Annotated in this window: 51 protein-coding genes and 1 tRNA gene (1 of these 52 running past the window's edge); 33 read left to right on the top strand and 19 right to left on the bottom strand. The window is 61.7% G+C overall.

The annotated features are described in order from the left end of the window. Both BLJAPNOD_RS20070 and BLJAPNOD_RS20065 read right to left on the bottom strand, forming a co-directional pair. Positions 1 to 707: the 5' portion of an FAD-binding oxidoreductase gene (locus BLJAPNOD_RS20070; protein WP_115420922.1), read on the bottom strand. 580 nt of this gene lie to the left of the window's left edge; the window shows 707 of its 1,287 coding nt (coding positions 1-707); its start codon is at positions 705 to 707; the stop codon falls past the left edge of the window. A gap of 16 nt (positions 708 to 723) precedes the next feature. After that, positions 724 to 2,160: a glutamine synthetase family protein gene (locus BLJAPNOD_RS20065; RefSeq protein WP_115420921.1), complete on the bottom strand. Its 1,437-nt coding sequence runs from the start codon at positions 2,158 to 2,160 to the stop codon at positions 724 to 726. A gap of 124 nt (positions 2,161 to 2,284) precedes the next feature. Here BLJAPNOD_RS20065 and BLJAPNOD_RS20060 point away from each other — a divergent pair, with 124 nt between their 5' ends. The 3 genes from BLJAPNOD_RS20060 to BLJAPNOD_RS20055 all read left to right on the top strand — a co-directional run bounded on the left by BLJAPNOD_RS20060 (position 2,285) and on the right by BLJAPNOD_RS20055 (position 6,726). After that, the gene (locus BLJAPNOD_RS20060; protein WP_115420920.1) at positions 2,285 to 3,469 is read left to right on the top strand and encodes an NAD(P)/FAD-dependent oxidoreductase; all 1,185 of its coding nucleotides are present in this window, start codon (positions 2,285 to 2,287) and stop codon (positions 3,467 to 3,469) included. A 231-nt stretch (positions 3,470 to 3,700) separates the two neighbouring features. Continuing rightward, positions 3,701 to 3,847: a hypothetical protein gene (locus BLJAPNOD_RS35660; protein ID WP_199565970.1), complete on the top strand. Its 147-nt coding sequence runs from the start codon at positions 3,701 to 3,703 to the stop codon at positions 3,845 to 3,847. A 353-nt stretch (positions 3,848 to 4,200) separates the two neighbouring features. After that, positions 4,201 to 6,726, top strand: coding sequence for a methyl-accepting chemotaxis protein (locus BLJAPNOD_RS20055; RefSeq protein ID WP_077504411.1), 2,526 nt, complete (start codon positions 4,201 to 4,203; stop codon positions 6,724 to 6,726). Between the two features lie 29 nt (positions 6,727 to 6,755). On the opposite strand, the gene BLJAPNOD_RS20050 is transcribed toward BLJAPNOD_RS20055, so the two are convergent. Next, positions 6,756 to 6,968: a hypothetical protein gene (locus BLJAPNOD_RS20050; RefSeq protein ID WP_115420919.1), complete on the bottom strand. Its 213-nt coding sequence runs from the start codon at positions 6,966 to 6,968 to the stop codon at positions 6,756 to 6,758. An 88-nt stretch (positions 6,969 to 7,056) separates the two neighbouring features. Here BLJAPNOD_RS20050 and BLJAPNOD_RS20045 point away from each other — a divergent pair, with 88 nt between their 5' ends. Next, a complete protein-coding gene (locus BLJAPNOD_RS20045; RefSeq protein WP_077504291.1) occupies positions 7,057 to 7,926 on the top strand; it encodes a LysR family transcriptional regulator in 870 nt (289 codons plus the stop codon). Between the two features lie 5 nt (positions 7,927 to 7,931). Here BLJAPNOD_RS20045 and BLJAPNOD_RS20040 read toward each other — a convergent pair whose 3' ends face one another. From BLJAPNOD_RS20040 to aceA, 3 genes are all read right to left on the bottom strand, one after another. Next, positions 7,932 to 9,038, bottom strand: coding sequence for a LuxR C-terminal-related transcriptional regulator (locus tag BLJAPNOD_RS20040; RefSeq protein ID WP_115420918.1), 1,107 nt, complete (start codon positions 9,036 to 9,038; stop codon positions 7,932 to 7,934). 272 nt (positions 9,039 to 9,310) lie between these two features. Then, positions 9,311 to 9,550: a hypothetical protein gene (locus BLJAPNOD_RS20035; protein ID WP_025425977.1), complete on the bottom strand. Its 240-nt coding sequence runs from the start codon at positions 9,548 to 9,550 to the stop codon at positions 9,311 to 9,313. A gap of 82 nt (positions 9,551 to 9,632) precedes the next feature. After that, entirely contained in the window at positions 9,633 to 10,922 is a 1,290-nt protein-coding gene (gene aceA, locus BLJAPNOD_RS20030) for an isocitrate lyase (RefSeq protein ID WP_077504289.1), read from the bottom strand. A 229-nt stretch (positions 10,923 to 11,151) separates the two neighbouring features. On the opposite strand from aceA, the gene BLJAPNOD_RS20025 reads away from it, so the two are divergent. Continuing rightward, positions 11,152 to 12,561 carry an XRE family transcriptional regulator gene (locus BLJAPNOD_RS20025; RefSeq protein WP_115420917.1) on the top strand — a complete coding sequence of 470 codons (1,410 nt, stop codon included), beginning with the start codon at positions 11,152 to 11,154 and terminating at the stop codon, positions 12,559 to 12,561. A gap of 13 nt (positions 12,562 to 12,574) precedes the next feature. Here the strand turns inward: BLJAPNOD_RS20025 and BLJAPNOD_RS20020 are convergent, their stop codons facing one another. Next, positions 12,575 to 13,528: a fatty acid desaturase family protein gene (locus BLJAPNOD_RS20020; protein ID WP_115420916.1), complete on the bottom strand. Its 954-nt coding sequence runs from the start codon at positions 13,526 to 13,528 to the stop codon at positions 12,575 to 12,577. A gap of 337 nt (positions 13,529 to 13,865) precedes the next feature. On the opposite strand from BLJAPNOD_RS20020, the gene BLJAPNOD_RS20015 reads away from it, so the two are divergent. The 4 genes from BLJAPNOD_RS20015 (at position 13,866) to BLJAPNOD_RS20000 (ending at position 17,942) form a co-directional block, all read left to right on the top strand. After that, the gene (locus BLJAPNOD_RS20015) at positions 13,866 to 14,960 is read left to right on the top strand and encodes a polyamine ABC transporter substrate-binding protein (protein ID WP_077504286.1); all 1,095 of its coding nucleotides are present in this window, start codon (positions 13,866 to 13,868) and stop codon (positions 14,958 to 14,960) included. 104 nt (positions 14,961 to 15,064) lie between these two features. Continuing rightward, on the top strand, positions 15,065 to 16,207 hold the full coding sequence (locus BLJAPNOD_RS20010; protein WP_077504410.1) for an ABC transporter ATP-binding protein: 1,143 nt from the start codon (positions 15,065 to 15,067) through the stop codon (positions 16,205 to 16,207). A 4-nt stretch (positions 16,208 to 16,211) separates the two neighbouring features. After that, the gene (locus BLJAPNOD_RS20005) at positions 16,212 to 17,123 is read left to right on the top strand and encodes an ABC transporter permease subunit (RefSeq protein WP_115420914.1); all 912 of its coding nucleotides are present in this window, start codon (positions 16,212 to 16,214) and stop codon (positions 17,121 to 17,123) included. 3 nt (positions 17,124 to 17,126) lie between these two features. Continuing rightward, positions 17,127 to 17,942, top strand: coding sequence for an ABC transporter permease subunit (locus BLJAPNOD_RS20000; RefSeq protein ID WP_077504284.1), 816 nt, complete (start codon positions 17,127 to 17,129; stop codon positions 17,940 to 17,942). 55 nt (positions 17,943 to 17,997) lie between these two features. On the opposite strand, the gene BLJAPNOD_RS19995 is transcribed toward BLJAPNOD_RS20000, so the two are convergent. Beyond that, positions 17,998 to 19,821, bottom strand: a complete 1,824-nt coding sequence (locus BLJAPNOD_RS19995) for an AsmA family protein (protein ID WP_115421389.1) — start codon at positions 19,819 to 19,821, stop codon at positions 17,998 to 18,000. Positions 19,822 to 19,997: 176 nt separating this feature from the next. On the opposite strand from BLJAPNOD_RS19995, the gene BLJAPNOD_RS19990 reads away from it, so the two are divergent. Further along, entirely contained in the window at positions 19,998 to 21,950 is a 1,953-nt protein-coding gene (locus BLJAPNOD_RS19990) for an acetoacetate--CoA ligase (RefSeq protein ID WP_115420913.1), read from the top strand. A gap of 322 nt (positions 21,951 to 22,272) precedes the next feature. Here BLJAPNOD_RS19990 and BLJAPNOD_RS19985 read toward each other — a convergent pair whose 3' ends face one another. Both BLJAPNOD_RS19985 and BLJAPNOD_RS19980 read right to left on the bottom strand, forming a co-directional pair. After that, positions 22,273 to 23,955, bottom strand: coding sequence for an iron ABC transporter permease (locus BLJAPNOD_RS19985; protein ID WP_077504408.1), 1,683 nt, complete (start codon positions 23,953 to 23,955; stop codon positions 22,273 to 22,275). Between the two features lie 93 nt (positions 23,956 to 24,048). Beyond that, on the bottom strand, positions 24,049 to 27,687 hold the full coding sequence (locus BLJAPNOD_RS19980; protein WP_115420912.1) for a PAS domain S-box protein: 3,639 nt from the start codon (positions 27,685 to 27,687) through the stop codon (positions 24,049 to 24,051). A gap of 230 nt (positions 27,688 to 27,917) precedes the next feature. Here BLJAPNOD_RS19980 and BLJAPNOD_RS19975 point away from each other — a divergent pair, with 230 nt between their 5' ends. From BLJAPNOD_RS19975 to BLJAPNOD_RS19965, 3 genes are all read left to right on the top strand, one after another. Further along, the gene (locus BLJAPNOD_RS19975; RefSeq protein WP_077504281.1) at positions 27,918 to 28,367 is read left to right on the top strand and encodes a phasin; all 450 of its coding nucleotides are present in this window, start codon (positions 27,918 to 27,920) and stop codon (positions 28,365 to 28,367) included. Between the two features lie 148 nt (positions 28,368 to 28,515). Then, positions 28,516 to 28,592 (top strand) — tRNA-His (locus BLJAPNOD_RS19970). Between the two features lie 174 nt (positions 28,593 to 28,766). Then, positions 28,767 to 29,912 (top strand): MFS transporter, encoded by a 1,146-nt coding sequence (locus BLJAPNOD_RS19965; protein WP_244610977.1) that lies wholly within the window; start codon positions 28,767 to 28,769, stop codon positions 29,910 to 29,912. Positions 29,913 to 29,947: 35 nt separating this feature from the next. On the opposite strand, the gene BLJAPNOD_RS19960 is transcribed toward BLJAPNOD_RS19965, so the two are convergent. Next, a complete protein-coding gene (locus tag BLJAPNOD_RS19960; RefSeq protein WP_077504279.1) occupies positions 29,948 to 30,829 on the bottom strand; it encodes a LysR family transcriptional regulator in 882 nt (293 codons plus the stop codon). A gap of 116 nt (positions 30,830 to 30,945) precedes the next feature. On the opposite strand from BLJAPNOD_RS19960, the gene BLJAPNOD_RS19955 reads away from it, so the two are divergent. The 3 genes from BLJAPNOD_RS19955 (at position 30,946) to BLJAPNOD_RS19945 (ending at position 34,915) form a co-directional block, all read left to right on the top strand. Next, positions 30,946 to 32,442: a CoA-acylating methylmalonate-semialdehyde dehydrogenase gene (locus tag BLJAPNOD_RS19955; RefSeq protein ID WP_077504278.1), complete on the top strand. Its 1,497-nt coding sequence runs from the start codon at positions 30,946 to 30,948 to the stop codon at positions 32,440 to 32,442. A 345-nt stretch (positions 32,443 to 32,787) separates the two neighbouring features. Then, positions 32,788 to 33,870, top strand: coding sequence for a YjgN family protein (locus BLJAPNOD_RS19950; protein ID WP_244611028.1), 1,083 nt, complete (start codon positions 32,788 to 32,790; stop codon positions 33,868 to 33,870). Further along, positions 33,860 to 34,915 carry a M48 family metallopeptidase gene (locus BLJAPNOD_RS19945; protein ID WP_115420909.1) on the top strand — a complete coding sequence of 352 codons (1,056 nt, stop codon included), beginning with the start codon at positions 33,860 to 33,862 and terminating at the stop codon, positions 34,913 to 34,915. Before BLJAPNOD_RS19950 ends, BLJAPNOD_RS19945 begins: the two co-directional genes overlap by 11 nt. 89 nt (positions 34,916 to 35,004) lie before the next feature. Here BLJAPNOD_RS19945 and BLJAPNOD_RS19940 read toward each other — a convergent pair whose 3' ends face one another. Then, the gene (locus BLJAPNOD_RS19940; protein WP_115420908.1) at positions 35,005 to 36,045 is read right to left on the bottom strand and encodes a Fe(3+) ABC transporter substrate-binding protein; all 1,041 of its coding nucleotides are present in this window, start codon (positions 36,043 to 36,045) and stop codon (positions 35,005 to 35,007) included. A 192-nt stretch (positions 36,046 to 36,237) separates the two neighbouring features. Between BLJAPNOD_RS19940 and rirA the strand changes: the two genes are divergently transcribed. Then, positions 36,238 to 36,711 (top strand): iron-responsive transcriptional regulator RirA, encoded by a 474-nt coding sequence (gene rirA, locus BLJAPNOD_RS19935; RefSeq protein WP_077504407.1) that lies wholly within the window; start codon positions 36,238 to 36,240, stop codon positions 36,709 to 36,711. Positions 36,712 to 36,806: 95 nt separating this feature from the next. On the opposite strand, the gene BLJAPNOD_RS19930 is transcribed toward rirA, so the two are convergent. Together BLJAPNOD_RS19930 and BLJAPNOD_RS19925 are read right to left on the bottom strand one after the other, a co-directional pair. Further along, positions 36,807 to 37,328: a response regulator gene (locus BLJAPNOD_RS19930; RefSeq protein WP_158556140.1), complete on the bottom strand. Its 522-nt coding sequence runs from the start codon at positions 37,326 to 37,328 to the stop codon at positions 36,807 to 36,809. 37 nt (positions 37,329 to 37,365) lie between these two features. Further along, complete coding sequence (locus tag BLJAPNOD_RS19925; RefSeq protein WP_139354028.1) at positions 37,366 to 38,079, bottom strand: helix-turn-helix transcriptional regulator; 714 nt, start codon at positions 38,077 to 38,079, stop codon at positions 37,366 to 37,368. Positions 38,080 to 38,737: 658 nt separating this feature from the next. Between BLJAPNOD_RS19925 and BLJAPNOD_RS19920 the strand changes: the two genes are divergently transcribed. The 8 genes from BLJAPNOD_RS19920 (at position 38,738) to BLJAPNOD_RS19890 (ending at position 46,246) form a co-directional block, all read left to right on the top strand. Further along, the gene (locus BLJAPNOD_RS19920; protein ID WP_115420906.1) at positions 38,738 to 40,333 is read left to right on the top strand and encodes an ABC transporter substrate-binding protein; all 1,596 of its coding nucleotides are present in this window, start codon (positions 38,738 to 38,740) and stop codon (positions 40,331 to 40,333) included. Between the two features lie 215 nt (positions 40,334 to 40,548). Further along, positions 40,549 to 41,553 carry an ABC transporter permease subunit gene (locus BLJAPNOD_RS19915; RefSeq protein ID WP_077504271.1) on the top strand — a complete coding sequence of 335 codons (1,005 nt, stop codon included), beginning with the start codon at positions 40,549 to 40,551 and terminating at the stop codon, positions 41,551 to 41,553. 10 nt (positions 41,554 to 41,563) lie between these two features. Further along, positions 41,564 to 42,472, top strand: coding sequence for an ABC transporter permease subunit (locus BLJAPNOD_RS19910; protein WP_115420905.1), 909 nt, complete (start codon positions 41,564 to 41,566; stop codon positions 42,470 to 42,472). A gap of 2 nt (positions 42,473 to 42,474) precedes the next feature. Continuing rightward, complete coding sequence (locus BLJAPNOD_RS19905) at positions 42,475 to 43,329, top strand: ABC transporter ATP-binding protein (protein ID WP_077504269.1); 855 nt, start codon at positions 42,475 to 42,477, stop codon at positions 43,327 to 43,329. After that, positions 43,326 to 44,153: a dipeptide ABC transporter ATP-binding protein gene (locus BLJAPNOD_RS19900; RefSeq protein ID WP_115420904.1), complete on the top strand. Its 828-nt coding sequence runs from the start codon at positions 43,326 to 43,328 to the stop codon at positions 44,151 to 44,153. The genes BLJAPNOD_RS19905 and BLJAPNOD_RS19900 overlap by 4 nt, the downstream gene beginning before the upstream one ends. Before the next feature lie 176 nt (positions 44,154 to 44,329). Beyond that, the gene (locus tag BLJAPNOD_RS19895; RefSeq protein WP_025426006.1) at positions 44,330 to 44,677 is read left to right on the top strand and encodes a RidA family protein; all 348 of its coding nucleotides are present in this window, start codon (positions 44,330 to 44,332) and stop codon (positions 44,675 to 44,677) included. A 213-nt stretch (positions 44,678 to 44,890) separates the two neighbouring features. Beyond that, a complete protein-coding gene (locus BLJAPNOD_RS35655; RefSeq protein WP_171986904.1) occupies positions 44,891 to 45,061 on the top strand; it encodes a hypothetical protein in 171 nt (56 codons plus the stop codon). 54 nt (positions 45,062 to 45,115) lie between these two features. After that, complete coding sequence (locus tag BLJAPNOD_RS19890) at positions 45,116 to 46,246, top strand: AI-2E family transporter (RefSeq protein WP_199565969.1); 1,131 nt, start codon at positions 45,116 to 45,118, stop codon at positions 46,244 to 46,246. 18 nt (positions 46,247 to 46,264) lie between these two features. On the opposite strand, the gene BLJAPNOD_RS19885 is transcribed toward BLJAPNOD_RS19890, so the two are convergent. Then, complete coding sequence (locus tag BLJAPNOD_RS19885) at positions 46,265 to 47,062, bottom strand: response regulator (protein ID WP_077504266.1); 798 nt, start codon at positions 47,060 to 47,062, stop codon at positions 46,265 to 46,267. Positions 47,063 to 47,227: 165 nt separating this feature from the next. On the opposite strand from BLJAPNOD_RS19885, the gene BLJAPNOD_RS19880 reads away from it, so the two are divergent. Then, complete coding sequence (locus tag BLJAPNOD_RS19880; RefSeq protein WP_077504265.1) at positions 47,228 to 47,446, top strand: NepR family anti-sigma factor; 219 nt, start codon at positions 47,228 to 47,230, stop codon at positions 47,444 to 47,446. A gap of 61 nt (positions 47,447 to 47,507) precedes the next feature. On the opposite strand, the gene BLJAPNOD_RS19875 is transcribed toward BLJAPNOD_RS19880, so the two are convergent. Next, entirely contained in the window at positions 47,508 to 47,756 is a 249-nt protein-coding gene (locus BLJAPNOD_RS19875) for a glycine zipper domain-containing protein (RefSeq protein WP_077504264.1), read from the bottom strand. Between the two features lie 526 nt (positions 47,757 to 48,282). On the opposite strand from BLJAPNOD_RS19875, the gene BLJAPNOD_RS19870 reads away from it, so the two are divergent. From BLJAPNOD_RS19870 to BLJAPNOD_RS19850, 4 genes are all read left to right on the top strand, one after another. Then, entirely contained in the window at positions 48,283 to 48,606 is a 324-nt protein-coding gene (locus tag BLJAPNOD_RS19870) for a hypothetical protein (protein ID WP_115420903.1), read from the top strand. 567 nt (positions 48,607 to 49,173) lie between these two features. Then, positions 49,174 to 49,338, top strand: a complete 165-nt coding sequence (locus BLJAPNOD_RS19860; protein WP_037105882.1) for a DUF1328 domain-containing protein — start codon at positions 49,174 to 49,176, stop codon at positions 49,336 to 49,338. Between the two features lie 165 nt (positions 49,339 to 49,503). Beyond that, positions 49,504 to 50,007, top strand: coding sequence for a TIGR00645 family protein (locus tag BLJAPNOD_RS19855; RefSeq protein WP_115420901.1), 504 nt, complete (start codon positions 49,504 to 49,506; stop codon positions 50,005 to 50,007). 60 nt (positions 50,008 to 50,067) lie between these two features. Continuing rightward, entirely contained in the window at positions 50,068 to 51,321 is a 1,254-nt protein-coding gene (locus tag BLJAPNOD_RS19850; protein ID WP_077504261.1) for an FAD-binding oxidoreductase, read from the top strand. Positions 51,322 to 51,396: 75 nt separating this feature from the next. Here BLJAPNOD_RS19850 and BLJAPNOD_RS19845 read toward each other — a convergent pair whose 3' ends face one another. Then, positions 51,397 to 52,143 carry an SDR family oxidoreductase gene (locus BLJAPNOD_RS19845; protein ID WP_115421386.1) on the bottom strand — a complete coding sequence of 249 codons (747 nt, stop codon included), beginning with the start codon at positions 52,141 to 52,143 and terminating at the stop codon, positions 51,397 to 51,399. A 97-nt stretch (positions 52,144 to 52,240) separates the two neighbouring features. Between BLJAPNOD_RS19845 and BLJAPNOD_RS19840 the strand changes: the two genes are divergently transcribed. Beyond that, on the top strand, positions 52,241 to 52,867 hold the full coding sequence (locus BLJAPNOD_RS19840) for a TetR/AcrR family transcriptional regulator (protein WP_115420900.1): 627 nt from the start codon (positions 52,241 to 52,243) through the stop codon (positions 52,865 to 52,867). Between the two features lie 175 nt (positions 52,868 to 53,042). Here BLJAPNOD_RS19840 and BLJAPNOD_RS19835 read toward each other — a convergent pair whose 3' ends face one another. Then, on the bottom strand, positions 53,043 to 53,426 hold the full coding sequence (locus BLJAPNOD_RS19835) for a hypothetical protein (RefSeq protein ID WP_115420899.1): 384 nt from the start codon (positions 53,424 to 53,426) through the stop codon (positions 53,043 to 53,045). A 255-nt stretch (positions 53,427 to 53,681) separates the two neighbouring features. Here BLJAPNOD_RS19835 and BLJAPNOD_RS19830 point away from each other — a divergent pair, with 255 nt between their 5' ends. After that, positions 53,682 to 54,821, top strand: a complete 1,140-nt coding sequence (locus BLJAPNOD_RS19830; RefSeq protein WP_115421385.1) for a fumarylacetoacetate hydrolase family protein — start codon at positions 53,682 to 53,684, stop codon at positions 54,819 to 54,821. Between the two features lie 130 nt (positions 54,822 to 54,951). Here BLJAPNOD_RS19830 and BLJAPNOD_RS19825 read toward each other — a convergent pair whose 3' ends face one another. After that, complete coding sequence (locus BLJAPNOD_RS19825; RefSeq protein ID WP_053250386.1) at positions 54,952 to 55,134, bottom strand: YegP family protein; 183 nt, start codon at positions 55,132 to 55,134, stop codon at positions 54,952 to 54,954. 185 nt (positions 55,135 to 55,319) lie between these two features. On the opposite strand from BLJAPNOD_RS19825, the gene BLJAPNOD_RS19820 reads away from it, so the two are divergent. Further along, positions 55,320 to 55,958 carry a class I SAM-dependent methyltransferase gene (locus BLJAPNOD_RS19820; RefSeq protein ID WP_115420898.1) on the top strand — a complete coding sequence of 213 codons (639 nt, stop codon included), beginning with the start codon at positions 55,320 to 55,322 and terminating at the stop codon, positions 55,956 to 55,958. The last annotated feature ends 85 nt before the right edge of the window (positions 55,959 to 56,043 follow it).

Genomic DNA, 56,043 nt, shown 5'->3' with positions numbered 1-56,043 from the left:
CGGTCGGCAGTGATCGTGCCGCGATCGGTGGTGATGACAATCGCCGCCCCCTTGCGCTCGATCTTCTCGGCCTTTGTCTGCTCGAACAGGTTGGCGCCGGCAAGGGCCGCCTGCCTGGCGAGCCCGACAAGCAGTTTCAGCGGATGGATATGGCCGGTGCCGGCATCGCGGATGCCGAAGTGATAGCGACTCGATCCCAGTCGGCTTGCCGTCTCCTCCCGCTCCATGAAAGAGAGATGCGGATAGCCGAAGCGGGTCGCCATCGCCTCGGCGTGGTCGCGATAGTCTTTCTCCAGGCTCTTCTTATGGCCGACGGAAAGCTGCCCCGGCATGAACTCGATGTCTATGGCATGTTCGGCGGCGAAGTCGAGCACGTGCCGCTTGGCATTTTCGGCCATGTCGAACAGCGCTTGCGCCCGTTCGTGGCCGAGCGTTTCCTCGGTTTCGTCGGCCCAGGCGCGCTGGCCGGTGCCGAACTGGCCGCCATTGCGTCCCGACGCGCCGTCGCCGAAGCGGCAGGCGTCGATGAGGGTGACATCGACGCCCTGGCGCGCAAGATTGTAGGCTGCCTGAAGCCCGGTGTAGCCGCCGCCGATGACGGCGACATCCGCCTTGCGCGATCCCGGCATCTGCGGGAATTCCGGTCGATCCGGAACGGTTGCCTCATACCAGGAGTAACCGGGCGAGATCGGGCTTTGCCAGGGCATCGGATAGCCTTTCAGGTCAGACGTTCAGCAACAGGAACTCGCGTTCCCAGGGGCTGATGACCTGCATGAAGGTTTCGAACTCGCCGCGCTTCACGCCGGCATAGATGGCGATGAACTCGGGGCTCAGCACCTCGGCAAGGGACGGTGCCGATTCGAGCAGGGCGACGGCCTCGAGCAATCCACGCGGCAGATCGATCTCGCCTTCGTTGGCCGTGTCTTCCGTCGGTGCCGAGGGTTCGCGACCCTCGATGATCCCCAGATAGCCGCAGGCAAGCGAAGCGGCGAGCGCCAGATAGGGGTTGGCGTCCGAACTCGGCAACCGGTTCTCGATCCGCCGCGCAACCGGCTCGGAAACCGGAATGCGGAAGGCGGTCGTGCGATTGTCGTAGCCCCAGGCCGTATTCACCGGCGCCGACATATCGGGCGTCAGCCGGCGGAAGGAGTTCACATAGGGCGCCATCATCACCAGCGTGCGCGGCACATAGTGCTGCATGCCGCCGATGAAGTTGAAGAACTCCTTGGAGGCGGAACCATCCGGATTGGAAAACAGGTTGCGGCCGGTGTTGATCTCGATCACCGACTGGTGGATGTGCATGGCCGAACCCGGCTGTCCCTGCATCGGCTTGGCCATGAAGGTCGCGTAGATGCCGTGCTTCAGCGCCGCTTCGCGAATGGTGCGCTTGAACAGGAACACCTGGTCGGCAAGCTCGATCGGATCGCCGTGACGAAGGTTGATCTCGAGCTGCGCCGGACCTTCCTCGTGGATCAGCGTGTCGATCTCCAGACCCTGCTTCTCGGAGAAGTGATAGATGTCGTCGATCAGTTCGTCGAATTCGTTGATGCCGGCGATCGAATAACCCTGACCGCCGAGGATCGAGCGGCCGGATCGGCCCTTCGGCGGATGCAGCGGATAGTCGGGATCGTCATTGGTGGCGACGAGGTAGAACTCGATTTCGGGGGCGACGACCGGCTTCCAGCCCTTCTGGCGGTAGAGATCGACCACGCGCTTCAGGACGTTGCGCGGCGTGTAGCTGATCTGCTCGCCTTCGGAGCCGACAATGTCGCAGATCACCTGCGCTGTCGGGTCGGTTTCCCAGGGGACGACGGAGAGCGTCGACAGATCGGGCACGAGCTTGATGTCGCTGTCGCGCGAATCGTAGCGGAACTGTCCGGTTTCGTCGGGATATTCGCCTGAGATCGTGTGGCGGTAGACGGCTGATGGCAGCGCCAGCGAGGTGTTGGACGTGAACTTGGAGGTCGGCATCATCTTGCCGCGAGGAACGCCGGCAAGGTCGGGCGTGATGCATTCGATGTCTTCGATCCCGCGGATCTTCAGCCAGTCCGTTGCTTCCTTCCAGGTCTTCACACCTCGGAGGGAATGCAGGGCGGCGGGTATTTTCGAGGATTTGCTGATTTTCGTTGTTTGTTGGGCAGCACTTCTCTTGGAGGGCATAAATCACCGGTTTTGGCTTCGGATGGCGCATCATAACCGGAGATTGCCAATTGGCTAGAGCAGGGCGATTGACTTTCGCCTCCTTGACCGGAAAGGAATGCGCTGAAGAGCTTAAAGGTGATGCGTGGCTGAAAAGAAGGATGTGGTGATCATTGGCGCGGGTGCTGCCGGCATGATGTGCGCGATCGAAGCCGGCAAGCGCGGCCGGCGCGTGCTCGTCATCGACCATGCCAGGGCGCCGGGCGAAAAGATACGCATCTCCGGCGGCGGCCGCTGCAACTTCACCAACATTCACGCCGGGCCGAAGAACTTCCTTTCGGCCAATCCGCATTTCTGCAAATCGGCGCTCGCGCGCTACGGCGCGCGCGACTTCCTCGCGCTTGTCGAAAAGCACGGCATCGCCTGGCACGAAAAGACCTTGGGGCAATTGTTCTGCGATCACTCGGCCAAGGACATCATCAGGATGCTGCTGGCAGAGATGCGCGACGCGGGCGCCGAGCTTCGGCTGGAGACGACGGTCGAGAGTGTCGAGCGCCATGGCGCAGGCTTTCGGGTCATGACCGGCGACGGACCTGTTGATGCGCAGTCGCTGGTGATTGCCTGCGGCGGCAAGTCCATCCCGAAGATGGGGGCGACCGGGCTTGCCTATAAGATCGCCGAGCAGTTTGGATTGGCGCTGGTCGAGACCCGTCCCGGGCTTGTGCCGCTGACGCTCGACCCAGTGCAGCTTGAAACCATCGGCGAACTGGCGGGCGTTGCCGCCGATGCCGAAGCGCGCTCCGGCAAGGCGGCCTTTCGCGAGGCGGTGCTGATCACCCACCGGGGCTTGAGCGGTCCGGCGATCCTGCAGATCTCTTCCTATTGGCGCGAGGGGCAGGATATCGTGTTGAAGCTGATGCCCGATATCGATATCGCCTCGATCGTAAAGGGCATGCGCCGAACCAACGGCAAGCAGGCGGTCCAGACGGTTCTCGCCGATATTCTGCCGCGGCGGCTGGCGCAATTTTTTGCCGATGCCGCCAAGCTCACGGGAAAGCAACTCGCCGACCTCTCCGACAAGACCATCGACGCGCTTTCGGCCACGATCCAGGCCTGGACGATCAAGCCGGCCGGTTCCGAAGGCTACCGCACGGCCGAGGTGACGCTCGGCGGCATCGACACCAGCGGTCTCGATTCAAAGACGATGCAGGCCAAGTCTGTTCCCGGCCTCTATTTCGTCGGCGAATGCGTCGATGTGACCGGTTGGCTCGGCGGCTACAATTTCCAATGGGCATGGGCGTCGGGCTTTGCGGCCGGCCAGGAGGTCTGATCCCCGGTTTTGTGGCGCGTCGCTTCAGCCATTGTTAACGGATATGCCCGAACCTCTTCAGATGTCGGCACAGCCGGCGGTTGGTCAGAAAAAACGGTTCCGCAAACGGAAATCACACTGTTTCCATTTTTAGGGCTTTTCTCTGCCGCGGCATGGCTGCAATATGATCAGGACTGGCAAGCCGGTTTATCCGGGCCGATCGTTGCTAGTCAGTGAGAAGGACAGGATGTCATGAACAACCCACGCCGTCGTCCCCGCGCCATCGTGATCGCTCGCACCGACGAGAGCCGCGCCCAGAGAGTGATGCTCACCCGCATCGCTCTGCTCGCCTTCTTTGCCGTCGCTGCCTTCGCAACGCTTCCGGCCCTTTGGCATTGAAGCCGCCGGTCGGCCGCGTGACGGCCGAACCTCTGGCGCGCCTTGAGTGCGCGAGCGCCTTCGGAAATTCGTTGGCGAGTGCTCTGCGCTTATACAATTTTTAATCGTTCAAAATGAATATTGCGACGAAGTGAGTTCCGTCAGGACTTCGCTACCGGGGAGGTGGCGTGATCCCGCAATGATTGCTGACGGACTAGCGGTGTGCGCCGCATGATTTTTCCGAAAAACATCAGCCTGTTTGCGCATCGGGTGGCTCTCGATCGTTTCGTCCTTTCGGCGGTTACGCTCAAAGGCGAGACATGCTTCGAGCCGCCGGGGGAGGCGAATGCGAGCTGCGAGCCAAGGTGTTTTCCATGTTCATCGATAGAATTCTTGCCCGTTTCAAGATCCAGACGAAGGTCCTTTTCTTCATTCTGCCCTTCGTCGTCAGCATCTGTGCCGTCGGCATTACCGGTCTTTATGCGTCCGGCCTGCTTCAGGGCCGGATGGAGATTTCAAACAGCGTCCTGCAGACGCTGAGCGGGTTCAAGGACGTCTATGCGGGGATGAACAATTTCCTGCACTCGACCACCGAGGAAACCCGCGACGCCTTGCAAGGCAAGATCGCCGCGCAGAAGGAAATCCTTGCCGACACCGCCGCACAGGTCGCCGGCCAGAACGGCCAGGACGAATTGACGGCGGCGATCGCCGCAACCAACGACATCGAAACCCGCATCGACGGGCTCTGGAAGCTGCATGTCGGCGAGCAGGAAATGCGCGCCGCGATGACAGCGAACCTCGATGCGCTGCTGGTCGAGCGCGCCAAGATCAACGACGAGTCCAACCGGCTGCAATATGCCGTGCGCAAGAACGAGAATGCGGCCAAGACCATGCTGCGCGAAGCCGAAAAGCTGATGCGCGCCAGCCGTTTCTTCAACGAGTTCGGCACTGAAGTCGCCAAGGCGACGACGGTCGAGGACAAGCTAAAGGCCGTCAAGGAACGGTTCCCGATGATCGGCCGCACCGAGCGCGACATCTTCCGGTTGCTGCCGAAGGACGAAAAGTCGCTGACCGAGACGATCACCTCCGCATCGAGCGAGATCGGCGCACTTTTGAAAGCGCCCGCCGGTCCGGAGACGCTGGCCGGTATTTCGAAATACGTCGACCGCTTCCGCACTGCGAGCTTCCGTCTTGAAGCGGCGTCGGTCGGCAAGATGCGCGATGCCACGCGGATCTTCGCCGAACTCGACCAGTTGATCGTCAGCACCGAATCCGTTCTGACGGCCACACGCCGGCTTTCAAGCTCGATCACCGACATCCAGATCTCCGCCGCAACCTTCATGGGGTCGACGACGGAAAGCAACCGACAGAAGCTGCTCGACAAGTTCCTGGCGGTTCAACAGAACATGGCGACCTTGCGTGGTGTCGCCAGCGACGGCGCATCTTTCGACGCGATTGCCGATACGCTGATGCCGATCATCACCGTGATGAAGAAGGATGCGGCATCGCTGGTCGAAATCACCGTGAAGCGGACTGCCGATTTCGACGCCGCCGGCCAGTCGATCAACCAGATCTGGAGCGATCTCACCGGCTTTGCAGAACAGCAGAAGGTTGCCGCCGGCACCGAGCGCCAGGAAGCAAACCAGATCTCCGTTGCCGCCACCGTCGCAGGCGTCGTCATCGCACTGCTTGCCGGCATCGCTCTGACGCTGACGCTGAAGAAGCCGATCGGCCAGATCACCGCCGCCATGCGTCGCCTGGCGGACGGCCGCCTCGACACGTCCATTGACGGCGACGCCCGCCAGGACGAAATCGGCGACATGGCGCGCGCCCTTGGCGTGTTCAAGGAAAATGCGCTCTCCAAGGTGCGTATCGAGGCCGAAAGCGAAGAACAGCGCGCCCGCGCCGAGATCGAGCGCACCCGCAATGATGCCGAGAAGCGCGAACTCGATCGCCAGATCGATCTTGCCGTCAGCGAACTCGCCGCCGGCCTCGGCCGTCTGGCACAGGGCGACCTGTCGCGCCAGATCGATATCCCGTTCCATGGGCGTCTCGAGCAGTTGCGCACCGACTTCAACGGCTCGCTGATCCGCCTGCAGGACACGCTGGCGCAGATCCGCGGCAATGCGCAGGCGATCCAGCAGAGTGGCGCCGACATGCATCACGCCGCGGATTCCTTGTCGAAGCGGACGGAAGCTCAGGCCGCCTCGCTCGAAGAGACGGCGGCCGCCGTCGACCAGATCACCGTGACGGTCCGGTCTTCGGCAGAGCGTGCGAACGAGGCCAATGTCGCCGTAACCCAGACGAAGAAGAGCGCCGACAGCTCGGCAACCGTCGTCACCAACGCGATCGCCGCCATGGGCCGCATCGAAGAAGCCTCACGCCAGATCGAGCAGATCATCGAGGTCATCGACGACATCGCCTTCCAGACCAACCTCTTGGCGCTGAACGCGGGCATCGAGGCGGCACGCGCTGGCGAAGCCGGCAAGGGCTTCGCGGTGGTGGCGCAGGAAGTGCGCGAACTGGCGCAGCGCTCGGCCGAAGCGGCCCGCGAAATCAAGGGCCTCATCAACAAGTCGACCGACGAGGTCAATTCGGGCTCGCTTCTGGTCAAGGAGACCGGCGCCGTGCTGGCTTCGATCAGCGCCCAGATCGTCACCGTCAGCCAGCATGTGGAGATGATCGCGACCGCCAGCCGAGACCAGGCCGTGGCGCTCAACGAGGTCAATGGTTCGGTCAACCAGATGGATCAGATGACCCAGCAGAACGCCTCGATGGTAGAAGAGGCGACCGCGACAAGTCTGGCGCTTTCCAACCAGGCCGACACGCTGATGATGCTGGTCGAGCAGTTCCGGCTGGAGCCGGAAACGGCCGATATCCACGCTTACCGCGCGGCCTGATCGGCCAGAACGGCGACGACTATGTCATCCTAGCACTGCACCGCGCAACACACCGGTTGCGCGGTGCATTTCGTTTGAGCAGTCTCCTCGGTGCGTTCGACCTTTCTGCTTGCCGCAAACGCGGCCATGCAGCGGCGAAGCATCCTCCGCAACCAGCCCGGCGGCTTTGGGTCGAAATGCTCGTCCCAGCGGCGGCTCTTCATCGTCATATCGGCCAGATAGGCCATTGCCAGCGTTTCCATGGTGATGCTCCTCATCGAGTGGCATCCTCTCTTTTATGCAGCAAAAGCTGTTTTACATACGCAAGAGATCGCCTTATGTTTTTCATTCATGAAAGACATGGATTGGGATATCTACCGCTGCTTCATGAGTGTTGCGCGTACCGGCGGCCTGACGGGAGCCGCGCAGGCGCTGGGCTTCAGCCCGGCAACCGTCGGCCGGCGCATGCTCGAGATCGAGGAGCGCACCGGGCGCAGCCTGTTCGTGCGCAGCCAGACCGGCTATCAGCTGACCGGCGACGGGCAATTGCTGTTCGAACAGCTCGAGGAGATGGAGGCTGCCGCCCGCCGCGTCGAGAGCTGGCGACGGGAAGGCGAGGGGGCGGTCGTTCGCATCACCGCGGGAACCTGGGTATCTTGGCTGCTTGCCGAGAATTTTCCGGCGCTCTGTACCGAGCGTGACGGCTTCAGCCTGGCGATCAATGTCGGAGAGACGCGTGCAAACCTTGCCTATCGCGAGAGCGATATCGGCATCCGCGCCTTCGAGCCGGAGGAAAGCTATCTGGCTGCCCGCCCGGTGGGCGACGTCGCCTATGCCGCCTATCGACAGAAGAATGCATTGCCGGCGTCAAATAGCAGATGGCTCGCTGTCAGCGAGGAGGATGCGATTTCGGCCTATCTGCGTTGGCCGCATGAGCACGCGACCGGTCGCATCGTGGCGACGGTGACGCGGCCTCGCTCCTTGCTCGACCTTGCACGCGCCGGTGCCGGTTGCGCCGTGCTGCCCTGTTTCGTCGGTGACCTCGACCCGTTGCTGGAGCGGATGGGCGAGGAGATTCCAGCGCTTCGGCATCGCCAATGGATCGTCATGAACAACGAGGATCGCCACCGCCAGGAAATCCGCACGGTCGTCGATCGCATGACAAAGCTGCTGAAGAGCCACGCCGACATCTTCGCCGGAAAACGCCCGCGCCGCAGCTGAAAAAGTCAGCGCATCAACAGGCTGACGAGCGCTGCCTGCGAGTTCACCTCGGTCTTGGTGTAGATGCTCTTCAGCTGCGTGCGGATGGTCTCGTAGCTGACACCGTTCGCCTGCGCCATCTCCCGGAGCGACAGTCCCGCGGCAAGCCCGGAGGCGATGCGAACTTCGGCCGGTGTCAGGCCGTGAATGTCCTTGAGATGTTCGCGCCGCTCTTCCGGCAGCAGAGACGTTGCCGGTTCGATTAGGATTGCGACCGTTGGTCCGTTGAGCAGTTCGACGAAGACATCGGACCGCAGCCGCACCAGCGTGACACGATAGGCCGCGCCATCTGTGGCCCTGACGAGGGAGACATGCGGCTCCGCACGGGTATTGATCCGCAAGGACAATAATTCGAGAGCGGCTGCCGATCCCGTGCTCGGCAACGTCACACGCCCACCCGGCGATATCCGAAGAGGCACATTGTTGGAGATCATGCGCTCGGCGCACGCGTTCATCGAGCGGATTCTGAGATTTTCGGTGACATAGATCACGCCGACGCCGACGCTATCGAGCAAATCCCGGCCTTCGCCATGCCCGGGCGCAAACATGTCGCGCTTGCGCAGGAGATCGAAAGCCCGTTTCAAGTGCGGCGCCAGATACGTATATTGCTCGGCGGCCCGCTGATTGAGGTCGGCATCTGTCGATGAGGTGCAGGTCGAGAGCATGAAGGTTCGGGTTGCGCTTCTGATGATCGTCACGCCGACACTGGTCTCGCATCCGGTCTGTCGCTTCAGCCAGTCGTTATAGAATTCGGATTTGATCAGCTCGCCGCGCGCGACGATCTGCTCCCCGCAGATGCCCTGGCCTGTGGGCACGAGCATCGCCTTTGGGATCCAGGGATTGACCGCAGCAAAATGCTGGTTGAACTGCTCGATATCCTCGGCGTCAAACCCGGAGACGGAAGGGACATAGCTGCGGGGTGTTGCCAGATCGTGATAGTGCAGCGCTGATCGGCCGTTGGGCAGCGTATTGGCCAACCGATCGAGAAAGTCCTGCCAGCTGCACTCGCCGAAGGCGGCGCCGTAGATCAGGTCAGTCAGCTCTTCCGTTCCGGAATGTCCCGGCTGCAACATGCGCGCCCCCGCTCGCAATAGTCGCAGCTAATATAGGCGAGGCTCGCATTCTAGGCAACTTGAAATGGTATTTTGCGGCGCAGATCGGGGGCTGAAAAGCGAACAGCCGACATTTCCGCCGGCTGATTCCCGTTAAAGGTGTATCGGTTGGGCGTGCTACGCGTATGGACGGCGACCGGCGGCAACGATTGGTATCATTCGCCGCGACCCTGCGCCCGGACCGGCCGTGCAAAGAGACGCGATGAGCGTGACCGCTGCCGCAAGCGCCATCATCATGCCCGTCCCTGGGTGACGATGACGGGGATCAACAGGTCGCCCCAGTTGCCTTCGCCGCCATGATGGCGGGCCGAGCGCACGAGCTCGACCGAGACGCCGGCGTCGACGGCTTTCATGACGGCCTGGTTGAGGCGGTGCAGGTCGTTGGCGACCATGCGGATCGCCGCCTGCTGGTCCGGGGTCATGGCCGAAGACTGTTCCTCGGCCCGTTCCTTGACGCGTGTCTGAACTGTCATTGGAGTTCTCCTTGGTGTCGGCGGTTTCTTTAGGGTTGCACGGGGAGCGCGGCGGGCAGGGATTGCCACGCTCCCCGGCTCTTCACTCTGCGGCCGGGCGGAACTGGTCGTGCTCGGTCGATTCCTTCATGGCCGTCGTCGACGACTGGCCGCCGGTGATGGCGAGCGACACCGCGTCGAAATAGCCGGTGCCGACTTCGCGCTGGTGCTTGGTGGCGGTGTAGCCGTTGACCTCGGCCGCGAACTCCGCCTCCTGCAGCTCCGAATAGGCGGCCATCTGCCGGGCCTTGTAGCCGCGGGCGAGCTCGAACATGCCGAAGTTCAGCTGGTGGAAGCCGGCAAGCGTGATGAACTGGAACTTGTAGCCCATCGCACCGAGTTCGCGCTGGAACTTGGCGATCGTCGCGTCGTCGAGGTTTTTCTTCCAGTTGAACGACGGCGAGCAGTTGTAGGCGAGCAGCTTGCCCGGATGTGCCTTGTGCACGCCCTCGGCAAACTTGCGGGCCTGTTCCAGGTCGGGCTTCGACGTTTCGCACCAGATGAGGTCGCAATGCGGCGCATAGGCAATGGCGCGGGCAATGCACGGCTCGATGCCGTTCTTTACCTGGTAGAAGCCTTCGACCGTGCGTCCGGCGTCATAATCGACAAAGGGACGATCGCGCTCGTCGATATCGGAGGTCAAAAGCTTGGCGGCTTCCGCATCGGTGCGGGCGATGACCAGCGTCGGCGTGCCCATGACGTCGGCTGCAAGCCGTGCGGCGTTGAGGTTGCGGATATGGGCAGCCGTCGGGATCAGAACCTTGCCGCCGAGATGGCCGCACTTCTTTTCGGACGCGAGCTGGTCCTCGTAGTGGACGCCTGCAGCACCCGCTTCGATGAAGGCCTTCATGATCTCGAAGGCGTTGAGCGGGCCGCCGAAACCGGCTTCCGCGTCGGCAACGATCGGCGCAAACCAGGTGTCGACCGAAAGGCCTTTGCCTTCCGAGGTCTCGATCTGGTCGGCTCGCTGGAGTGTGCGGTTGATGCGCTTGGCGAGCTCCGGTGCGGCGTTTGCCGGATAGAGCGACTGGTCGGGATACATCGCGGATGCGGTATTGGCGTCGGCCGCGACCTGCCAGCCGGAGAGATAGATCGCCTTCAGTCCGGCGCGAACCATCTGCATGGCCTGGTTACCCGAGAGCGCGCCGAGCGCGTTGACGAAGTCTTCCTCGTGAATGAGCTTCCACAAGCGGTTGGCGCCCATTTCGGCCAGCGAGTAACGGATCTCTACCGAACCGCGCAGCCGCTTCACGGTGTCAGCGGTGTAGGGGCGTTCGATACCATCAAAGCGGCCTTGTTGGGCACTGGGAACAAGCTTGTAAAAATCCGTCATTACATCCTCCTGCTGGAACTCATCCACCATTCGACTTTTGTCTTATGGCTTCCTTTGTCTTCGAGTTGATGTGACAGTTTTTACATTGCGCTGCGCAACAGGGCCACAGGAATTACCGTTTTAGCTGTTTCAAAAGGGTTATCTTGTCTTGCGTTTGACAGTGGTGCGCAGTAAATTTGTAAATTCTGTAAATCCTCGATCGATGTCAGGATTGTAAAGGTAGTGACAAATGGCTGAGAACAAGATCTTTGCCGGGCCACGCGTCCGCCGCATCCGCAACGGGCTGTCGCTGACGCAGACGGCCATGGCGGAAGCGCTTGGCATCTCGCCGTCCTACCTCAATCTGATCGAGCGCAATCAGCGGCCGCTGACCGTCCAGCTGCTTCTGAAGCTCGCATCGGTCTACAAGGTCGATCTCGAGGAACTGCAGGGCGAAACGGGCGGTGGGCTGGCACAATTGCGCGAGGTCTTCGCCGATCCGCTGCTGGCGGCGGAACTGCCGGGGGATCAGGAACTGATCGAGGTGGCCGAGGCGGCGCCCAATGCCGCCGGCGGTGTCGTCAAGCTTTACCGGGCCTATCGCGAGCAGGCGGCGCGGTTGAAGGATCTGGCCGAACTCCTGGCCGGGCAGGGACACATGGAAGCACTGTCGGGAACACGCCTGCCGATGGACGAGGTGCGCGAGACGCTGGAAGCCAGACCCAATCACTTCGCCCGGATCGAGGAGGTGGCCGAAGCGTTTCATGGGGTGCTTTCACCGGGCGACGATCTGATCGGTGCGCTCAAGGCCTGGCTGAAGAAGGAGCATGGCCTTGTCGTGCGCAACCTGCCTGTGCACGCCATGCCCAATCTGCGCCGCCGCTTCGATCGGCATTCGATGCGATTGTTCATCTCCGAGCGCCTGTCGCCCTATGACCAGTTGCGCGAGATCGCCATGGAGGCTGCTTCGATCGCCTGTCACGAGGCGATCGTCCAGGAACTGGAGACGCTGCGCCTGTCGACCGCCGAAGCACGGCGAATCGGCCGCTTCGAGCTTGCCCGCTATGCCGCCCATGCGCTGATAATGCCCTATGGGGCGTTCCATGCGGCAGCGCTGCGGGCGAGATACGATATCGACGTGCTACGGGCACGTTTCCAGGTGTCGTTCGAGCAGGCCGCAAATCGGCTGACGATGCTGCAGCGGCCGGGGGTCGCCGGCGTTCCGTTCTTCCTGATGGAAATCGACAATGCCGGGCACCGGCTCCGTCGTTCCGGCGCATCGGGCTTCCCGCAGGCGCGGTTCGGAGGCGGTTGTCCGAAACTCAACATACATGCCGCCTTCTCGGTGCCGGGGCAGATCCTGGTCGACCGTGTGGAGACAACGGAGGGACTGACTTTTCTGACCGTGTCGCGCACGCTCGATGGCCCGCAGGCAGGCTTCGAAGAGCGGGTTCGCCGCACTGCTGTGTTGATTGGATGCGAAGCGTCCTTTGCCGAAGAGGTGGTCTATGGTGCGGCGCGTACAGCGGCGGTCGCCATCGGCGCGGCTTGTCGCCTCTGCGAACGCCAGGGCTGTCTTGCACGCGCCGAGCCGCCCGTGACGCGCCCGCTCGGGCTCGACGAGATGGTGACGGGGCTCAGCGTCTTCGATTTTCAGTGAACAGGCGAGACGTTCAGTAGCTGACAGGATGATGGCTGGGCAGCAGCGGCGCGCTGGGAGAAAAGCATTCGGCCGGCAGCCCGGTCGTGTAGCCGCGGGTGATGTGCGCCTTGTCCGCATAGGTCTTGTCGCGCATCAGGATCGCGTGCAGTTCGGGCAGGTTGTAGAACGGCACGGCGGGATAGAGGTGATGCTCCAGATGGTAGTTGATGTTGTGTGGGGCGAAGAACAGCCTTTCCCAGGCGTGCGGATAGACCGTGCGTGAACTCGTCAGCTCGTCGCTATAATCCAGACTGCCAAAATGCTCCGCCACGCTGCGCACATAAAGGAACAGGCAGAAGACGGTGAAGAACGGCACCAGCCAATAGAGTGCGAATTCGCGCCAGATACCGAGAAGGCTGAAGATGGCCGCGGCGGCGATATAGAAGCCGAGGCGCAGCATCTTGTAACCTCGTGTCGAACGATCGTTCTTCGACATGCGCTTGGCCATATGCACCATGTCGCGGATCGAGTTGACGGCGACGAGGTAACCGAGCAGTTGCATCACGCCGCGCGCGATCTTCTGCGGAAAGGTGAACTGCGCCATGCCGAGCTTGGCCGTCCAGTCCGGATCGTCGTCGGTGTTGGCATGCTGGTGATGCGCCAGATGGTTTTGCCGGTATCCGTCGACGGTTGCGAGCATCGGCCAGGCGAGCAGCAGGTCGCTCATCCAGTCGCTGAGCCTGCGGTTCCTGATGATGCGGTAGTGCGCCGCCTCGTGAACGAGGCAACCGAATGCGTGCATGCGGCCGGCAATCACGACCACGGCCAGCAGATAGACGAGGATATTGCCGGAAAATTCGCTGGCGGCGATGGCCGCCGCGATGATCGCCCAATCGACCGCTATCGCGCCAAGCGATTTCTGTGGCTCGAGGATCGAAAGGCGCTTCAACTCTCTCGGATCGATCCTGCGGTTCCGTCCACTCATGACACTACCCAGACGCTGATACACAACCAGAGGAAAAATCGCATGCCCGTTATGGTTAATCAATCGTAAACGTGTGGCCGTTCCGGCTGGTTGCCGCGATGGTTAATGCCATCCGCCTGGCACCTGCCATGGCGAGGATCGCCCCCTTCGCCATAAGTGCCCGATTTTCCTTGGCTTGCTAAAATTGGGGTGGCTGAAGATGTCCGCCTCTTTCCGGCACGAAACCGCTTGAGGTTGTCGAGAAACATGCCTAACCTCGCCCCGGAGCGATCCAGAATGGGCCTGGATCCGTGTCACGGGGCGGCCTTGTCCGGCCCGATAATAACGAGGGAACTGCATGTCCAAATTCATCGTTACAACCATGGCGACGGTCATGCTGGCCGGCTCGACCATGTTGGCGTCCGCGCAGGAGCGGGTCGTCAACGTCTATAACTGGTCTGATTACATCGACAGCAGCATTCTGGAAGATTTCACCAAGGAAACCGGCATCAAGGTCGTCTACGACGTCTTCGATTCCAACGAGATCCTCGAAACCAAGCTGCTCGCGGGCGGCTCGGGCTATGACGTCGTCGTGCCGACGGCGACCTTCCTGCAGCGCCAGATCGCCGCTGGGGTGTTCCAGAAGCTCGACAAGTCCAAGCTTCCGAACCTCACGAATATGTGGGACGTGATCATGGACCGCACGGCCAAGTACGATCCGGGCAACGAATACGCTATCGACTACATGTGGGGCACCACCGGCATCGGCTACAACGTCGACAAGATGAAGGCAATTCTCGGCACCGACGAGAAGCCCAACTGGGACGTCATCTTCAAGCCGGAGCTGGCCGCCAAGTTCAAGGATTGCGGTATCCACGTGCTCGATTCCCCGACGGACATCATGCCGTCGGCGCTCGCCTATCTCGGTCTCAACCCGGACAGTCATGAAGCGGCCGATCTTGAAAAGGCGGCTGAACTGCTTGCCAGCGTTCGCCCCAATATCCGCAAGTTCCATTCGTCGGAATACATCAACGCCCTTGCAAATGGCGACATCTGCCTGGCGGTCGGCTTTTCCGGCGACGTTTTTCAGGCTCGCGACCGTGCCGCCGAAGCCAAGGCTGGCGTGACGATCGATTATGCGATCCCCTCGCAGGGGGCGCAGATGTGGTTCGACATGCTCGCCATTCCGGCAGACGCGCCGCATGTCGCCGAAGCGCATGAATTCCTCAACTACATGATGAAGCCAGAGGTCGTCGCCAAGGCGTCGAACTATGTCTTCTACGCCAACGGCAACAAGGCCTCGCAGCAGTTCCTGGACAAGGCGGTTCTCGAAGACACCGCCATCTATCCGACCGACGATGTGATGCAGAAACTGTTCACTGTCACGCCGTTCGAGGCGAAGGAGCAGCGGGTCTTGACCCGGCTCTGGACAAAGGTCGTTACCGGCCAGTAAGAGCGAAACGAATTGCCCGGACCTCAAAATCCGGGCAATTTTCTTTAAAGGGGGCACCGGGGAAAACGAGAGTGCCCATCGGCTGTATCATTCGGGGATAGATGATGAAGTCACTCGGCAGTATCAGGCGCTCTTTCGCCCCTTGGGCGGATCCCGCTTCCAAGCCATTCATTTCAGTCAAGAACGTCACCAAGACGTTCGGCGATTTCATCGCCGTCGACGATCTTTCGCTCGACATCTACACGCGCGAGTTCTTTGCGCTCTTGGGTGCGTCGGGCTGCGGAAAGTCGACGCTTCTGCGCATGCTGGCCGGCTTCGAGCAGCCGACCTCCGGCGAGATCATCCTTGACGGCCAGAGCCTTGCCGGCATTCCGCCCTACAGGCGGCCGGTCAACATGATGTTCCAGTCCTATGCGCTGTTTCCGCATATGACCGTCGAGACCAACATCGCCTTCGGTCTGAAGCAGGACGGCATGCCGAAGGCCGACATCGCCGAGCGCGTCGGCCAGATGCTCAAGCTGGTGAAGCTCGAAAAATTTGCCAAGCGCAAGCCGCACCAGCTTTCCGGCGGTCAGCGCCAGCGCGTTGCACTGGCGCGTTCGCTCGCCAAGCGGCCGAAAGTGTTGCTGCTGGACGAGCCGCTCGGCGCGCTCGACAAGAAGCTGCGCGAGGAAACCCAGTTCGAACTGATGGACCTGCAGCAGGAACTCGGCCTGACCTTCGTCGTCGTCACGCACGACCAGGAGGAAGCGATGACCATGGCAGACCGCATCGCCGTCATGAGCCACGGCAAGGTCGTGCAGGTGGCGACACCGGCCGAAATCTACGAGGCGCCGAACTCCCGCTTCGTCGCCGACTTCATCGGTGATGTGAACATCTTCGATGGAACGGTGTCTGCCGTCGAAAACGGGTATCTCCGGATTGAAACCGGAAACGGCTTTCCCGTCCGCATGGCATCGCCGGACAAGCCGTCCGTTGGCGCCAAGGCCGCCGTCGCCATTCGTCCCGAAAAGATCCGCGTCAGCCGACAGCCGCCGGCCCATGCGCCGGTCAATGCGGTCGAGGGTGAGATCTGGGATATCGGCTATCTCGGCGACATGACCGTCTTCCACATCCGATTGAAGGATGGAAGGGTCGTGAAGGCGTCGTCTCTGAATGCGGTGCGTGCCGTCGAAGATCCCTTCGGTTACGACCAGCAGGTGTGGATCTCGTTCGGCGAAGACGCCGGCGTCGTCTTGAAGGATTGAAGCCATGGCGAGAGTCGCATCAGCCGTCTTCAGCCGCCTGGTCATCATCATCCCCTACGCCTGGCTGCTGTTCTTCTTTCTCATCCCGTTCTTCATCGTCTTCCGCATTTCGCTGTCGCAGACCGCGGTGGCGATGCCGCCCTATACGCCGGTCTTCGATCTCTTCGGCGGCCTTTCCGGCATCATGGAAAAGGCGCGGGAGTTCTCGCTCGACAACTATGTCTGGCTGACGGAGGACGTTCTCTATTTCAATGCCTATGTCTCGAGCGTCATCATCGCCGGCATCTCGACGGTGTTGACCTTGATGATCGCCTATCCCGTCGCCTATGGCATGGCCAAGGCGCCGAAATCGATCCGCCCGACATTGCTGATGCTGGTGATCCTGCCGTTCTGGACCAGCTTCCTGATCCGCGTCTACGCCTGGATCGCCATCCTGAAGCCGGAAGGGCTGCTCAACCAGTTCCTGATGAGCATCAACGTCATCGACCAGCCGCTGATCATCCTCAACACCAATTGGGCGATCTATATCGGTATCGTCTATTCCTACCTGCCGTTCATGGTGCTGCCGATCTACTCCTCGCTGGAGAAGATGGACCACACGCTGACGGAGGCGGCGCTGGATCTCGGCTGCACGCCGTTCTCGGCCTTCTGGCAGGTCACGTTCCCGCTGTCGCTGGCCGGCGTCGTTGCCGGTTGCCTGCTCGTCTTCATTCCGGCTGTCGGCGAGTTCGTCATCCCGGATCTGCTCGGCGGATCGGAAACGCTGATGATCGGCAAGACGCTCTGGAACGAGTTCAACGCCAACCGTGACTGGCCGGTCTCTTCGGCGGTTGCCACGATCCTGCTGTTGATCCTGGTGATCCCGATCGTGTTCTTCCAGAACGCGCAGGCCAAAGCCGACGGCGAGGGGAGGTAGGTCATGGGCAACTGGTCACGCTTCAACATCGCCTCGATCGTGCTCGGCTTCGGCTTCCTCTACCTGCCGATCGTGCTTTTGGTGATCTTCTCGTTCAACGAATCGAAGCTCGTCACCGTCTGGGCCGGGTTTTCGACCAAGTGGTATACGCAGCTCTGGCACAATCAGGCGCTTCTCGACGCCGCGTGGGTCACCATCCGCGTGGCGCTGATCTCGGCCACCTGCGCGACTGTGCTTGGAACGCTCGCGGCGCTCGCGCTGGTGCGCTACACGCGCTTTCGCGGTCGCATGCTGTTTTCCGGCATGGTCTATGCGCCGCTGGTCATGCCTGAGGTCATCACCGGCCTGTCGCTGTTGTTGCTGTTCGTTGCCATCGGCCTCGACCGGGGCTTCTGGACCATTACGCTTGCGCACATCACCTTCACCATGTGCTTCGTTGCCGTTGTCGTGCAGTCGCGCCTCTTAAGCTTCGACCAGTCGATCGAAGAGGCAGCACTCGATCTCGGCGCGACACCGGTCAGAACCTTCTTTGCCATCACCCTGCCGGTGATCGCGCCGGCGGTGTTTTCCGGCTGGGTGCTGGCCTTCACGCTATCGCTCGACGATCTCGTGATTTCGAGCTTCACCACCGGCCCCGGGGCGACCACACTGCCGATGAAGATCTACAGCCAGGTCCGCCTTGGGGTGACGCCTGAAATCAACGCGATCTGCACGATCCTGATCGGCATTGTCGCGATCGGTGTCATCGTTGCCTCCGTTGTCACCAAACAGCGTGAGGCGCAGCGCGAGAAAGACGAGCGCGCGGCCTTTGCGCAATAGGATTGAAGGCTGCGTCCATCAGGAAACCGGCCGGTGCTTCCAAGCGCCGGCCGTTTCAGTTGGGCTCGCCCAGCACCGAAAGCGGCGAAATCACCGCATTCGGCCAAGAGCCGCCGACGAAGAACCGCAATCGCTGTGCCGCATTGGTTTCGTCGGTAAAAGTGCCGGCAAGCGCCAGGCTGCCGCTGCGATAGGGAATGACGCCGTTGACCGAGAGGCTGCCCGAAGGCCCGGTAAAGGTTGCGCGGTTCAACCGGGCAGAACCGCCGCTGAAGCGCGCCTCGATATCGGCGCGCTGAAAATCGAACGTGCCGCTGCTCGCCTGCGACAGCGAGAAGAACTCGCCCTTGCGCACCAGATCCGAAAAGGCATTGGCATCGAATTCCGAAAGCTTGCCATTGGCAAGCGACACCGTCAGGCGCCCGGATGCATCCGCTGCCTCTGGCGTCCAGAACGGATGATCGGTGGCTAGGTCGAGATTGACGCTGCCACGTCCCGTTGGCACCGGGCCGGTAAAGCCGAAGTCGGCGGCGGCCGCCGCAAGATCAGCGTCTTTCAGAACCAGCGCCAACTTGCCACCACGCGCCAGATCCGCTTCAGACAGCACGAGCCGGCCGCTGAGCCTGCCATTGGCATAGGTGCTGTCGCCGATATCGAGCGACGCACGCCCGTGATCGACCATCACGCCGGCGGCCACGTCGGTCAGCCGCAGCGGGCCGATCGCCGCCTCCTGCGTCGACAGGCGAACGTCGACGCGCCAGGTACGGGCGAAGGCGTCCGTCATGTGCTTGGCGAGTTCTTCGGGATCGACCGGAAGCTCGGCGAACAGCGGTTGCAGTCCGTTGAGGTCGATCTTGTCGAAGGCAAGCGTGCCCTCGACGCGCGGCGTGTCGTCGGCGGGAATAGCAACATCGAGCACACCGGTTGCGTTTGCCCCGCCGAGCGACAAACGCAGGTCATCCAGCTTCAGCGTCTGGTCGCCGGTGGTGACATTGGCATTGAGGTTAAAACTGCTTTCAGGCAACCCTTCGTGGGAGGCCCCTTCGAACCAGGCCGCAAGCGCTGGCAGCGAGGCGGTCGAAACCTGGAGCCGGCCGGAGGCGAAAGGTTTCATCGACAGATTGCCGACGCCTTCGAAGGAAAAGTTGAGCGGGGCCGAGGTCAACGACGTTTTCAGCGTCGTGTTGCGGCCGGCCAGCAGCGTCAGCGGCTCGTCGCAGGCGAGCGACCAACTCACGGTCTGGCCTCCGATCACGCTCGACAGTTGCGCGTTCAGCCGCCCGGCAAAGGCGGGCCACTTCACGGTGCCGGATATGCCGGGAAATTCGCGCGCATAATTGGTCGTCCGGTCAAACACCTGCAAGCGGCCATTGTCGATGGTGATGTCGCCGAAGGGGGTTTCGTCGCCGTCCGTTTTTGCTTCGCCAGGTCCGAGCCAGCGCGGCCTCTCCCAGTTGAGCGTGCCGTCGGTGCCGCGCTCCAGCGTCACCACCGGCTCGATCAGGCGGATATCTTCAAGCGCCGGTTCGCCGCGAAGCGCTGAAAGCAGGCTGAAGGCTGCGGTGATGCTGCCGATCCGCGCGAGTGTGCGGGGGGGGCCGTCGGTCGTCTCGATCGTGGCGCCGTACAATGTCAGCGTCGGGTTCGGCCAGAAACGGATGTCCGGCTCGCCGGTTATCCTGCTTTTGCCACCCGACCAGGCGTCGAGCATGCGCTCCATCGTCGGCCGCACGTCCGTGGTCGAGATCACCAGCGGCAGGGCAGCGTTGTACCCGACGGCAAGCGCGATGCCGATCGCCGCGGGCCAGAGGAAATGGCGACGACGAAGCCGCGACCAAAGGCGTGGTCGACCCAACATATGCAGGATTTTTCTTGTCATTTCCGCCTGGTTGCCCATCGCTTGGGATCACGCAGCTTGGATAGGCTTTCAGCCCGCATAAATCAAATGCAGCCGACATGGAAATGTCGCCAATGCGACGCTCGCCTAGGTTCTCCTGCTGTTTATTTTGCGTTGCAGCATGGTATAGAGGGCGTGGAGTAGGAGTGGAGGAAAGCATGCAGTCTGAGCAACCTTTGTGGGTTCCCGGTCCCGAGATTCGCGAGCATAGCCCGATGGCGCAGTTCATCGCCTGGTGCAGCGAGCGCTTCGGCAAAGACTTTGCCGATTATGGCGCGTTTCATGCCTGGTCGGTTGCCGAGCGTGGCGATTTCTGGACGGCGGTCTGGGAGCATTGCGAAGTCATCGGCGATCGCGGCGCGACCGCTCTCGTCAATGGCGACCGCATGCTTGATGCGCGGTTCTTTCCCGACGCGTCGCTGAACTTTGCCGAGAACCTCTTGCGTCGCGCCGGCAGCGGCGATGCGCTCGTCTTCCGCGGCGAGGACAAGGTCGCCTACCGGCTTTCCTGGGACGATCTGCGCGCGCTGGTCTCGCGGCTGCAGCAGGCGCTGAAGGCGCGCGGCATCGGCAAGGGCGACCGCGTCGCCGCCATGATGCCAAACATGCCCGAAACGATCGCGCTGATGCTGGCGACGGCCTCGATCGGTGCGATCTGGTCGTCCTGTTCGCCCGATTTCGGCGAGCAGGGCGTGCTTGATCGCTTCGGCCAGATCGCTCCAAAATTGTTCATCGCCTGCGACGGCTACTGGTACAACGGCAAGCGCCAGGACGTCGACGCGAAGGTGCGCGCCGTTTCCACGGCCCTCGGCGCTCCAGCACTCATCGTCCCCTACGCGGGCGAGGCAAGGGCTCTGGCGGCTTCGATCACGCAAGGCGTGACGCTCGAAGACTTCATCGCTCCTTTCGAGACCAAGGCGCTCACCTTCGAGCGCTTGCCGTTCAGCCATCCGCTCTATGTGCTCTTCTCCTCCGGCACCACGGGCGTTCCGAAATGTATCGTTCATTCGGCCGGTGGCACGCTGCTGCAGCACTTGAAGGAGCATCGGTTCCACTGCGGGCTCGGCGACGGCGAAAAGCTCTTCTATTTCACCACCTGCGGCTGGATGATGTGGAACTGGCTCGCTTCGGGCCTGGCGGTCGGCGCGACGCTCTGCCTGTTCGACGGCTCGCCGTTCTATCCCGATGGCAATGTGCTGTTCGATTATGCGGCGGAAGAAGCGTTTGCAGTGTTCGGCACGTCGGCAAAATATATCGACGCGGTCCGCAAGGGCGGTTTCGAGCCGGCAAAGACCCACGACCTTTCCCATCTGCGCCTGCTCACCTCGACCGGCTCGCCGTTGTCGCCCGAAGGTTTCTCCTTCGTCTATGAGGGCATCAAGCCGGATATCCAGCTTGCTTCGATCTCCGGCGGCACCGACATCGTCTCCTGCTTCGTGCTTGGCAATCCGCTGAAGCCGGTCTGGCGCGGCGAGATCCAGGGTCCGGGCCTCGGATTGGCGATGGATGTCTGGGATGACGAGGGCCGCTCCGTGCGCGGCGAAAAGGGCGAACTGGTCTGCACCAAGGCATTTCCGTCGATGCCGGTGATGTTCTGGAACGATCCCGAAGGCGTCAAATATCGCGCCGCCTATTTCGAGCGTTTCGACAATGTCTGGTGCCATGGCGATTTTGCCGAATGGACGTCGCATGGCGGCATCATCATCCATGGCCGCTCCGACGCGACGCTCAATCCCGGCGGCGTGCGCATCGGCACGGCCGAGATCTACAACCAGGTCGAGCAGATGGAAGAGGTCGCGGAAGCCCTCTGCATCGGCCAGGATTTCGAGGATGACGTGCGCGTCGTGCTGTTCGTGCGCTTGGCGTCCGGCGTGTCGCTCGATGAGGGGCTTGAGAAGGCGATCAGGACCCGCATCCGCTCGGGTGCGTCGCCCCGCCACGTGCCGGCGAAGATCATCGCCGTCGCCGATATTCCCCGCACGAAGTCCGGCAAGATCGTCGAATTGGCGGTCCGTGACGTCGTGCATGGGCGCCCGGTCAAGAACAAGGAGGCGCTTGCCAACCCGGAAGCGCTCGATCTTTTTGCCGGGCTCGATGCCCTTAAAAATTGAAGGGCGTTAACCTGTTCGCGCTTTCGGAATTAACCAAGGCTTCAGACTTGCTGATAATTCCCTAAAATTGTCGGATCGCCTGGTAAGGTCTTGTTAAGGATTGGGGGCGCATGGTCATCCCAACTTGAGGCCGGCCGATGAGTGGTCGGCGCCTGGCAGCGATGCCGCCGCAGACATGATGTCATTACTTCTCGAGCATTTGTTGGTTTAGCATTCGATTAACGAGGTGGCCTCCCAGCCGCCTCTTTTTTTGCCTTGAGCGTGCCGGGTTTTGCCGCGCTACAGGCGGAGAGAACCGCTTCGCACTTTTCCTGGAAAGGCGTTAGGGCCGACGTTCCATCGATCGCGACACCAGGATCACGGGGATCATGCCGGCGATGACGATGATCATCGCCGCCACCGACGCATCCTCGACCTTCGCACGCGACGCGTCCTCATAGACAAGGGTGGCAAGGGTGTTGAAGTTGAACGGGCGCAGCATGATCGTCGCCGACAGCTCCTTCATGGTCTCGATGAAGACGAGCAGTGCCGCGGTCAGAACGGCGGGGCGCATCATCGGCAGAAGTACGGTGCGCAGCGTCTGCCCGCCGGTGCGGCCGAGCGCGCGCGCGGCCATGTCGAGATGCGGCGACAGTTTCTGGAAGCCTGCCTCCAGCGTGCCTTCTGCCATGGTGAGGAACCGCACGGTGCAGGCATAGATGATGGCAAAGCCCGTTCCAGTCATCAGCAGCCCGGTGGAGATGCCGAAGGTGCTGCGAAAGCCGGCATCAACCCAATTATCGAGCGCTGCCAGCGGAAAGAGCACGCCGATGGCCAGAACCGTGCCGGGCACGCCGTAGCCGAAGGAGGCGAGGCGGCCGGCCGTGTCTGTGAAGCGCGAGCGCCCGGTCCGCGCCGCATAAGCAAGCACGAAGCCGAGCAGCACCGTCACCAGTGCGGTGGCACCGGACACCAGGATGCTGTGGAACAGTGCGTTCAAGAGCCGTGGCTCGATGAATTGATCGAGCCGCTTCAGCGCGTAATTGCCCAGAATCAGGAACGGCACCGCAAAGCCGGAGAGAACCGGAAGCAGACAAGCAATCGTCGCTGCCCACTTCTTCCAACCCGAAAGCGAAAGCCTGCTGGCATCGTGCACGGCCGACGTCGTCTTCTGGCTGGAGAAGCGCTGCCTGCGCCGTGCCGCCCGCTCGATCATCATCAGCCCGATGACGAAGACGAGCATGATGCAGGCGATCTGGGCCGCGCCGGCAAGGCTGCCGCGGTTCAGCCAGGTGTCGAAGATCGAGAAGGTCAGCGTTTGCACGCCGAGGAACTCGACGGCGCCGATGTCGTTGAGCGTCTCCATCGCCACCAGCGTCAGGCCGATCATGATCGCCGGTCGCGCCATCGGGATCTGGATGCGGAAGAACACTTTCAGCGGCCCGGCGCCAAGCGTGCGGGCAACGTCGGCGGCTGCGCGCCCCTGCATCAGGAACATCGAGCGACAGGCGAGATAGATATAGGGATAGAGCACGGAGCTCAGCACCAGAACGGCGCCCCCGAGCGAGCGAATGTCGGGGAACCAATAATCGCGGCTCGTCTTGAAACCGAAAAGGACGCGGATCGCCCCCTGCACAGGGCCGGTGAAGGTAAACAGCTCGCCGAAGGCATAGGCCGCGAGATAGGCAGGAATGGCCAGCGGCAGCACAAGGGCGGCAGACAGGAACCGGCGCAAGGGAAACTCGCAGCTTGCCACCAGCCACGCGGTCAGGATGCCGACGACGGCGGTCGTTGCCCCGGTCAACGCGATCAGCAGCAATGTGCGGATGGTGGCGCGCGGGATGACGTTTTGCATGAGATGCGGCCAGTCTGCGCCGCCGCCCGAGATCGCCAGCCACGCAATGGCGAGGATCGGCATCAGCACGATCAGCGAGGCACCCCCGGCCCACACGGCGAGCAGTGGATGCGAAAGGCCGGTTCTTGCACCGGTGCGGCGCCGCTTGAGGCTTTGTGACGTGGACTGCAATCGATCGGATCCGGAGCGAAACGGCAAGGAATGGCCGTGAGGACGCCAACAAACTGGCTTCCTCAAGTCAACATTTCCTTACAGCATCTGTCCTCAGTTCGCCAAGACGCGTTGTGACGGGAAGGAAATTTCCACCAGCGTGCCCTCGTTCGGTGCAGAGGTGATGGCGAACTGCGCGCGGTTGGCTTCAGCCATGGCCTTGGTCAAGGGAAGGCCGAGGCCGGTGCCGTCGCCGCGCTTGCGGCCCCCGGTGGTTACCTGCCGGAACGGCTTCATCGCCTGATCGAGTTCGACGCGCGTCATGCCGACGCCGGTATCGCGGATGCGCAGGATGACGCTGCCGTTCGCTTCATAGGAGGTGGATACGACGATCTGGCCGCCCGACGGCGTGAAGCGGATGGCGTTTGCCAGAATATTGAGCGCGATCTGCTTGATCGAACGGCTGTCGGCAACCACGCTCGGCACCGCTGCCGAAAGCGACGTGCGGATGATGACACGCTGACTGTTGGCCTGCGGCTGCACCAGCGACACCGCTTCGGAAACCGCATCGTTGATTTCGACGGAGCCGAAGTCGAGATCCATCTCGCCCGCCTCGATCTTGGAAATATCGAGCAGGTCGTTGACGATATCGAGCACATGGCGGCCCGAACGGCCAATGTCGCCGGCATATTCGATATAGCGCGGATGGCCGACCGGGCCGAAATGCTCGCTCGCCATCATGTCGGAAAAGCCGATGATGGCGTTGAGCGGCGTGCGGATTTCATGGCTGACGCGGGCCAGGAACTCGGTCTTGTGGGCATTGGCCGTCTCGGCCGCGCGCTTGGCGTTGCGCAGCTCTTCTTCGGTGCGCTTCCACTGGGTGATGTCGCGGATGACGGCGCAATAGCCATTGGAGGCGGAGAGCCGACCGATGGTCATGAACAGCGGCAGGAAACCGCCCGCCGCCTCGCGGCCGATCACCTCGCGGCCGTCGTTGAGCACGCTGGCAACGCCGTGGCCGGACAGGCCCTGCAGGTAGTCGATAACAGCCTTCTGGCTCTCATGGGCAAAGAGCGCGGCGAAGGGCTTGCCGCGGATTTCACTCTCATCGTAGTTGAAGAGCGCGCTCGCCGAACGGTTGATCGAGCGGATATCGCCGTCATGGCCGAGGATGACGACGCCGTCGGTCGCCGTCTCCAGGATCGAGCGCAGCTCATCGATTTCGGTCTTGAGCTTGCCGACCTGTTCGTCGGGGACGGGAGGCTGAACGGTTTCGGCCGGGCTGGCCTCGCTCACGTGTGGCTGCGAGGCTTCGGTCGACGCCAGCGCCAGCATCAGCGCGCTCTTGCCGTCCCAGCGGATCGAATGCAGGTGCGCCGTCACCGCAACCAGCTGCCCGGTCTTGCGGATCAGCGTCATCGTGCCGTCCGGCTCCGTGTCGCCGATCTCCTCATCGTTGGCAAACAGCGCGTCGATGCCGCCTTCCTCTTGGAAGTCATCGAGCGTGTCATAGCCGGTCAGGCGCAGGAACTCCGGATTGGCATGCAACAGCTCGTCGCCACGATGCACCAGCAGGCCGACAGGCAGGCTGTCGAGGATCTCGCCGCTGAAGCCAACGGTAGCGATTGCCGCCGGATCGATACCCGCCTCGGCGAGCTCGTCGGAACGGGGTTCGGCTGCAGCCACTTCGCTCGGTGCTGGCGTCGCAAGCGCCGGTTCGCGCTCTCTGGCGGCGGTCGGCGTCGCCTCGAGATCTGCTTCGTCGTCAAGCTCCGGTGCTGGCCGTTCGCTTTCGCCATGAGTGGCGTCGGCCGAAGTCTCGTCCGAGTATGCGTCCTGCACCTCTGGGCGCGCCACGAAATTCTCGCCGAGCTGCCGCGCGATTTCGCGAAACGCTGCCTGCTCGCCGCGGGTAAGCGCGCTGGACCCGGTCGGGCGGTGCTGCTCGAGCTCGATGATCTTGTCGGAAGCCCGCCGTCCAGGTGTCTCGACGATGCGAAGCGCCGGCCGCTCGCCAAGGAAGGGATCGGCAGGGAGTTCGGGCTGGTCGTGCGCCGTTGTTTCGGTCGGCTGCGGCGCGTCCGCAAAAAGCGAGAGAATGTCGGTTGCCCCCTCGGCGGCGGCCGGGTTCTCGTTGGTCGAGCCTTCCGTTGTAGCCTGCCCGACGCTTCCCAGTTCGCCCAGAGCGGGAACGGCGGCCTCCTCGGCCGCGATCACATCCTCGTCCCGGTTGAGTGCAAGACCGTTGGCGTTTTCGTCTTCGATCGCGTCGGCAACGCGCACGATGCCGAAGCCGCGGAAGCCGTCGAATTCTCGCGAGCGCGAGTAGGTCGGCAGGGCGGCGAGATCGACCGGGACCTTGAGGCTCGTGCCTTCGACCGGCCAGAAGATCGTCTTGCCGGACCAGGTGTCGCGGCGGTGCAGGAGTTCGTTGATCTTGTTGTCGGGGTCGAGTCCGTAGCGGGCGGCAAGCGAGGCGAAGCTGACGCCGATCACGTCGGCGGCCTTCGGCCCGACGGCGGAGGCAAATTCCTCCGAGATTTCGCTGAACTGTCCTGCCGCGTCGATCTTCCAGACGAACCGCACCGCCCGCCCGCCGGCGGCAAAGGCGAAGTCCGACGGAGCGCTGGTGACGTCCGGTTGCTCAGCGGGCTCCGCCGGCAGGGCGTCGGCGGCAGGTGTCGTGTCGGCGATCGGCGATTGCACCGGCGCGTCCGCGACAGCAGCGGTTTGTTCGCGAGCATCATCCGCCGTTGCGGTGGGCGCCGTTTCCACGGGCGTCTCGCCAACTCCGTCGACTTCGAGATTGGGGGAGGGGGCGTCAGCTTCGCTCGCGCCGACGGTATCATCGGTCTCTGCAAGCGGCGGCTCGATTTCGTCTTCGGCTATGACCTGCTCATCAGCCGATACCGCCTCGTCGGGAGCCGCCTGCTCGTGGACCGGTTCCACCGCATCGGCAACCACGGCCACGTCCGCTTCTGCGGCAACGGGCGCGATGTCGTTGACATCGTCGGCCTCGACGACATCAATGGCAGCTGCCGGCGTCAGCGCCGCCTCGGCCGGTGCCTCGTCCGGGTCGAGGTTGCCAAGGATGGTTTCCACGGCGAAGAGAAGATGCAGCGCCGGCTCGTCGGCGATCTTGCCGATGGCAGCGGGCAGGTGGCCCTTTGCGGTTGCGACCGGGCGCTTGATCAGCCAGTCGTGGTCGCGGGCAACTGCCACGACGAGTTGGCGGCGCGTCTCGTCGGACATGCCGAGATTGGCAAAGCCCGGTGACTGCGCAACGATCGCGCCGTCGGCATCGAGAACGGCCATGTGCGTGTCAGGGCCGTCGAGCCCGGCGATCATGCGCGCCGCACGATCCACCGTCGAAAGCGGCTTGCCGGAGTGGGGGGCGGTAAAGAGCACGCCAAGTTCATCCGGCCGAACACGGATCAGTTCCACAGCCGTGTTGAGCGGCACGCTTCGAAAGCCCGAAGCAATGCGCATCAGAAGTTGACGGCGATCGCCGACCGAAACGAGCTGCGTCGCTGCCGCCTTCAGCTGGCGCGCCGACAGGTCGTTCGGGTTGGGGCCAATGTCGATAAAGTCGTAGATGGAGTCGGCGCCGAAGAAGGCCGCACCCTGATCGTTGGCCCAGAGAACGCGGCTCAAGTCCCGCGAAAACAGGATCGCTGCATCGCCACGCGCAAAATGTTCGCGCACCCGCTCGTGCACGGCAATGTCGATGAAGGGGTACTGTCTTGCGGGCATGGGCGGGCCTATTGACGGGTCGCGGGTACGTTAACACTCTATTAATACCCGCCGAGCGGCTGAGGGTCCAGCAATCCGGGCCTCTCGCTCACCCCTTTCACCGCGAAGGGTTAACGCAGGTGAATTTGTGCACTGCACAATTTTATTGCAATGCACAAGAACATCGATTATATAAGGTGCATCAATCAACGGCGCCTCAAATGAGGGCCCTGACACCAAGGAGCGCTTTCATGGCTACCAAGAAGATCGACGACGCATTTTCCTTCTCCTCTTTCGACCCGGCAAAGGTTGCCGACAGCTTCCGCGACTTCGCGGAAAAGGGCGCTGCCCAGTCGAAGGACGCCTATTCCAAGATGAAGACCGCTGCTGAAGAAGCAAGCAAGACCGTCGAAGCGACGCTTGAAAGCGCCCAGACCGGTAGCGTCGAGCTCGGCCTCAAGGCCATCGACGCCCTGCGCACCAATGCCGAAAATTCGCTTTCGCACATGGAAGCGCTGCTCGGCGTGAAGTCGCTGTCGGAATTCGTCGAACTGCAGACCTCGTTCTTCCGCAAGCAGGCCGAACTTGCCGTCGAACAGACCAAGTCGATGCAGGAAGCAACCAAGAAGGTTGCCGAGAATGTCGTAAAGCCCGGCAAGGACGCCGCCGAAAAGGCGATCTCGTCTTTCAAGAAGGCCTGATCCGCGCCGGCCCCTGGCCGCGCTGGGTTTGAATGGGACCGGGTGGCTTGCCATCCGGTCTTTTTGCAGGATAATCTCAAGTTTAGGCTTGCAAAGCGACGGAAGTCTCCGTATGTGAGCCGCCAAGCGACTGATGTCGCTTGTTTGTGCGGTTGTAGCTCAGTTGGTTAGAGCGCAGGTTTGTGGCACCTGAGGTCGGAGGTTCGAGACCCCCCAACCGTACCATTCTTCTCTTGAAATAGCTTTCTTTGCTCCGCCGGATTTTCGGCTTGAGCTCCCGGTCCTTCGGACCCTGCGCCGAGTCGCGCGTTTCACATTTCCCAAAACTTCTCTTCTTCGCTTCGGCCCATGCGTTGCCGCATGCGCCGTTCCCCTGTCTTTCGGCAAGGAGGTCGATCCGTGCCATCCCGCTTGTTTTTGTTTGCCCTTGCACTCGCCGTCTATTTCGTCGGCGCGACCGAATTCATGCTGACGGCGATGTTGACGCCACTGGCGTTAGCGTTCAGCACCAGCCCGGCGGCAGCGTCGTGGCTCGTCTCAGGCTACGCGCTCTCCTATGCCATCGCCGCCCCGATCTTAGGTATACTGTCTGACCGCATCGATCGGCGTCGTTTGTTGCTGGCCTCGCTTGTCTTCTTCGCTCTCGACGGTGTCGCCCTGACATTCGCGCCGACATTCGAGATCGCGGTCGCTTTGCGCATCCTGGGCGGGTTCGCCTCTGCTGCCTTGATCCCGACCACCTTCGCGCTGATCTCCGAGACGGTGCCGGCCGAGCGACAGGCCGCTGCCATGGGAACGGCGATGCTCGGCATGACATTGGGGATCGCCTTCGGTCCCGCGCTCGCCGGTCTGTTGACTGAATCGTTCGGTTGGCGCGCGCCGTTTCTGGCAACCGCTGGCGGCTGCCTGCTTGTCTTTGCGGTCGGTTTGCGCGTCATCCCTGCGTCGGCGCAGCATAGAGTAGGCGTGAGATTCGAACGAGCGTGGTTTCGCAATGCCGCCGTCTTGCGCCCGCTACTGGCCAAGGCCGGATGGAACGGCGCGGCGGTCACGGCATTCCTGTTGACCGGCGAAGTGCTGCGGCAGCGCTATGAACTGGACACGGGCGAGGTCGGTCTCGCCGTTTCCGCCTTCGGTATCGGCCTTGGTCTCGGCAATCTTGCGATAGGCCCGGCAAGCCGGCTCACCGGCCGCGAAGAGGTCGTGTTGCTCGGTGCGACCGTCTTGGTGGCCGTTGCCGTCGTTCTGTTCCTGCTTACGCCCCTGCCGCTCTGGAGCGCAATCTTATGTCTGCTTGCCTGGGGGCTGGCGCTTGGTCTTGCCGCACCGGCCAGCACCGCCATTCTGGCAAGACGCGCGGGTGCACGGAAGGGGCAGGTGCTTGCGCTGTCAGAAAGCCTCAACAATGTCATCATTCTTGCCGCCCTGCCGGCGGCCGCGGCAATGCTCGGCGCTTTCGGGCCGGGTGGAATCGTGCTCGTATTGGCTTTCGGCTTGGCACTCGGTGTCGGGTTGACCGCCGCAGACCTCGATCGCGCCCGGTAATTGTTACAGAACGCCCAAAGGTGCACCGTGCCCGCTCAAGCAAACATCTGATGCTCGGCCGTCACCAACTCCTGCAGAAACGCGACGACGGTACGCACGCGCACAAGGTCGCGGGCGCTTTCGTGGTAGGTGGTCCAATAGGCGCGCCGGATGGTGGTCTCCGGCAGGATGCGCTCGAGCTCGGGCGTGTGACGGGCGATGTAGTTGTGCAGGATGCCGATGCCGGCGCTGGAACGCACCGCTTCCGTCTGGCCGGTGGCGCTCGAGATTTCGAAGGCGGCATCCCAGCTGCGCATGATCTCGGCGGAGAAATTCAGCGACGGGGTGAAGATCAGGTCCTCGACATAGCCGATGCGGCGATGGTGCTTGAGGTCGTCGATCGTTTGTGGCGTGCCATGCTGCGCAAGATAGGTCGAGGAGGCGTAGAGACCGAGCGTGTAGTCGGTGAGTTTGGAGGAGACCAGGCGCCCCTGTTCCGGCCGCTCGATGGTAATCGCGATATCGGCTTCACGCTGCGACAGCGAGAAGGAGCGGGGCACTGGCACGAGTTGCAGCTTCAGTTCCGGATAGCGTGCCGTCAGCCGGCCGAGGCGGGGTGCGAGGAAGGAAACGCCGAAGCCGTCGGGTGCGCCGATGCGCACGGTGCCGGCAATCGCCGTGTCGATGCGGCCGATCTGCGATTGCGCCGCCAGCATCTCGGTTTCCATCCGTTCGGCCGCCGCCAGGAAGATCTCGCCTTCGGCCGTCAGTTCGCAGCCGTTCGGTCGGCGCACCAGCAGTCGGGTCTTCAGCGTTTCCTCAAGGGCGGTTACCCGCCGGCTGAGCGTCGCGTGATTGAGCCCGAGCCGCTTGGAGGCGGCAAGGATCTGCCCGGTGCGCGCCACCGCCAGAAACATTCTCACATCGTCCCAATTCATGCTGCTGATCTCCCAGGACTTCAATTTACGCACAACGGTTGCTGAATATCGGAAATTGCTTTGTTCAAATCGTAGTGCGATCATGCCGCCACAATCAAGATCAGGAGGAGACATCCATGTACGAAGTCGGTCATTTCATCGATGGCAAGCGCGTTGCCGGCACCAGCGGGCGCACGAGCAACATCTTCAACCCGGCAACGGGCGAAGTGCAGGGCACCGTGGCGCTGGCAAGCGACGCGGAACTTGCCGCAGCTGTTGCCAGCGCCAAGGCCGCGCAGCCGAAGTGGGCTGCCACCAACCCGCAGCGCCGCGCCCGCGTGTTCATGAAGTTCGTCGAACTGCTCAACACCCACATGAATGAGCTTGCCGAGATCCTGTCGCGCGAGCATGGCAAGACGATCGAAGACGCCAAGGGCGATCTCGTTCGCGGCCTGGAAGTCTGCGAATTCGTCATCGGCATTCCGCACCTGCAGAAGAGCGAGTTTACCGAAGGCGCCGGCCCCGGCATCGACATGTACTCGATCCGCCAGGCCGTCGGCATCGGCGCCGGCATCACGCCGTTCAACTTCCCCGCCATGATTCCGATGTGGATGTTCGCGCCGGCGATCGCCTGCGGCAACGCCTTCATCCTGAAGCCGTCCGAGCGCGATCCGTCCGTTCCGATGCGTCTTGCCGAACTGATGATCGAAGCAGGTCTGCCGGCCGGCATCCTCAACGTCGTCAACGGTGACAAGGGCGCGGTCGACGCGATCCTTACCAACCCCGACATTTCGGCCGTCTCCTTCGTCGGCTCGACCCCGATCGCCCGCTACGTCTATGGCACGGCTGCCATGAACGGCAAGCGCGCCCAGTGCTTCGGCGGCGCCAAGAACCACATGATCATCATGCCGGACGCCGATCTGGACCAGGCCGCCAACGCGCTGATGGGCGCCGGCTACGGCTCGGCCGGCGAGCGCTGCATGGCGATCTCGGTCGCAGTTCCCGTCGGTGAAGATACCGCAGACCGCCTGATCGCCAAGCTGACGCCGATGGTCGAAAGCCTGCGCATCGGCCCCTACACCGACGAGAAGGCCGACATGGGCCCTGTCGTCACCAAGGAAGCCCAGGCGCGCATCAGGAACCTGATCGACAGCGGTGTCGAGGCGGGCGCAAAGCTCGTCGTCGATGGCCGCGACTTCAAGCTCCAGGGCTATGAAGACGGCTACTTTGTCGGCGGATGCCTGTTCGACCACGTCACGCCCGACATGGACATCTACAAGACCGAAATCTTCGGACCGGTTCTTTCGGTCGTTCGCGCCAAGAACTACGAGGAAGCCCTCGATCTGCCGATGAAGCATGAATATGGCAACGGCGTCGCGATCTACACCCGCGACGGCGATGCTGCCCGCGACTTCGCCTCGCGCATCAACATCGGCATGGTCGGCGTCAACGTGCCGATCCCGGTTCCGCTCGCCTACCACTCCTTCGGCGGCTGGAAGTCCTCGTCCTTCGGCGACCTCAACCAGCACGGCACGGACTCGATCAAGTTCTGGACCAAGACCAAGACGATCACCGAGCGCTGGCCATCGGGCATCAAGGACGGTGCCGAATTCGTCATGCCGACGATGAAGTAACAACGGGATAAAAATCCTCCCGCCTCCAGGGCCTCCTTCGGGAGGCCCTTTTTTGTTGCATGCCCGGACGCCCTTCAGACGGCTCTTTCCTGTTGCAGTCGATGCTGCACTGCAACTAATTTGATATGTCGCAAGTGGCGGAAAATTGATTCGCGCCCGGGGCGAATATTGCAGGCATTTCGACCGTTCTTTCGCATGGAAGGCTCATCCGGGGGGATAGCCACAGTTCGCTGGGTTCACAAATGACGTCATCCTGTCGCAACGCGGCGCCTGTTTGATAGCGGGCTGCCGCAAGCTGATTTCATTGAGAGAGGTTTTATCATGGTCGTGGCCGAAACGGCGTCGATGCAAGGAACGTTGACGCAGCGAGTACCGGACAATTTCCACCGCCTGTCGTTCACCGGCAGCGGGAAAGAGTATTTTGGCATCTGGATCGTCAACGTGCTTTTGACGATCGTCACGCTCGGTATCTATTCCGCCTGGGCAAAGGTCCGCCGCAACCGCTATTTCTACGGCAACACGGTGCTGCTCGGACGCGCCTTCGAATATCATGCGAAGGGCAAGCAGATCCTGATCGGCCGGATCATCGTTTTCGCCTATCTGATCCTCTACAACGTCATGCTGACCTTCGTGCCGATCGCCGGCATCATCCTTGCACTGCTGCTTGTGGCCTTCGTGCCGTGGCTGGTCGTCAGGGGGCTGCGCTTCAGTGCCCGCGTCACCAGCTACCGCAATGTGCGGTTTGATTTCGTCGGCGGCGTCGGCGGCGCGTTCCTTGCCTTCATCGTCGGTCCGGTCATCTCGGTGTTGACGCTCGGCATCCTCGTGCCGCTCGCCAGCCGCTGGTCCTACCGCTATATCGGCAGCAACCTGCGCTACGGGCAACGGGCATTTGCGACCGACCCTTCCGTTGGTGCGATCTACAAGTCCTGGTTCCTGTCGGCCGCCATCATCGTCGCCGGCCTGCTGATCATTGCCTTTATCGGTTTCCTCAATCTGGCCGTGATCGTGTCGTTGCTCGACGGCTCCATTGAGTCAACGCTGGGAATGCACGTTTCGATGATTGCCTTGTTCGTCATCGGCTACATCGCATTCCTCTCGATCTTCGGGGTCGCGGCGCTGTTCTACCGTGCCGGCGTTCGCAACGTCGCCTGGTCGGCCACGACTTTCGACGGCAAGCATCAGCTGACGAGCGACCTGTCGCGGGGCCGCTATGCCTGGATCGCCATCACCAACCTGATCGTCACCATCGTCACGCTGGGGCTGATGCGTCCTTGGGCGGCGGTGCGAATGACGCGCTATGTCAACGACCATACGGGCGTGCATTTCGAAGGCAATGTCGGCGAGATGTTCGACAAGATTGCTCAGGAAGGCTCGGCCGTCGGTTCGGAATTCATGGACTTCGAAGGCTTCGACTTTGGCTTCTAACGACACCGAGATTGCCGTTGGCGAGTGGCATCCGACCGGTTCCAGCCGTTCGGTGCCCTCGCTGCTGATCGAAGAGGGCGACGGCCTCAAGGTTTTGGATGAGGTCGGCGTCGAACTCGCAGCCGGTGCGTTTGCCGCTATCGATATTTCCGCGCGTGTCGGCGCTATTCCCCGTCGCGTTGGGTTTCCCGACGGTTCGCTGTTCGAAACGACCGACAACGATGCCATCGATCGTTTCCTGAAGGGCAAGGGCAAAACCAACCTCGTCCACGAATGGGAGCGGTTCCATCCGCGGCTGATCGCGGTCGTCCTGGCGACCGTGCTCTGCGGCATGGCCATCTATCGTTATGCGGTGCCGGCGCTGGTCGAGATCGCCGTGCTGGTGACGCCACCGATCGTGCCGAAGATCATGTCGGCAAGCACGCTCGAGACCATGGACCGCACGGTGCTCGACGCCTCGGCATTGGCGGCCGAGCGCCAGCAAAAGATCCGCGACGGGTTCAACGCGATTGCGCGCCTGTCAGACCGCGGCGAGGGCGGATACACGCTCAACTTTCGCCAGGGCGGCGCCATCGGCCCCAATGCGTTCGCGCTTCCCGACGGCACGCTGATCATCACCGATGAACTGGTCGAGCTTGCCGGCGACGACACCGAAATGATCGTCGGCGTTCTGGCCCATGAGATCGGTCACGTCGAACTCGAGCACAGCCTGCGACTGATCTATCGTGCCGCCGGCGTTGCCGGGCTGATCATGATGATCGGTGGCGACATCGGCTCCGGTGCGGAAGACATTCTGGTGCAGGGTGCCGGCCTTCTGACGCTTTCCTATTCGCGGGCGGCCGAAGCGGCGGCGGATCGGCACTCGGTGGAATTGATGCTGAAGGCCAGGCGCGATCCCACGGCGATCGCCCGGTTCTTCGACCTGCTGGAAAAAGAGCTGGGCGACAGTTCCGATACCAGCATCCTTGCGACCCATCCCGGCACGCCGGAACGGCGCAAGGCGATCCTCGACTATGCCGGCGAGTTGAAGGTGCAGGGGCATTAGCGCCCAGGTACACTTGGCCGGACGACTGCCATCAAAACGAAAACAGCGGGCACCGGGCCCGCTGTTTCCACTTCAAACGACCGCTGCGATCAGTCCTGCGGACCGTCGTTGTAGCCGACCTTGTCGACCAGTTCGGAAGCCTTCTTGCGGTTGGCGGCAATGTCGGCCAGCGGCAATTCGTCGGGCTTGATCGTGCCGAAGGACTTGACCACATCGGAGGGCTCGGCACCCGGCAGTACCGGATATTCATAGACCTGCTCGGCATAGATCTTCTGCGCTTCGCCTTCCGACAGGAACTCCATCAGCTTCAGCGCATTGTCCTTGTTCGGGGCGTTCTTGGCGAGCGCCATGCCCGAAATGTTCACATGCGTGCCGCGGTCCTTGGCATTCGGGAACAGCACCTTGATGGCCGCTGCCCATTCCTTCTGCTCCGGCTCCTTCTCATTGGTCAGCATCAGACCGACATAGTAGGTGTTGCCGAGCGCGAGGTCGCATTCGCCGGCGAGGATCGCCTTGGCCTGGTCGCGGTCGCCGCCGTCGGGTTTCTTCGCCAGATTGTTCTTCAGGCCCGTCAGCCACTTCTCGGTCTCGGCTTCGCCGTTATGGGCGATCATCGAGGCGAACAGGCCGATATTGTAGGAATGCTGGCCATCACGTGTGCAGATCTTGCCCTTCCACTTGGGATCGGCGAGCTCCTCGTACGTGATGTCGTTCTCGGTGACGCGGTCCTTGGAGGCGTAGACGACGCGACCGCGAGTGGTCAGGCCGAACCAGTTGCCGTCAGGGTCGCGGAAATGCGCCGGGATGTCCTTGTTGATCGTTTCATTGACAACAGGCTGCGTCACGCCTGCGTCCTTGGCCTCGGTGAGGCGGCTGATGTCGACAGTCAGGATCACGTCTGCCGGCGAGTTAGCGCCTTCGGCCTGGATGCGCTCGACGAGGCCCTTGTCGAGGAAGAGCACGTTCGTCGTGATGCCGGTTTCCTTGGTGAAGGCATCGAGCAGCGGCTTGATCAGGTCGGGCTGACGATAGGAATAGATGTTGACCTCGCCATCGGCCCAGGCGGCCGTGGACGCGAGCAGGCTTGCGGTGAGGGACAATACGCCCATTGCAGCTCTTGAAACGGACATGGTTTCCTCCATTTTTTGGTTTGAGCTAAGTTAACAAAATCGCTCATCTTTTTGATCCGCAGCTGGCCAACAGTCAATCGGGTAACGGTTAACGATCAAGCAGATGTGACTTTTTTGGTTTTTTGGAATTGTTCCAAACTACGATCCGTCCTATATGAAGGTTCGATAAACCTCTCGATTCCGGAGCGAATGATGCGACTGACGAAACAAACGAACTACGCAGTTCGCATGTTGATGTACTGCGCCGCAAACGGCGAGAAGCTCAGCCGCGTTCCTGAAATCGCCAAGGCCTATGGCGTCTCCGAGTTGTTTCTGTTCAAGATCCTCCAGCCGTTGACCCGTGCTGGCCTGGTCGAAACCGTGCGTGGCCGCAACGGCGGCGTCCGCCTGCCGAAGCCCGCTTCGGCCATCACCCTGTTCGATGTGGTCAAGGTGACGGAAGACAGCTTCGCCATGGCCGAATGCTTCGAGGCCGGCGAAATCGACTGTCCGCTGGTCGACAGCTGCGGTCTCAACTCCGCTCTGCGCAAGGCTCTGAACGCCTTCTTCGAAGTGCTGCAGGGCTACACCATCGACGATCTGGTCAAAGCGCGTCCCCAGATCAACTTCCTGCTCGGCCTCGAAGAGACAAAGCGCCCGTCAGCCCCGCAGACCACTGCGGCCTGATCCGACGTTTACAGCGCCGCGTGTCGAACGCCCGGCGCTGCAACGCCTGAATCTGCAGCACCTTTCGCGGTTCAGAGCAGCTTCCGGCCACCGTTTCAGTTCGGCGCCAGATACTCCCTCAGTATGAACTCTATTGCCGTCGGATCGATCTCTGACTTGTCGATGCGGAAATCCGCGCCGTATTCTTCCAGGTTCTGGAAATACGGCTCGACGAGCGACCCCGAGATGACGCCGATCGGGCCGATGAAGCCCTGGTGCCGGAGCGCCGGTACTGTCTCGCGAAAATCGCGCTGCGGCTGAAGGCGGTTGTCCATCAACACCATCGACACCGGTTTTCCCGAACGTAGAAATTCGAGCGCGCTTTCGATCGTCTGGCAGTAATGCAGTTCAATCTCGATATTGCTGACCTTTTTGATCAGCCCGCGCAGAATGAGGTTCTCCGCAGGGTCGTCGTCAACGAGCAGGATATGGGCTTTTTGTGTCATGATCGTCCAAGTACCTGAGTGACCGGGAGCCATTCTGCGGTGCGCGCCTGCCGTCGGCAAGCGGCTGGGTGGCGAGTGTGTATCGTTTCTGCGGCGTCCGATTTTAGCAGTGCCGCTTTGCGCCGCCGCCATGTTCAAATCGCCCCGCCGACCAGCGTCACTGCCAGCGTCACTGAATGATCTGTTCGCGTATCGCCTTCGCCACCATTTGCGTCCGATTGACGACATCCAGCTTCTTCAGGATCGTCGCCGTGTGCGAATTCACGGTGTGTTCCGAGACCGATACGATCAGTGCGATCTCGCTGGCCGTCTTTCCGTGGGAAATCCACTTGAGGATCTCCGTTTCGCGCGGCGTCAGGCCCATTCCGGCCTTGTTGGAAAGCGCGATGCGATAGAAATAGTCGAAGGCGCAAATCGCATCGTAGGTCAGCTCGAAATGCTCGGAGCGGGCAATATCGTTGCCATCGCCCAAGAACAGCACGGCATACCGCGCGCCCGTCGCCGCCGCGTGCACCGGCACGCTCAACAGCAGCTCGAAGCCGAGCTGCACCAGCAGGTTCTGGCCATTGGCGCCGTCGGGGTCGCCCGATCTCCATACGGAGGAAATAATTGACGTGTGCAGGGTCTTGTAGAAGAGCGAGTCGCCGAAGCGGTGCCGCTTGTCGTATTCTTCCGCCAGTCCTGACGGAAGATCGTGCAGGACGAGCCGGGTGGACAGCATGCACGCGTCGTTCTCGTTGCCGAGCTGCAGAATGCCGAAATGATTGAAGCCGAACCGCAGTGCCATCGTGTGAAAGATGCGGAAGAAGTCGACGCGGTTGAGCGCTTTCTCCAGATCGTTGCGGAGATCGTAGCGCCTGTGATTTTCCAGCAAACTTGCCACGAATGCGCTACCCCTTTGTCGCCAGGTGGCAGTCTACGCGCAAGACCGGCTCAATCAACCGCATGAGGCCGGCGTCGAAATTGCGGATTGGCATCGTCACGACCGTCTCTCGGCGGCCTTGCCGCGAGATCGAAAGCGCCGTGAGGCGGATGCCGCCCCCTCCCAAGGACGTTTTGGCACGTCGATTGTCTCCCCCGAGATTTTGTCTAGGTTCTATTGCACAATCGGCCGGGTGATTTCTACCCAACTATCTTGGGATTGACCGTTTCTTGCGATTTCATCGAATCGCTGACCTTGCGCCTGTGGCGCCACACGCAGGGCGGGTGCACGGGGGACGGTGGGCCGCTACAACCAGCCCGTTCCGCGCACGTCCCTTTCCCCGTCGCACATCACCCCGCACCGTCGACGATAAACGGATGTGGACCCGGCGCGCCGGGCGAGGAGGGGCCGACAAAGCCCCCGGAAATGTCAGGGTATTCTAAAACAGTGGACAGATTTCCGGCTCCGCCCCAGGCAGAATTTTTCGCATAGACAAATTTGTTCGGCGACTTATTGCAATGCGACGCCAAATGTCGTTCCATCCGGCCTTGACCGGGGGCAAACGCCATTCCGCGTCAGGAAAATACGAGAACAAGAACAAATCTGGGAAGCAAAGCTCATGAAAAAGCTCACTACTCTCTTCGCAGCGACGGCGCTTGCCACGCTGATGGCCGGCTCCGCCTGGTCGAAAACGTTCGTTTATTGCTCGGAAGGTTCGCCTGAGGGTTTTGACCCGGGTCTCTACACCGCCGGCACGACGTTCGACGCAGCAGCGCACACGGTCTACAACCGCCTGCTCGAGTTCAAGAAGGGCACGACCGAAACCGAGCCGGGCCTTGCTGAGAGCTGGACCATTTCCGATGACGGCCTTGAATACACGTTCAAGCTGCGTCCGGGCGTGAAGTTCCAGACGACCGAATTCTTTACGCCGACGCGCGAATTTAACGCGGACGACGTCGTGTTCTCCTATGAGCGCCAGCTCAAGGCCGACAACCCCTGGAACAAGTACGTGACCGGCGCTTCGTGGGAATACGCAGCCGGCATGGGCTTCCCGGAAGTCATCAAGTCGGTCGAGAAGGTCGATGACCTGACGGTCAAGTTCACCCTGACGCGCAAGGAAGCGCCGTTCCTCGCCAACATCGCCATGCCGTTCGCGTCGATCCTGTCGAAGGAATACGCCGACAAGCTGCAGGCCGAAGGCAAGATGAACCAGATGAACCAGATGCCGCTCGGCACCGGTCCGTTCGCGTTCGTTGCCTACCAGCAGGATGCCGTCATCCGCTACAAGGCAAACCCGGACTATTGGGGTGGCAAGCAGAAGATCGACGACCTGGTCTTTGCGATCACTGCCGACGCTTCGGTTCGCTACCAGAAGCTGCAGGCCGGCGAATGCCACCTGATGCCGTTCCCGAACTCGGCTGACGTCCAGGCCATGAAGGCTGATCCGAACCTGAAGGTGATGGAACAGGCCGGTCTGAACGTTGCCTACCTCGCCTACAACACCACGCAGGCTCCGTTCGACAAGCCGGAAGTCCGCAAGGCGCTGAACAAGGCGATCAACAAGCAGGCGATCGTCGACGCCGTGTTCCAGGGCGCTGCCCAGCCGGCAACCAACCCGATCCCGCCGACGATGTGGTCGTACAACGACACGCTCCAGGACGACACCTACGACCTCGACGCAGCCAAGAAGATGCTCGAAGAAGCAGGCGTCAAGGATCTGTCGATGAAGGTGTGGGCGATGCCGGTTTCGCGTCCCTACATGCTCAACGCCCGCCGCGCAGCCGAACTGATGCAGGCTGACTTCGCCAAGATCGGCGTCAAGGTCGAGATCGTCTCTTACGAATGGGCCGAATACCTCGACAAGTCGAAGGCAAAGGACCGCGACGGCGCCGTCATCCTCGGCTGGACCGGCGACAACGGCGACCCGGACAACTTCCTCGACACCCTGCTCGGCTGCAACGCTGTCGGCGGCAACAACCGTGCTCAGTGGTGCAACCCGGAATTCGACGCCCTGGTCAAGAAGGCCAAGGACACGTCCGACCTCGCAGAGCGCACCAAGCTCTACGAAGAGGCACAGGTTGTCTTCAAGCGCGAAGCCCCCTGGGCAACGCTTGACCACTCCCTGTCGGTCGTTCCGATGCGCAAGAATGTCGAAGGCTTCGTTCAGAGCCCGCTCGGCGATTTTGCCTTCGACGGCGTGGATATTGTCGAGTAAGCTAATAAACTGATCCGAAAGGGGGCGTTTGCCACGGGCAAACGCCCCTCTTTGCATCTACTGCAGCGCCGCGTGTCTTGTCAGATGCGTGAAGTTCGCTGTAGGCACTTTGAGTTGCTGCCTGTTTTTGCCCTCAAATCCGAAGGGTTCAAGAAAACATGCAGAGATGCCAGCGCCGGGATACAACGGCGCGGCAACGTGGCGCGGGGTAAAACATGTTTCGATTTCTCTTGGGGCGTTTGGCGGTCCTGATCCCGACTTTCATCGGGGTCTCCATCATTGCCTTCTCCTTCATTCGCATGCTTCCGGGCGATCCTGTCGCCCTGCTTTCGGGCGAGCGTGTCATGTCGCCGGAGCGGCATGCGGAAATTTCACACGCGCTCGGTTTCGACCGGCCGATCGTGATCCAGTACTTCGATTATCTCTGGGGTGTGCTCCAGGGTGATTTCGGCACGTCGATCGTGACGAAGAAGCCGGTGATCGACCAGTTCTTCGAACTGTTCCCGGCGACGCTGGAGCTTTCGCTCTGCGCGATCATCTTTGCGATCGTGCTCGGCATTCCCGCCGGCGTCATCGCGGCGATCAAGCGCGGCTCCTTCGTCGACCAGACGATCATGGGCACCGCACTTGTCGGGTTCTCCATGCCGATCTTCTGGTGGGGCCTGCTCTTGATCATGCTGGTCTCGGGCATCCTGCAGTGGACGCCGGTTTCGGGGCGCATCTCGCTGATGTACTTCTTCCCGCCGGTTACGGGCTTCATGCTGATCGACTCGCTATTGTCGGGGCAGGCGGGCGCCTTCAAGTCTGCGGTGAGCCATCTCATCCTGCCGACCATCGTGCTTGGCACCATTCCGCTGGCCGTGATTGCGCGCCAGACCCGGTCGGCGATGCTTGAAGTGCTTTCGGAAGATTACGTGCGCACGGCACGTGCCAAGGGCCTTTCGACCTTCCGTGTCGTCGGCGTCCACGCGCTTCGAAACGCGATGATCCCGGTCATCACGACGATCGGCCTTCAGGTGGGCGTCATGCTCGCCGGCGCGATCCTGACCGAGACGATCTTCTCCTGGCCGGGCATCGGCAAGTGGATGGTCGATTCCGTCTTCAGGCGCGACTATGCCGTCATTCAGGGCGGTCTCCTGGTCATCGCCGGCATCATCATGCTGGTGAACCTGGCGGTGGACCTGCTCTACGGTCTCATCAACCCCCGTATCCGGCACTAAGGAGGGCGATATGTCTCAAGCTGCTGCAACGAGCGCCGTTTCGACAGATCCGTCCCGCCGGGCGCGACTGGCCGAATTCTGGTATTATTTCTCCGAGAACCGCGGTGCCGTCATCGGCCTCGTGTTCTTCGTCTTCCTCGTCCTGCTCGCGATCTTCGCTCCGATCATCGCCCCGCATGACCCTACGGCCCAATACCGCGATGCGGTGCTGATCCCGCCGGTCTGGCAGGAAGGCGGCCGTGCCGAATTCCTGCTAGGCACCGATGCGGTCGGTCGCGACATGCTCTCGCGCCTGATCTACGGCACACAGTTCTCGCTGTTCGTCGGCGTCATCGTCACGACGCTCTCGCTGGTCGGCGGTATCTTCGTCGGCGTGATCGCGGGCTACTTCCGCGGTTGGGTCGATACCGTCATCATGCGCGTGATGGACATCATCCTGGCCTTCCCGTCTCTGCTGCTCGCCCTCGTGCTGGTCGCCGTTCTCGGGCCGGGGCTCACCAATGCGATGATCGCCATCGCGCTGGTGTTCCAGCCGCACTTCGTCCGCCTGACACGTGCTGCAGTCATGAGCGAAAAGAACCGCGACTATGTCATTGCTGCGAAGGTCGCAGGTGCCGGCCACGGTCGCCTGATGTTCAAGACGATCCTGCCGAACTGCATGGCGCCTTTGATCGTCCAGGCGACGCTGTCGTTCTCGAGCGCCATCCTCGATGCCGCCGCCCTCGGCTTCCTCGGCATGGGTGCCCAGCCTCCGACACCGGAATGGGGCACGATGCTCGCCGAAGCGCGTGAGTTCATCCAGAGCAAGTGGTGGGTGGTGACGCTTCCGGGCGTCGCAATCCTGATCACGGTGCTGGCGATCAACCTGATGGGTGACGGCCTGCGCGATGCTCTCGATCCCAAGCTGAAGAGGTCCTGATCATGGCGCTTCTCGAAATCGAAAACCTGGTCGTCGAATTCCAGACGGCCACCGGTCCCTTCCGCGCCGTCGACGGCGTGTCGATGAAGGTTCATGAAAAGGAAGTGCTGGCGATCGTCGGTGAATCCGGCTCGGGCAAGTCCGTGTCGATGCTGGCGGCCATGGGCCTCCTGCCGTGGACGGCGAAGGTCACGGCCGACAAGTTGACGTTCAACGGTCGCGACCTGCTCGGCATGTCGTCGGCCGAGCGCAAGAAGATCATCGGCAAGGATATCTCGATGATCTTCCAGGAGCCGGTCGCAAGCCTCAATCCGTGCTTCACGGTCGGCTTCCAGATCGAGGAAGTGCTGCGCATCCACCTCGGTCTCGACAAGGCTCAGCGACGCAAGCGCGCCATTGAATTGTTCGAGGCGGTCGGCATTCCCGATCCGGCCGAACGGCTTGGGCACTATCCTCATCAGATGTCGGGCGGTCAGTGCCAGCGCGTGATGATCGCGATCGCCATTGCCTGCAACCCGAAGCTCCTGATCGCCGACGAGCCGACGACCGCGCTCGACGTGACGATCCAGAAGCAGATCCTCGACCTCCTGATGCGGCTCCAGGCCGAGCATGGCATGGGCCTGATCATGATCACGCACAATATGGGCGTGGTCGCCGAGACTGCCGATCGCGTCGTCGTGCAATACAAGGGTCGCAAGATGGAAGAGGCCGACGTGCTCTCGCTGTTCGAATCGCCGAAGAGCAACTACACGCGCGCGCTTCTGGCAGCCTTGCCGGACAATGCGACCGGCGATCGGCTGCCGACCATCTCCGAGCTTTTTGTCGATGACCCGAGCCTGCAAGGAGCCGCGCGATGACCGTTGTTCTCGAAGCGCGCAACCTGGTGCGCGACTATCATATCCCCGGCGGCCTGATGAAAAAGGCCAAGACCGTGCATGCGCTCAAGGGCGTGAGTTTCTCGGTCGAGCAGGGCAAGACGCTGGCGATCGTCGGCGAAAGCGGCTGTGGCAAGTCGACGCTTGGCCGCATCCTGACGCTGATCGACCCGGCGACGTCGGGCGATCTGCTGATCGATGGCAACAAGATCGACATCACCAAGGGCGACCTGACGCCGGAGATGCGCCGCAAGGTGCAAATCGTCTTCCAGAACCCCTATGGCTCGCTCAACCCGCGCCAGAAGATCGGCGACATCCTGACCGAACCGCTGATCATCAACACCAAAACACCCGCTGACGAACGCCGCGAGCGGGCGATGGCGATGCTGAAGAAGGTCGGCCTCGACGAGCGGCACTACAACCGCTACCCGCACATGTTCTCGGGCGGCCAGCGCCAGCGTATCGCCATTGCGCGCGCGCTGATGCTCAACCCCAAGCTTCTGGTGCTGGACGAGCCGGTCTCGGCGCTCGACCTGTCGGTTCAGGCGCAGGTGTTGAACCTGCTCGCGGACCTGCAGGACGAGTTCCAGCTGACCTATGTCTTCATCAGCCACGACCTCTCGGTGGTGCGCTACATCGCCGACGACGTGATGGTGATGTATTTCGGCGAGGCGGTCGAATACGGCAGCCGCGACGAAGTCTTCGCCGATCCGAAGCATAGCTACACCAAGACGCTGTTTGCTGCGACGCCGCGCGCCGACGTTGCCAGCATCAAGGCAAGGCTTGCCAAGAAACAGGCGGCGTAAGCCTCTGGGCGGCGCCTGACAAAAGCGAGGCCGGGGAAAGAACTCCCCGGCTTCTTGGCCTTGCCGGGCCGATGGTGTAGAGCTTTCGCGCCGCCATTCACTTCTCGCCTTCCGGCGGCGGGCAGCCGCTTTTCGGCCGACCATTCAGCGTTCGGCCCAACTTCAGGAACACGATCATGGAAATCAAGCGTTTCGAAACCGGCCCCCGGATGAGCCAGGCCGTGGTTTACAACAACACCGTCTACCTCGCCGGCCAGGTCGGCAATGCCGGTGACGATGTCGTGACCCAGACGAAGCAGGCGCTTGCCGAAGTCGACCGTCTTCTGGCGCTCGCCGGCACCGACAAGACCCGCATCCTCTCGGCCACCATCTGGCTCGCCGACATGGCTGACTTCCCGAAGATGAACTCGGTCTGGGATGCCTGGGCACCGCAGGGCAACACCCCGGCACGCGCAACCGGCGAAGCAAAGCTCGCAACCCCGGAATACCTCGTCGAAGTCATCGTCGTCGCAGCCGCCGCCTAAAGCACAGCAATCGCATCTGAAAGATTGCGACGCGCTTTCAGTCGCGTGCCAAAGCCGAGCGGGCTTGGCGCCACACTGCATCTCCGCCGCCGTGCCCTGCGCACGGCGGCGTTTTCTTTTGCCGGACCTGCCCCGCATTCCCCCGCCGCGCAGGAACCATTCGCCAGTCCGCACGTTTACCTTCGGTTCCACAAAAACATGGGAGGGCGTTCGATGCTCTACTGGCTGCCGCGGATCTGCGTGCTTGCTTTCGCAGGTCTATTGATTGGTTTCGGCTTCGTCCCGGACACCGCCACCGGTGTAGCGCACACGCTGCTCGTCATCGTTCTCGGCCTCGGGCTTTTGTCCCTGACCTTGCACGTGTTCCCACCTGAACGACACTGAACGACGAGGTACGCCGACAGGTGTCCGCGTGACAAAAAGAGACGAGGGACGGCATTGGATACATCCGGCCACACGGCTGCTTACTACAAGCTGAAACGCATCGCCGAGGAGGAAACGGCCACCGCCGAAGCGGCCTTGCCCGCTGAGCCGAAGCGGGACGGCATCGATTTGATGGTGGCCTGGAGCATCATCGGCCTGTTCGTGATTGCCGGGTCGGCCGCCGTCTACTCGATGGAAACGATTCTGATGCCGATCACGCTGGCCGTCGTCGTTGGCATCGTGCTCGGGCGCGCGGCCGATAGCCTGTCAAAGTTCGGCCTGCCGCCGATCATCGGCGGGCTGCTGCTGGCGCTCGTCTTCGTGCTTGGTCTTGCATCGGTGGTCAGCGTCCTGCTCGGACCGATCACGGACCTGGCGCAAAAAGCGCCGACCCTGGCGGAAGGGGTGGTCGTGCGCGTGCTGCCGTTCATCGAGCGTTTCGAATGGTTGCGCGTCGCCGTGGCGAAAGGCACCGGCAGCGACGCACTCGCTGATACCGTCATGAAAAATGCCGCCCCTGTGCTCGGTGCCGTCGCCGGCGGGCTGACGCCCGCTTTGGTCCAGACATTGATTTTTCTGGCAGCACTCGGGCTGTTCCTGCTGGGGCGCCTGCATCTTCGCAAAACCATCATTCTTGCCTTTACCAGCCGAGAAAGACGCCTGAGCACGATCCGGATCATGAACGCGATCGAAACCGCGCTGGCACAATATTTTTCGATCGCGAGCTTGATCTATCTGGCCCTCGGTGTCGTCACCATGATCATCGCGCTGGTCGGCGGCTTGGCCATGCCGCCGCTCTGGGGGCTGTTTGCCTTCGTCTCCAGCTTCATTCCTTACCTCGGCGTGACAATGATGACGCTGGCGCTGCTGGTCGGCGGGCTGATGACGCATGACGCCATTCTGCTGGCGCTGGCGCCGGCTGCCACGTTCTTCGTGGTGCATCTCGTCATGGAAAACCTGGTGATACCCTCGATCCTGGGCAACAGGCTCGAGGTCAACCCGTTCCTCGTCTTCGTCGCCATCATCTTCTGGACATGGATGTGGGGCGCGGTCGGCGCCATGCTGGCGCTGCCCTTGTCGCTGATCGCCATGACGATTTTAGAGGAGGTGCGCGAGCAGCCGCCCGAACGGCAGCTGCCGGCGTAGTGCCTGTGGTGGATGTGCTTATCCGCGTGTCGAGCGGGCGTGCTCGTCGAAGAACAGCGCCTGGCTGATCAGCGCCTTGACCATGTCGGGATTGAAAGGCTTGGTCACCAGGAAGGCCGGCTCTGGTCGCTTGCCGGTCAGCAGGCGCTCCGGGAAGGCGGTGATGAAGATCACCGGCACTGCCGCATCCTTCAGGATCTCGTTGACGGCGTCGATGCCCGAGCTGCCGTCGGCGAGCTGGATGTCGGCCAGAACCATCTTCGGTGCTGTCTTGTGATAGAGATCCAGCGCTTCCTTGTGCGTGCGGGCGATGCCGGTCACGCGATGGCCGAGGCTCGTCACCATGTCCTCAATATCAAGTGCGATCAGCGGCTCGTCTTCGATGATCAGAACTTCGGTTGCCACCTGGCGCGATATGTCTTCCGAAGCAACCGTCAGCAGCTTGGAAAACGCCGCCTGGCTCTGTCCCATGATCTCGGCGGCATCGGCAATTGAGAATCCCTCGACCGAGACGAGCAGAAAGGCCTGGCGCGCTGCGGGCGCGATCAGCGAAAGATTGGCAGCGGCCTGCTGTTCCCAGGCAAAGGGAGAGACGTTCCCGGTCCGGTCGATGGAGACTTTCTCGAACAGCGAGCAGAACAGCTTGTAGAGGGAGATCCGGTCGTTGGACCCCTCCGGAAAAAGGCTGATGTCTTCGATCAGCGCTTCCAGAACTGCAGCCACATAACCGTCGCCGGCGGCCTGCGAGCCGGTGACGGCGCGGGAGTAACGGCGCAGAAAGGGAAGGTGTGGCGCAATACGGGTCGAAAGTGACATCAAGTACTTCCTTGGGTCTGATGTGATTCGCTTGTTTTCTGAGGACAATGAACATCCCGCGAGAGACGTGAATGTTTTGAACACGTTTTTCGGCCTATGGGAAGCTGGCAACAGCGATGCGCGCTCGAGGTGTTTCGAGCGCCTTGCGACTTTGGGATATGTCGGATGGAAGACCCTGTGGACGAACGCAGTGCTGAGGAGGGCCGAACGGCGAAGGCTGGAAGTGGTTTAGATCCGAACGGCTTGATCGGCTCGAAACTGAAGGCGCTCTACCGGGCTATCGAACAGGAACCGGTACCCGACATCTTCATCGACCTTTTGCAAAAGTTGGATGATGCCGAGGCGCACGCGCGGGCCAACGATAAGCTTCCGACAAAAGCATGAGGCCAAGACATGAGAAACGGGCCGAAGCCCGTTTCCGTTGCTCTCGCGAGACGTTTTCGCCTTAGCAGGCGGCTTCGTAGCGGCGGCCGTAGCGGTCGCGATAGATGCACCGCCCAGGCTCATTGGCATTGCCGATCAGCGCGCCGGCGACACCCCCGATGGCGGCACCCACTGCAGCGCCTCTGACATCGCCGGTGGCGGCACCGCCGATGATCGCACCGCCGGTCGCGCCGATCGCCGTACCCTTCTCCGTTTGCGTGCAGGCCGCGAGGGGCAGGATCAGGCTTGCTACGATAAGTATCTTCTTCATGACGCGTTCCTATCCGAGGTTTGGTTCGTTGAACATTGAAGGATGCATTCGGCATAAACCGGTTGCGGGGAATGAGGACGAACAGAATGACGACAATGAGGCCGCCCGCCACTGCGCGCGTGCGTTGTCGACACCAGCCCTGACCAGGGCCTCACGACGATCGTAGCCACCTTTGCATTGCTCGCAACGGGCGGGAATGCACCGCTCATCAATGTCTCCCTGTGTGGTATCGCCGCGGGTGCAGCGCTTGTTATTGCTCAGGAAACGACGTTCACGTCTATTTGTTCCATTGGGAGATTTCTTCTTGGAACTTGCCGTCGATCCGGCGCTAGGCAATTGCCCGCCGACGAGCAGACGCCCTGTTTCGCCCCACAACACTCAGCCTGCCATCCATCATGCCGACGTGAAATGCCGCGGCGAACGCACGGGCGGACGAAAGCGCCGACGAAAATTCAGCCTGCACGATGGAACCTGTCGCGGTCCATGATCGTTTGCTTATGAAGTTTTTGAGGGAAGGAGCATGCGTATGGAACATATCGCTGCCATCATGGTCCTCGTCGGCTGCATGCAGGGCGATGCCGCCTGCCGTGAGGTCCCGACGCCGGTCGTCGGTTTCGAAACCGTCGAAGAATGTCATGAATTGCTTTCGCCATCGATCGAAGAGGTCGGGAAGGCGTTCAAGAGCGCCTATGGCAAATGCGCCGAAGTCGATCCGGCACTGTTCGTCGAGGATGCGACGATCGAGTGGCGGATCACGCCATCGCGCCAGCTCGAAGTCAAGGTGATCGCCGACGACGGCACCTACGCTGTTGCCGCCCGCACGGACGAGAACCCCAAACTCCGCAACTGAACTTGCCATCGAGACGTGCGACGACCGCGCCGCTGGCAAGAGAGTTTCACAGTCATGCAGAACGAAAAACAAACGCCGCTGCGGTGATCAAGCGCAGCGGCGTTTGTTTTTGTGGTCTTTGCAAGAGAGCAGTGCGCGGTAACTATCTCTTCGACTTGGGCTCGGTCTTTTTCAGCTTTTCAAGAAGACTGTCCAAGTTTCTGCTCGGTTTGTCTGCGTTGTGTGCGTAGAGATCACGCATCGTTCTACCGATGTGAAGATTACTGTCCGGCCGTTCAGCGTTTCGGCGTGCCGTTTCGGCGGCGGACTTCCAGATATGTGACATTGGCATCTTCATGTCGAACCTGCTTTATTCCTTGAGGGAACAACGTAGGACTATCTCTAAGGTTCCTGGCGGAATTCGTCTCGGCTGTGCCATTTCGAAACTGATTTGATGATCGTGGTTAATGGATCGTTTCGATCTTCTTTTGGTAGGGGCGAAGATTTTCCCCTTCTTGACGGATGCGTCGGAACAAAATCGCGGATCATGACGTTTCTTTTCCAGCGACGCACACAAGGAGATATCCTATGCTTTACTACGCTCTCGTCTTTCTGGTGGTGGCCATTATCGCCGGTGTACTTGGTTTTGGCGGTATTGCTGGCGCCTCTGCAGGTATCGCGCAGATCCTGTTCTTCCTGTTCCTCGCTTTCCTGGTGATCTCGCTGGTCGCAGGTCTGATGCGTAGGACCTGATCCAGGAGGCGATCCCCGCTTCGAACATGCGAAAGGGACGAATGTCGAAAGGCTTCGTCCCTTTCGCATGTTCGGTCACCGTCCGCGACGTCCCTTGCCCTCACAGATGTGCTTGGCTATTCATGCCGAAACGGATCTGACGCGCACCAAAGGAAGGCGAACACCATGAAATCGCTGGAGCTCCTCGTAGAGCGGATCATCCTGTCCAGTCGCTGGCTGCTGGTCATCTTCTATCTCGGGCTCGTTGCAGCGTTGGGACTCTACGGAATCTCGTTCATGTACAAGCTCGCGAAGATTGCCGGCATGGTCTTCGTCTACGACGATGCCCAGATGATCCTGGCGATGCTCGGGCTGATCGATGCCGCGCTGGTGGCAAGCCTGATCGTCATGGTGATGATCTCGGGATACGAGAACTTCGTCAGCCGCTTCGACGAGGGCGACGCCGAGGTTTCCTTCCTCGGCAAACTCGATGCCGGCAGTCTGAAGATCAAGGTTGCCTCGTCGATTGTCGCGATCTCGTCGATCCATCTTCTGCAGATTTTCCTCAATACGCAGCAATATACTGACCAGCAGCTGATGTGGGCGACGATCATGCATCTCGCCTTCGTGGTTTCGGCGGTTCTGCTCGGCTACCTCGAGCGCATCATGGTTGGACTGAAAAAGAAGTAGCTTCGGCCGGGCGGCAATCGCGCCGCAGCTGGTCTTGAACGAGAAGCGGGGCAGCGGGATATGAAGACTGACGTAGTGGTTCTCGGCGCCGGCATCGTCGGCCTATCGACCGCCATCCATCTGGCGCGGCGCGGCAAGTCGGTGGTGCTGCTCGACCGGCGCGGTGCAGGCGAAGAGACCTCCTACGGAAATGCCGGCCTTATTCAGCGCGAGGGTGTGTTTCCCTACGGTTTCCCGCATGATTTCGGGGCGCTGTTCCGCTACGCGCTCAACAACACCATCGACGCACATTACCACATTCGCGCTCTGCCGGGGCTGGTGCCGTTCCTGGCGCGCTACTGGTGGCATTCCGGTTTCACCCAGCATCAGCGCATCGCCGACATGTATGCGCCGCTGATCGAACACTCGATTGGCGAGCATGAGGATCTCATCAACGCGTCGGGCGCCGGCGACCTGATCCGCAAGGACGGCTGGATGAAGGTCTTTCGCACCGAGAAGGCGCGCGACGCCGCCTACAAGGATGCCGAGAGGCTGTCTGCCGGTTTCGGCGTCAATCACCAGAAGCTGTCGACCAGCGAGTTGAAGACGATCGAGCCTTCGATTAAGGCCGATCTCGTCGGCGGCCTGCGCTGGAGCGATCCCTGGTCGATCCGCGATCCGCACAGCCTCAATATGGCCTATCTCGCCTATTTCCAGTCACTCGGCGGTCGTCTGGTCTCCGGTGACGCGGCGACGGCCGAGCACGTTCTGGAAGGTCCGGGCTGGCGAGTGGCGACGCCTGAAGGCCCGCTCGAGGCGGGCGAGGTGGTCGTCGCGCTCGGTCCGTGGGCCGACACCGTCACGCGCAAGCTCGGCTACCACTTCCCGCTCGCCGTCAAGCGCGGCTATCACATGCATTACGGCATGCGGGAGGGCGCGCAGCTCAACAATTGGGTCCTGGATGCGGAGAAGGGTTATTTCCTGGCGCCGATGCAACGCGGCATCCGCCTGACGACCGGCGCCGAATTTGCCTGGCGCGACGCACCGAAGACGCCGGTGCAGCTGACCCGCGCCGAGCGCGTGGCGCGTGAATTCTTCCCGCTGGCGGAGCGCCGCGACGAGGAGCCGTGGATGGGCTCTCGCCCCTGCACGCCCGACATGATGCCGATCATCGGCAAGGCGCCGCGGCATCAGGGCCTGTGGTTCGCCTTCGGGCATGCCCATCACGGCATGACGCTCGGGCCTGTCACCGGCCGCGCACTCGCCGAAGCGATGACCGGCGAAAAGACGGTGATCGACATCACTCCCTACCGCCCCGGACGTTTCTTCTCCTGATCGTTATCCGATTGTCGAAAGAGGCCGGAAGCACTGCTTCCGGCCTCTTTCGTGTTGGATCAGCGCACGCAGATGTCAGGCGTTGGTGCCGCCGTCGATGGTGAATTCGGCGCCGGTCACGCCCCGCGCGTCAGGTCCGGCGAGCCAGGCGACGAGAGCCGCCACTTCGTTCGCATCGTTGAAGCGGGGGATTGCCATCAGGCCGCGTTGCGGATCCGCATGCGCGCCATCTTGCGGGTTCATGTCGGTATTGGTCGAGCCGGGATGGACGATATTGACGGTGATGCCTTTCGGCCCGAGGTCGCGCGCGACCGCCTTGGTAAAGCCGACGAGCGCCGATTTGCTGAGCGCATAAAGGCTGATGCCTGGAAAGGGGACGCGCTGGGCCAGATTGCTGCCGACCGAAATGATGCGCCCGCCATCCGGCATGTGTTTGGCCGCAGCGCTCGTGGCCAGCACCACCGCCTTCACGTTGATGTCCACCGTGCGGTCGAAATCCTCGGCGGTCACGTCGGTGATGGCGGCCTCTTCGTAAATGCCGGCATTGTTGACGAGAATGTCGATCCGGCCGTGCCGTTCGACCACCGTCTTGACGGCGGCGTCCACCGCATTTGCATCGCGGTTGTCGGCGCGAATGGCGAGCGCCTTGCCACCGGCTTGTTCGATCTCGCCAACCAGCGCGTTGGCCTTTGCCTGCGACTGACCATAGGTGATCGCGACAACGGCGCCCTCGCTTGCCAGCCGCCTGGCGATCGCCGCCCCAATGCCACGTCCGCCACCCGTTACCAAAGCGACCTTGCTGTTCAAACTCGACACATCCAACTCCATATATGTAGTGATCGATACATATAAAGATGATGGCTTGCATGGGTCTGTCAAGTTATTTATGTATTGATCGATACAAAAAGGAGTTCCAGCGATGTCCAGCCGCGGCCGACCCCGCACGTTTTCGCGCGAAGAAGCGCTGAGAAGTGCGATGGAAATCTTCTGGGACAAGGGATTCGACAACACGTCGCTTGCAGACCTGACGCGGGTGATGGGGCTCAACCCGCCGAGCCTTTATGCCGCCTTTGGCAGCAAGGCGAAGCTTTTCCTGGAGGCGGTCGATCTCTATGGCCGCACAGACGGCGCCGGCATCTGGGAGTTCCTCGACAACGCGCCGACCGCCAAGGAGGCGGTCCACGACCTCTTGAAGCGGTCGGCCGAGAATTTTACCCAGTGGGACGAACCCCGTGGCTGCATGGTCGTGCTTTCGGCCCCGCAGATGGAGGGCGGCGAACCGGCGGTGTGCGATGGCCTGAAGGAACGGCGGCTGGAAAAGCAGGTGGCCTTGCAGAGCCGGCTCGAGCGTGGCGTGGCGGAGGGCGACCTTCCCGAAGGCACTGACTGCGATGCGGTAGCCGCCTATGTGACGGCGATCCAGCACGGAATGTCGATTCACGCCCGCGACGGGGCGTCGCGCCAGACCCTCATGGCGATTGCCGACTGTTGTGCGGCGGGATGGGACGCAATGGTGGCGGGCGTAGCGACGAAGGCTCAAGGGTAATTTCGTCCGTCGACGCGCCGTGGGCGTCGGCCCGACCAGCTGGTCTTCAGGCCGCATGCATCCTGACCCGACCTATGTGCCTGCCGCGAGCCCTCATGTCATTTCGAAGGAAGCAACAGCAGACCTTCGCCAGAAGGGATGCTTCCGGCGAAGGCAAAGCGTGGCGACAGAACCGTTACTGCGCGGGTGCCGGCTGCGTTGTCGTGCCATCCGTTGCCGGCGTCGTCGTTTCCGGAGCGGTCATCGTTCCGCCTGAGGGCGCGGTGGTCGTGTCTGCCGGCGGCGTGGTCGTCGTATCCGTTGCAGGCGGGGTCGCCGTCTGGCCAGATGTCGACTGGTCCGTCGTGGCCGGTGGCGTCGCGGTCTCCGTCGTATCGCGCGACAGTTCCGCCGGGAGCCAGGCGATCAAGGCGAGCACGAGGCCGGCAAGCAGGATGATGACGAGCGGCCAGCTGCTCCGCCCGGAGCGGACCGGCGCAGGATCGTTTGGCAGCGGTGTCGGCTGACCTGTCACCGGGTCGATCAGCGGCTTCTCCTTGAACTCTTCATGTTGATTCATCGCGTTTACATCCTTTCTGGGCGTCCTCAGGCCATAGGTGTTGTCTGGCCGGAACGGCCTCGGCAAAGGCCGGGGACCGGATTGTGCGGCTGCAAACTGTTGTTGCAGACCTGGCATGCTCGAGTGGACGCGCTCTGCAACAAAAACGCACGAAAACTTGCAATGTTCCATCGGGTACAACCGTCCCGATCGCGCGCGCTTTACAGCCCGCTGTTTTCGCTGCAAGAAAGTCGTCTCTTTGGGAAGGGGGCGATCATGACGCTTGAGGCATATCGAAGCGGAACCTTTGTCGGGCGCGTCTGGCGGAATGATATCGATGGTCCGGCGCTCGCGACCATCAGGGGCGGCGCGATCGTCGACATCACCTCGAAACTGGCGCCCACCATGCGCGATCTGTTGGAGCTGCCAGACCCGGTCGCCCATGTCCGCCGACTGGATGGTGAACGGCTTGAGCCGGTGACGGATCTGATCGCGGGGGAGGGTGAGGGCTCGAAAGTTCGCCTGCTTGCCCCCTGCGATCTCCAGGCCGTCAAGGCCTGTGGCGTCACCTTTGCGCGCTCGATGATCGAACGTGTCATCGAAGAGCGAGCCGCTGGCGATGCCGCTCGCGCCGAGGCGATCCGTGGACGCGTCACCGCCGTCATCGGCGACAGCCTGCGAAACCTGAAGGCCGGTTCGCTCGAAGCTGCCCGCGTCAAGGCGGCGCTGATCGAGGAGGGCGTCTGGTCGCAGTATCTGGAGGTCGGCATCGGCCCGGATGCGGAGGTGTTCACCAAGGCGCAGGTGTTGTCCTCGGTTGGCTCAGGGGCGGATGTCGGTCTGCACCCGATCTCGCGCTGGAACAATCCGGAGCCGGAAATCGTGCTGGCCGTTACCTCGGACGGTGCAGTCAAGGGTGCGACGCTCGGCAACGATGTCAATCTGCGCGACGTCGAGGGCCGGTCCGCTCTGCTGCTTGGTAAGGCGAAGGATAACAACGCCTCCTGCGCCATCGGGCCTTTCATCCGCCTGTTCGACGAGACCTATACGATCGATCATGTCCGCAGCGCCGAACTCGAACTGCTGGTCGAGGGCGCCGATGGCTACCGGCTGAAGGGAACGAGCAGCATGGTGGAGATCAGCCGCGATCCACTCGACCTCGTTGCCCAGACCATTGGGCCGCATCATCAATACCCCGATGGATTGATGCTGTTCATGGGCACCCTGTTTGCGCCGGTCGAAGACCGCGACGAGAAGGGCCAGGGTTTTACCCACAAGATCGGCGACGTCGTGACGATTTCAAACGCCGAGCTCGGCAGTCTGACGAACACCGTGCGCCTGTCGACGGATTGCCCTCCCTGGACCTTCGGCACGGCCGCGCTGATGCGCAACCTCGCCAGGCGCGACTTGCTTTAGCATCGCCCTTTGCTGCTTGCCCAAGCGGCCTGAAATGAGCGTCCTGGTCAGGTGCCGGGCAACGTGGCCGGCTTAAACAACGAAAGGCCCGCCGATCTTCATCGGCGGGCCTTTCGTGTGGCTGTACGACTTAGGCCTGGCTGTTGTCTTCAACAGGTGCGTCCGGTCCGTTCTTCTTGATCGAATCGATGGCGTTCTGAGCGCTTGCCTTGCTTGAGTAGCCTTCGGTCGAAAACATCACTTCGCTGTTGTACTTGAAGCGAACCCGGTACTCGCCGGCCTTGTCTTTGTAGATCTCGAACTTATGAGCCATGTGCCCTCCCATAGGTAACTGTGAATCACGCAAGGACTAGCGTGGCAGTTGCAAGCGGCGTTGACAAGATGTCGGCGGTCTCATTCAAATCGACACGTCCCCTTCACATGGTCTTGATGTGCGCATGGCTGGTTGAGAAATTTCCGCGCGTCGACCCAACTCGCATCGGAAAGGCAGAGCCCACCATGAGCACGGAGACCGATGCCCGCTTCTGGAACCGGACGTCACGGGCCTACGCAGCCGGTAAAATTGCCGACCGGGCTGGATATGAGCGCACGTTGGAGCGAACCCGCGCTCTGTTGACGTCAAGCGACCGGGTCCTGGAGCTTGGCTGCGGCACCGGAACGACCGCGCTCCGGCTTGCGGGATACGTGCACAGCTATGTCGCGACGGATATTTCGACCGAAATGATCGCGATTGCCGAGGAAAAACGCGCCGCCGATTCCGTTTTGGGCTTGAGCTTCCGCACCGCGACCGCCGACATGCTGTCATCCGCCGACATGCAGTTCGATGTCGTCATCGGGTTCAACTATCTGCATCTGGTACGTGACCTGCCCGGCACGCTCGGCTGCATCCGCGCCCTGCTTGGGGAGAACGGCCTGCTCATCTCCAAAACACCCTGTGTCGGCGATATGAACCCGTTCATCCGGCATGCCCTGCTGCCCGCGATGCGCGCGCTCGGAAAGGCACCCTATGCCGGCATCTTTCGGGCTGTGGACCTGTGCCGGATCGTCTGTGCTGCGGGCTTCGACGTCGTTGCCACGGAAGGTCACGCAACCAAGGGCAACGACAATCGTCCCTATATCGTGGCGCGCAAGCGATGACATGAGGGGCCATGACCCCGGTATGCCTTAAAATCGTCAAGCCCGGACTTGCAAACCGGGCCGGTGCATCCGCCGACAGCCTGCG

Source organism: Ensifer sp. M14, assembly GCF_003355565.1.
Classification (GTDB): Bacteria; Pseudomonadota; Alphaproteobacteria; order Rhizobiales; family Rhizobiaceae; genus Ensifer.
The sequence above is the reverse complement of the archived record's forward strand: the minus strand, read 5'-3'. Positions and strand labels throughout refer to the sequence as shown.

Bases quoted from the DNA above. Each gene is read 5' to 3' on its own strand.
- BLJAPNOD_RS19885 (WP_077504266.1), bottom strand. From the start codon at position 47,062: ATGTCACTTTCGACCCGTATTGCGCCACACCTTCCCTTTCTGCGCCGT.
- BLJAPNOD_RS19910 (WP_115420905.1), top strand. From the start codon at position 41,564: ATGTCTCAAGCTGCTGCAACGAGCGCCGTTTCGACAGATCCGTCCCGC.
- BLJAPNOD_RS19995 (WP_115421389.1), bottom strand. From the start codon at position 19,821: ATGACAAGAAAAATCCTGCATATGTTGGGTCGACCACGCCTTTGGTCG.
- BLJAPNOD_RS20010 (WP_077504410.1), top strand. From the start codon at position 15,065: ATGAAGTCACTCGGCAGTATCAGGCGCTCTTTCGCCCCTTGGGCGGAT.
- BLJAPNOD_RS20040 (WP_115420918.1), bottom strand. From the start codon at position 9,038: ATGTTGCAGCCGGGACATTCCGGAACGGAAGAGCTGACTGACCTGATC.
- BLJAPNOD_RS19840 (WP_115420900.1), top strand. From the start codon at position 52,241: ATGTCCAGCCGCGGCCGACCCCGCACGTTTTCGCGCGAAGAAGCGCTG.
- BLJAPNOD_RS20035 (WP_025425977.1), bottom strand. From the start codon at position 9,550: ATGACAGTTCAGACACGCGTCAAGGAACGGGCCGAGGAACAGTCTTCG.
- BLJAPNOD_RS20045 (WP_077504291.1), top strand. From the start codon at position 7,057: ATGAAAGACATGGATTGGGATATCTACCGCTGCTTCATGAGTGTTGCG.
- BLJAPNOD_RS19960 (WP_077504279.1), bottom strand. From the start codon at position 30,829: ATGAATTGGGACGATGTGAGAATGTTTCTGGCGGTGGCGCGCACCGGG.
- BLJAPNOD_RS19880 (WP_077504265.1), top strand. From the start codon at position 47,228: ATGGAAGACCCTGTGGACGAACGCAGTGCTGAGGAGGGCCGAACGGCG.
- BLJAPNOD_RS20005 (WP_115420914.1), top strand. From the start codon at position 16,212: ATGGCGAGAGTCGCATCAGCCGTCTTCAGCCGCCTGGTCATCATCATC.
- BLJAPNOD_RS20025 (WP_115420917.1), top strand. From the start codon at position 11,152: ATGGCTGAGAACAAGATCTTTGCCGGGCCACGCGTCCGCCGCATCCGC.
- BLJAPNOD_RS19920 (WP_115420906.1), top strand. From the start codon at position 38,738: ATGAAAAAGCTCACTACTCTCTTCGCAGCGACGGCGCTTGCCACGCTG.
- BLJAPNOD_RS19825 (WP_053250386.1), bottom strand. From the start codon at position 55,134: ATGGCTCATAAGTTCGAGATCTACAAAGACAAGGCCGGCGAGTACCGG.
- BLJAPNOD_RS19975 (WP_077504281.1), top strand. From the start codon at position 27,918: ATGGCTACCAAGAAGATCGACGACGCATTTTCCTTCTCCTCTTTCGAC.
- BLJAPNOD_RS19895 (WP_025426006.1), top strand. From the start codon at position 44,330: ATGGAAATCAAGCGTTTCGAAACCGGCCCCCGGATGAGCCAGGCCGTG.
- BLJAPNOD_RS19820 (WP_115420898.1), top strand. From the start codon at position 55,320: ATGAGCACGGAGACCGATGCCCGCTTCTGGAACCGGACGTCACGGGCC.
- BLJAPNOD_RS19940 (WP_115420908.1), bottom strand. From the start codon at position 36,045: ATGTCCGTTTCAAGAGCTGCAATGGGCGTATTGTCCCTCACCGCAAGC.
- BLJAPNOD_RS19855 (WP_115420901.1), top strand. From the start codon at position 49,504: ATGAAATCGCTGGAGCTCCTCGTAGAGCGGATCATCCTGTCCAGTCGC.
- BLJAPNOD_RS19875 (WP_077504264.1), bottom strand. From the start codon at position 47,756: ATGAAGAAGATACTTATCGTAGCAAGCCTGATCCTGCCCCTCGCGGCC.
- BLJAPNOD_RS19990 (WP_115420913.1), top strand. From the start codon at position 19,998: ATGCAGTCTGAGCAACCTTTGTGGGTTCCCGGTCCCGAGATTCGCGAG.
- BLJAPNOD_RS19915 (WP_077504271.1), top strand. From the start codon at position 40,549: ATGTTTCGATTTCTCTTGGGGCGTTTGGCGGTCCTGATCCCGACTTTC.
- BLJAPNOD_RS20050 (WP_115420919.1), bottom strand. From the start codon at position 6,968: ATGGAAACGCTGGCAATGGCCTATCTGGCCGATATGACGATGAAGAGC.
- BLJAPNOD_RS35655 (WP_171986904.1), top strand. From the start codon at position 44,891: ATGCTCTACTGGCTGCCGCGGATCTGCGTGCTTGCTTTCGCAGGTCTA.
- BLJAPNOD_RS19980 (WP_115420912.1), bottom strand. From the start codon at position 27,687: ATGCCCGCAAGACAGTACCCCTTCATCGACATTGCCGTGCACGAGCGG.
- BLJAPNOD_RS20020 (WP_115420916.1), bottom strand. From the start codon at position 13,528: ATGAGTGGACGGAACCGCAGGATCGATCCGAGAGAGTTGAAGCGCCTT.
- BLJAPNOD_RS19900 (WP_115420904.1), top strand. From the start codon at position 43,326: ATGACCGTTGTTCTCGAAGCGCGCAACCTGGTGCGCGACTATCATATC.
- BLJAPNOD_RS19930 (WP_158556140.1), bottom strand. From the start codon at position 37,328: ATGGCGGCGGCGCAAAGCGGCACTGCTAAAATCGGACGCCGCAGAAAC.
- rirA (WP_077504407.1), top strand. From the start codon at position 36,238: ATGCGACTGACGAAACAAACGAACTACGCAGTTCGCATGTTGATGTAC.
- BLJAPNOD_RS20015 (WP_077504286.1), top strand. From the start codon at position 13,866: ATGTCCAAATTCATCGTTACAACCATGGCGACGGTCATGCTGGCCGGC.
- BLJAPNOD_RS19905 (WP_077504269.1), top strand. From the start codon at position 42,475: ATGGCGCTTCTCGAAATCGAAAACCTGGTCGTCGAATTCCAGACGGCC.
- BLJAPNOD_RS20055 (WP_077504411.1), top strand. From the start codon at position 4,201: ATGTTCATCGATAGAATTCTTGCCCGTTTCAAGATCCAGACGAAGGTC.
- BLJAPNOD_RS20000 (WP_077504284.1), top strand. From the start codon at position 17,127: ATGGGCAACTGGTCACGCTTCAACATCGCCTCGATCGTGCTCGGCTTC.
- BLJAPNOD_RS19860 (WP_037105882.1), top strand. From the start codon at position 49,174: ATGCTTTACTACGCTCTCGTCTTTCTGGTGGTGGCCATTATCGCCGGT.
- BLJAPNOD_RS20065 (WP_115420921.1), bottom strand. From the start codon at position 2,160: ATGCCCTCCAAGAGAAGTGCTGCCCAACAAACAACGAAAATCAGCAAA.
- BLJAPNOD_RS19830 (WP_115421385.1), top strand. From the start codon at position 53,682: ATGACGCTTGAGGCATATCGAAGCGGAACCTTTGTCGGGCGCGTCTGG.
- BLJAPNOD_RS19835 (WP_115420899.1), bottom strand. From the start codon at position 53,426: ATGAATCAACATGAAGAGTTCAAGGAGAAGCCGCTGATCGACCCGGTG.
- BLJAPNOD_RS35660 (WP_199565970.1), top strand. From the start codon at position 3,701: ATGAACAACCCACGCCGTCGTCCCCGCGCCATCGTGATCGCTCGCACC.
- BLJAPNOD_RS19870 (WP_115420903.1), top strand. From the start codon at position 48,283: ATGGAACATATCGCTGCCATCATGGTCCTCGTCGGCTGCATGCAGGGC.
- BLJAPNOD_RS19850 (WP_077504261.1), top strand. From the start codon at position 50,068: ATGAAGACTGACGTAGTGGTTCTCGGCGCCGGCATCGTCGGCCTATCG.
- BLJAPNOD_RS19950 (WP_244611028.1), top strand. From the start codon at position 32,788: ATGCAAGGAACGTTGACGCAGCGAGTACCGGACAATTTCCACCGCCTG.
- aceA (WP_077504289.1), bottom strand. From the start codon at position 10,922: ATGACGGATTTTTACAAGCTTGTTCCCAGTGCCCAACAAGGCCGCTTT.
- BLJAPNOD_RS19955 (WP_077504278.1), top strand. From the start codon at position 30,946: ATGTACGAAGTCGGTCATTTCATCGATGGCAAGCGCGTTGCCGGCACC.